This window comes from Herbaspirillum rhizosphaerae (genome assembly GCF_046025915.1).
Taxonomy (GTDB): Bacteria; Pseudomonadota; Gammaproteobacteria; order Burkholderiales; family Burkholderiaceae_D; genus Herbaspirillum; species Herbaspirillum rhizosphaerae_A.
The window spans coordinates 1-57,671 of record NZ_JAQQFR010000011.1; the positions used below are offsets into that span (position 1 = coordinate 1).

At 55.4% G+C, this 57,671-nt stretch carries 54 protein-coding genes and 2 tRNA genes (1 of these 56 running past the window's edge); 34 read left to right on the forward strand and 22 right to left on the reverse strand.

All coding sequences use genetic code 11. The features are described from left to right. Positions 1 to 80: 80 nt before the first annotated feature. The gene (locus tag PQR63_RS16575) at positions 81 to 671 is read right to left on the reverse strand and encodes a c-type cytochrome (RefSeq protein WP_408169108.1); all 591 of its coding nucleotides are present in this window, start codon (positions 669 to 671) and stop codon (positions 81 to 83) included. A 211-nt stretch (positions 672 to 882) separates the two neighbouring features. On the opposite strand from PQR63_RS16575, the gene PQR63_RS16580 reads away from it, so the two are divergent. From PQR63_RS16580 to PQR63_RS16640, 13 genes are all read left to right on the forward strand, one after another. Next, positions 883 to 958, forward strand: a tRNA-Arg gene (locus PQR63_RS16580). A gap of 333 nt (positions 959 to 1,291) precedes the next feature. Beyond that, complete coding sequence (locus PQR63_RS16585) at positions 1,292 to 1,636, forward strand: ATP synthase subunit I (RefSeq protein ID WP_408169109.1); 345 nt, start codon at positions 1,292 to 1,294, stop codon at positions 1,634 to 1,636. After that, entirely contained in the window at positions 1,633 to 2,448 is an 816-nt protein-coding gene (gene atpB, locus PQR63_RS16590) for a F0F1 ATP synthase subunit A (RefSeq protein WP_408169110.1), read from the forward strand. The genes PQR63_RS16585 and atpB overlap by 4 nt, the downstream gene beginning before the upstream one ends. A gap of 77 nt (positions 2,449 to 2,525) precedes the next feature. After that, a complete protein-coding gene (gene atpE / locus PQR63_RS16595) occupies positions 2,526 to 2,771 on the forward strand; it encodes a F0F1 ATP synthase subunit C (RefSeq protein ID WP_006461334.1) in 246 nt (81 codons plus the stop codon). A 76-nt stretch (positions 2,772 to 2,847) separates the two neighbouring features. Beyond that, positions 2,848 to 3,318, forward strand: coding sequence for a F0F1 ATP synthase subunit B (locus tag PQR63_RS16600; protein ID WP_094562323.1), 471 nt, complete (start codon positions 2,848 to 2,850; stop codon positions 3,316 to 3,318). A 1-nt stretch (position 3,319) separates the two neighbouring features. Further along, positions 3,320 to 3,853 (forward strand): F0F1 ATP synthase subunit delta, encoded by a 534-nt coding sequence (locus PQR63_RS16605; RefSeq protein ID WP_408169111.1) that lies wholly within the window; start codon positions 3,320 to 3,322, stop codon positions 3,851 to 3,853. A 54-nt stretch (positions 3,854 to 3,907) separates the two neighbouring features. After that, the gene (gene atpA, locus PQR63_RS16610; RefSeq protein ID WP_016835149.1) at positions 3,908 to 5,449 is read left to right on the forward strand and encodes a F0F1 ATP synthase subunit alpha; all 1,542 of its coding nucleotides are present in this window, start codon (positions 3,908 to 3,910) and stop codon (positions 5,447 to 5,449) included. A gap of 17 nt (positions 5,450 to 5,466) precedes the next feature. Next, on the forward strand, positions 5,467 to 6,351 hold the full coding sequence (gene atpG, locus PQR63_RS16615; RefSeq protein ID WP_408169112.1) for a F0F1 ATP synthase subunit gamma: 885 nt from the start codon (positions 5,467 to 5,469) through the stop codon (positions 6,349 to 6,351). A 51-nt stretch (positions 6,352 to 6,402) separates the two neighbouring features. Next, positions 6,403 to 7,803, forward strand: coding sequence for a F0F1 ATP synthase subunit beta (gene atpD / locus PQR63_RS16620; RefSeq protein ID WP_408169113.1), 1,401 nt, complete (start codon positions 6,403 to 6,405; stop codon positions 7,801 to 7,803). Positions 7,804 to 7,873: 70 nt separating this feature from the next. Next, positions 7,874 to 8,296 (forward strand): F0F1 ATP synthase subunit epsilon, encoded by a 423-nt coding sequence (locus PQR63_RS16625; RefSeq protein ID WP_408169114.1) that lies wholly within the window; start codon positions 7,874 to 7,876, stop codon positions 8,294 to 8,296. A gap of 258 nt (positions 8,297 to 8,554) precedes the next feature. Continuing rightward, entirely contained in the window at positions 8,555 to 8,980 is a 426-nt protein-coding gene (locus PQR63_RS16630; protein WP_408169115.1) for a CoA-binding protein, read from the forward strand. Positions 8,981 to 9,037: 57 nt separating this feature from the next. Continuing rightward, complete coding sequence (locus PQR63_RS16635) at positions 9,038 to 9,844, forward strand: PPK2 family polyphosphate kinase (protein ID WP_408169116.1); 807 nt, start codon at positions 9,038 to 9,040, stop codon at positions 9,842 to 9,844. A gap of 1 nt (position 9,845) precedes the next feature. After that, positions 9,846 to 10,607, forward strand: coding sequence for an SGNH/GDSL hydrolase family protein (locus PQR63_RS16640; RefSeq protein ID WP_408169117.1), 762 nt, complete (start codon positions 9,846 to 9,848; stop codon positions 10,605 to 10,607). Between the two features lie 88 nt (positions 10,608 to 10,695). Here the strand turns inward: PQR63_RS16640 and PQR63_RS16645 are convergent, their stop codons facing one another. Next, a complete protein-coding gene (locus PQR63_RS16645) occupies positions 10,696 to 11,469 on the reverse strand; it encodes a transporter substrate-binding domain-containing protein (RefSeq protein WP_408169118.1) in 774 nt (257 codons plus the stop codon). Positions 11,470 to 11,632: 163 nt separating this feature from the next. Between PQR63_RS16645 and hemE the strand changes: the two genes are divergently transcribed. The 9 genes from hemE (at position 11,633) to PQR63_RS16690 (ending at position 22,303) form a co-directional block, all read left to right on the forward strand. After that, positions 11,633 to 12,712: a uroporphyrinogen decarboxylase gene (gene hemE, locus PQR63_RS16650; RefSeq protein WP_408169119.1), complete on the forward strand. Its 1,080-nt coding sequence runs from the start codon at positions 11,633 to 11,635 to the stop codon at positions 12,710 to 12,712. Positions 12,713 to 13,439: 727 nt separating this feature from the next. Beyond that, positions 13,440 to 15,482, forward strand: a complete 2,043-nt coding sequence (locus tag PQR63_RS16655; RefSeq protein WP_408169120.1) for a primosomal protein N' — start codon at positions 13,440 to 13,442, stop codon at positions 15,480 to 15,482. A 134-nt stretch (positions 15,483 to 15,616) separates the two neighbouring features. Next, positions 15,617 to 16,135 (forward strand): DUF6622 family protein, encoded by a 519-nt coding sequence (locus PQR63_RS16660; protein ID WP_408169121.1) that lies wholly within the window; start codon positions 15,617 to 15,619, stop codon positions 16,133 to 16,135. Positions 16,136 to 16,287: 152 nt separating this feature from the next. Continuing rightward, positions 16,288 to 18,015: an arginine--tRNA ligase gene (gene argS / locus PQR63_RS16665; RefSeq protein WP_408169122.1), complete on the forward strand. Its 1,728-nt coding sequence runs from the start codon at positions 16,288 to 16,290 to the stop codon at positions 18,013 to 18,015. An 8-nt stretch (positions 18,016 to 18,023) separates the two neighbouring features. After that, positions 18,024 to 18,668: an SPOR domain-containing protein gene (locus PQR63_RS16670; protein WP_408169123.1), complete on the forward strand. Its 645-nt coding sequence runs from the start codon at positions 18,024 to 18,026 to the stop codon at positions 18,666 to 18,668. Between the two features lie 89 nt (positions 18,669 to 18,757). After that, entirely contained in the window at positions 18,758 to 19,468 is a 711-nt protein-coding gene (locus tag PQR63_RS16675) for a thiol:disulfide interchange protein DsbA/DsbL (RefSeq protein WP_408169124.1), read from the forward strand. A 143-nt stretch (positions 19,469 to 19,611) separates the two neighbouring features. After that, complete coding sequence (locus PQR63_RS16680) at positions 19,612 to 20,385, forward strand: SDR family oxidoreductase (protein ID WP_408169125.1); 774 nt, start codon at positions 19,612 to 19,614, stop codon at positions 20,383 to 20,385. A 25-nt stretch (positions 20,386 to 20,410) separates the two neighbouring features. Beyond that, a complete protein-coding gene (gene fmt, locus PQR63_RS16685; protein WP_408169126.1) occupies positions 20,411 to 21,364 on the forward strand; it encodes a methionyl-tRNA formyltransferase in 954 nt (317 codons plus the stop codon). 33 nt (positions 21,365 to 21,397) lie between these two features. After that, positions 21,398 to 22,303, forward strand: coding sequence for a LysR family transcriptional regulator (locus PQR63_RS16690; RefSeq protein ID WP_408169127.1), 906 nt, complete (start codon positions 21,398 to 21,400; stop codon positions 22,301 to 22,303). A 121-nt stretch (positions 22,304 to 22,424) separates the two neighbouring features. Here PQR63_RS16690 and PQR63_RS16695 read toward each other — a convergent pair whose 3' ends face one another. The 5 genes from PQR63_RS16695 to PQR63_RS16715 all read right to left on the reverse strand — a co-directional run bounded on the left by PQR63_RS16695 (position 22,425) and on the right by PQR63_RS16715 (position 26,555). Continuing rightward, entirely contained in the window at positions 22,425 to 22,889 is a 465-nt protein-coding gene (locus tag PQR63_RS16695) for a cupin domain-containing protein (protein WP_408169128.1), read from the reverse strand. Positions 22,890 to 22,947: 58 nt separating this feature from the next. After that, on the reverse strand, positions 22,948 to 23,559 hold the full coding sequence (locus PQR63_RS16700) for an isochorismatase family protein (protein WP_408169129.1): 612 nt from the start codon (positions 23,557 to 23,559) through the stop codon (positions 22,948 to 22,950). 285 nt (positions 23,560 to 23,844) lie between these two features. Continuing rightward, on the reverse strand, positions 23,845 to 24,969 hold the full coding sequence (locus PQR63_RS16705) for a class I SAM-dependent methyltransferase (protein WP_408169130.1): 1,125 nt from the start codon (positions 24,967 to 24,969) through the stop codon (positions 23,845 to 23,847). 39 nt (positions 24,970 to 25,008) lie between these two features. Beyond that, complete coding sequence (locus PQR63_RS16710) at positions 25,009 to 25,794, reverse strand: glycosyltransferase family 2 protein (protein ID WP_408169131.1); 786 nt, start codon at positions 25,792 to 25,794, stop codon at positions 25,009 to 25,011. 143 nt (positions 25,795 to 25,937) lie between these two features. Beyond that, positions 25,938 to 26,555: a phosphorylase family protein gene (locus PQR63_RS16715; protein WP_408169132.1), complete on the reverse strand. Its 618-nt coding sequence runs from the start codon at positions 26,553 to 26,555 to the stop codon at positions 25,938 to 25,940. 141 nt (positions 26,556 to 26,696) lie between these two features. Between PQR63_RS16715 and metH the strand changes: the two genes are divergently transcribed. The 4 genes from metH (at position 26,697) to PQR63_RS16735 (ending at position 33,147) form a co-directional block, all read left to right on the forward strand. Beyond that, a complete protein-coding gene (gene metH, locus PQR63_RS16720; RefSeq protein ID WP_408169133.1) occupies positions 26,697 to 30,443 on the forward strand; it encodes a methionine synthase in 3,747 nt (1,248 codons plus the stop codon). Between the two features lie 80 nt (positions 30,444 to 30,523). Further along, on the forward strand, positions 30,524 to 30,799 hold the full coding sequence (locus PQR63_RS16725) for a hypothetical protein (RefSeq protein WP_408169134.1): 276 nt from the start codon (positions 30,524 to 30,526) through the stop codon (positions 30,797 to 30,799). 364 nt (positions 30,800 to 31,163) lie between these two features. After that, positions 31,164 to 32,345, forward strand: coding sequence for an MFS transporter (locus PQR63_RS16730; protein WP_408169307.1), 1,182 nt, complete (start codon positions 31,164 to 31,166; stop codon positions 32,343 to 32,345). Positions 32,346 to 32,466: 121 nt separating this feature from the next. Next, entirely contained in the window at positions 32,467 to 33,147 is a 681-nt protein-coding gene (locus PQR63_RS16735; RefSeq protein WP_094562347.1) for a MarC family protein, read from the forward strand. Between the two features lie 7 nt (positions 33,148 to 33,154). On the opposite strand, the gene PQR63_RS16740 is transcribed toward PQR63_RS16735, so the two are convergent. The 4 genes from PQR63_RS16740 to PQR63_RS16755 form a co-directional block, all read right to left on the reverse strand. Next, entirely contained in the window at positions 33,155 to 33,769 is a 615-nt protein-coding gene (locus PQR63_RS16740; RefSeq protein WP_408169135.1) for an LON peptidase substrate-binding domain-containing protein, read from the reverse strand. Positions 33,770 to 33,834: 65 nt separating this feature from the next. Then, a complete protein-coding gene (locus PQR63_RS16745; protein WP_408169136.1) occupies positions 33,835 to 35,397 on the reverse strand; it encodes a SpoVR family protein in 1,563 nt (520 codons plus the stop codon). Next, the gene (locus PQR63_RS16750; RefSeq protein ID WP_408169137.1) at positions 35,394 to 36,659 is read right to left on the reverse strand and encodes a YeaH/YhbH family protein; all 1,266 of its coding nucleotides are present in this window, start codon (positions 36,657 to 36,659) and stop codon (positions 35,394 to 35,396) included. The genes PQR63_RS16745 and PQR63_RS16750 overlap by 4 nt, the downstream gene beginning before the upstream one ends. A 221-nt stretch (positions 36,660 to 36,880) precedes the next feature. Beyond that, complete coding sequence (locus PQR63_RS16755; RefSeq protein WP_050476316.1) at positions 36,881 to 38,803, reverse strand: PrkA family serine protein kinase; 1,923 nt, start codon at positions 38,801 to 38,803, stop codon at positions 36,881 to 36,883. A gap of 951 nt (positions 38,804 to 39,754) precedes the next feature. On the opposite strand from PQR63_RS16755, the gene rpmH reads away from it, so the two are divergent. The 5 genes from rpmH (at position 39,755) to mnmE (ending at position 43,807) form a co-directional block, all read left to right on the forward strand. Beyond that, the gene (rpmH, locus tag PQR63_RS16760; protein WP_006461360.1) at positions 39,755 to 39,892 is read left to right on the forward strand and encodes a 50S ribosomal protein L34; all 138 of its coding nucleotides are present in this window, start codon (positions 39,755 to 39,757) and stop codon (positions 39,890 to 39,892) included. A gap of 42 nt (positions 39,893 to 39,934) precedes the next feature. Next, positions 39,935 to 40,345 carry a ribonuclease P protein component gene (gene rnpA, locus PQR63_RS16765; RefSeq protein WP_408169138.1) on the forward strand — a complete coding sequence of 137 codons (411 nt, stop codon included), beginning with the start codon at positions 39,935 to 39,937 and terminating at the stop codon, positions 40,343 to 40,345. Next, complete coding sequence (yidD, locus tag PQR63_RS16770) at positions 40,345 to 40,614, forward strand: membrane protein insertion efficiency factor YidD (RefSeq protein WP_094562352.1); 270 nt, start codon at positions 40,345 to 40,347, stop codon at positions 40,612 to 40,614. Before rnpA ends, yidD begins: the two co-directional genes overlap by 1 nt. 19 nt (positions 40,615 to 40,633) lie before the next feature. Further along, a complete protein-coding gene (gene yidC, locus PQR63_RS16775) occupies positions 40,634 to 42,295 on the forward strand; it encodes a membrane protein insertase YidC (RefSeq protein ID WP_408169139.1) in 1,662 nt (553 codons plus the stop codon). 105 nt (positions 42,296 to 42,400) lie between these two features. Then, the gene (gene mnmE, locus PQR63_RS16780; RefSeq protein WP_408169140.1) at positions 42,401 to 43,807 is read left to right on the forward strand and encodes a tRNA uridine-5-carboxymethylaminomethyl(34) synthesis GTPase MnmE; all 1,407 of its coding nucleotides are present in this window, start codon (positions 42,401 to 42,403) and stop codon (positions 43,805 to 43,807) included. 241 nt (positions 43,808 to 44,048) lie between these two features. Here mnmE and PQR63_RS16785 read toward each other — a convergent pair whose 3' ends face one another. After that, positions 44,049 to 44,240: a hypothetical protein gene (locus PQR63_RS16785; protein ID WP_050476320.1), complete on the reverse strand. Its 192-nt coding sequence runs from the start codon at positions 44,238 to 44,240 to the stop codon at positions 44,049 to 44,051. A 473-nt stretch (positions 44,241 to 44,713) separates the two neighbouring features. Here PQR63_RS16785 and PQR63_RS16790 point away from each other — a divergent pair, with 473 nt between their 5' ends. Both PQR63_RS16790 and PQR63_RS16795 read left to right on the forward strand, forming a co-directional pair. After that, positions 44,714 to 45,310, forward strand: coding sequence for a nitroreductase family protein (locus PQR63_RS16790; protein WP_408169141.1), 597 nt, complete (start codon positions 44,714 to 44,716; stop codon positions 45,308 to 45,310). Between the two features lie 77 nt (positions 45,311 to 45,387). Then, positions 45,388 to 45,464 (forward strand) — tRNA-Asp (locus tag PQR63_RS16795). A 204-nt stretch (positions 45,465 to 45,668) separates the two neighbouring features. On the opposite strand, the gene fusA is transcribed toward PQR63_RS16795, so the two are convergent. Further along, entirely contained in the window at positions 45,669 to 47,777 is a 2,109-nt protein-coding gene (gene fusA / locus PQR63_RS16800; RefSeq protein ID WP_408169142.1) for an elongation factor G, read from the reverse strand. A 355-nt stretch (positions 47,778 to 48,132) separates the two neighbouring features. Here fusA and PQR63_RS16805 point away from each other — a divergent pair, with 355 nt between their 5' ends. Beyond that, positions 48,133 to 48,753: a TetR/AcrR family transcriptional regulator gene (locus PQR63_RS16805; RefSeq protein ID WP_408169143.1), complete on the forward strand. Its 621-nt coding sequence runs from the start codon at positions 48,133 to 48,135 to the stop codon at positions 48,751 to 48,753. Between the two features lie 60 nt (positions 48,754 to 48,813). Here PQR63_RS16805 and PQR63_RS16810 read toward each other — a convergent pair whose 3' ends face one another. From PQR63_RS16810 to PQR63_RS16850, 9 genes are all read right to left on the reverse strand, one after another. Further along, positions 48,814 to 49,740 carry a recombination-associated protein RdgC gene (locus PQR63_RS16810; protein ID WP_094562356.1) on the reverse strand — a complete coding sequence of 309 codons (927 nt, stop codon included), beginning with the start codon at positions 49,738 to 49,740 and terminating at the stop codon, positions 48,814 to 48,816. 185 nt (positions 49,741 to 49,925) lie between these two features. Next, entirely contained in the window at positions 49,926 to 50,702 is a 777-nt protein-coding gene (locus PQR63_RS16815; RefSeq protein ID WP_408169144.1) for a fimbrial biogenesis chaperone, read from the reverse strand. Positions 50,703 to 50,820: 118 nt separating this feature from the next. Next, positions 50,821 to 51,357 carry a fimbrial protein gene (locus PQR63_RS16820; protein WP_408169145.1) on the reverse strand — a complete coding sequence of 179 codons (537 nt, stop codon included), beginning with the start codon at positions 51,355 to 51,357 and terminating at the stop codon, positions 50,821 to 50,823. A gap of 520 nt (positions 51,358 to 51,877) precedes the next feature. Beyond that, complete coding sequence (gene dinB, locus PQR63_RS16825; protein ID WP_408169308.1) at positions 51,878 to 53,053, reverse strand: DNA polymerase IV; 1,176 nt, start codon at positions 53,051 to 53,053, stop codon at positions 51,878 to 51,880. A 59-nt stretch (positions 53,054 to 53,112) separates the two neighbouring features. After that, the gene (locus PQR63_RS16830; RefSeq protein ID WP_408169146.1) at positions 53,113 to 53,325 is read right to left on the reverse strand and encodes a SlyX family protein; all 213 of its coding nucleotides are present in this window, start codon (positions 53,323 to 53,325) and stop codon (positions 53,113 to 53,115) included. Beyond that, positions 53,322 to 54,608, reverse strand: a complete 1,287-nt coding sequence (locus PQR63_RS16835) for a TIGR03862 family flavoprotein (RefSeq protein ID WP_408169147.1) — start codon at positions 54,606 to 54,608, stop codon at positions 53,322 to 53,324. Before PQR63_RS16835 ends, PQR63_RS16830 begins: the two co-directional genes overlap by 4 nt. Then, positions 54,589 to 55,332 carry an amino acid ABC transporter permease gene (locus PQR63_RS16840; RefSeq protein ID WP_408169309.1) on the reverse strand — a complete coding sequence of 248 codons (744 nt, stop codon included), beginning with the start codon at positions 55,330 to 55,332 and terminating at the stop codon, positions 54,589 to 54,591. Before PQR63_RS16840 ends, PQR63_RS16835 begins: the two co-directional genes overlap by 20 nt. Positions 55,333 to 55,464: 132 nt before the next feature. After that, a complete protein-coding gene (locus PQR63_RS16845) occupies positions 55,465 to 56,262 on the reverse strand; it encodes a basic amino acid ABC transporter substrate-binding protein (protein ID WP_408169148.1) in 798 nt (265 codons plus the stop codon). A 301-nt stretch (positions 56,263 to 56,563) separates the two neighbouring features. Further along, positions 56,564 to 57,671 carry the 3' portion of a UvrD-helicase domain-containing protein gene (locus tag PQR63_RS16850; RefSeq protein WP_408169149.1) on the reverse strand. Its footprint extends 974 nt past the window's final position, so the window shows 1,108 of its 2,082 coding nt (coding positions 975–2,082); its start codon lies off the right edge, out of view; it ends in the stop codon at positions 56,564 to 56,566.

A 57,671-nucleotide genomic window follows, 5' to 3' on the forward strand; every position in this document is an offset into this window, starting at 1 on the left:
CAATGCGGGGCTTTTCGTTATCAGCTCTCAACGCCGGACATCAATGCGCTTTGACCGCGCAGAGCGAATATCAATCGATTTTATTTCTTTGGTTCTGCTGCAGGCGTTGCCGGGGCTGCGGCTGGTGCGGCACTAGCGGCGGCGGGGGCAGCAGCAGGGGCTGGAGTGGCTGGTTCTTTAAACTGAGCGCCAGACTGATTGGCCATGTACACCACGGTACGTGCGATTTCAACATCATCCAAGTCTGGGTTGCCGCCCTTGGCCGGCATGGCGTTGAGGCCGTTCAGCGCGTGCGACAGCAGCTTCTCGTAGCCTTCGCTGATACGTGCTTTCCAGGCAGCCGGGTCGCCGACCTTAGGTGCGCCAGCGATACCGGCCGCATGGCAGGCTGCGCAGGTGGACTTGAAGACTTCTTCGCCGCTGAGGAGTTGTTTCGGTGCGCTGGCGTCGCGGAAGGTGAAGCCTTCGTCGGCAACCGGCTTGATGCGGGCTGCGACCATTTCAGGCGTCTGACTGGCCGAGCCGGCACCAGTCTTTTGAGCGTTCGTTACATATTGCACCAGAAGTACGATGCAGATGATGGGGACCAGAAAACCGGCCAATACTGCGGCAATCAGTTGTTTTGGCGTTTTGATTGCGGATTCGTGGTGTTCTTGATGTGCGTCGCTCATATTTCGTTCCCTCAGTGCAATATTCTTCGAAAGCGTTATCCTGATTTTGTGCTGCAAATCAGTGTCTATTACTGTTTAGAGAAGCGTTGTCTCGCCCAACCTTTGATTATAGACACAATGTAATTCGTTGGGAACGGAAAATAGTTGCTATGCGTGGACGCGCCAAGGGAAAAACTGTATCCTTCATCCCTCTTCGACGTTCACGTCCGACGCGGCTGTAGCTCAGTGGATAGAGTATTGGCCTCCGAAGCCAAGGGTCGTGGGTTCGATCCCCGCCAGCCGCACCAACCTATTATCTTGCGATTCAAATAATAGTCTCGTTTGTATTGTAATGAGCCATTTTTTCTTGCCGAATGATCGCGTTTTTGTCAGTCGCGTGTCAGATTATTCGGCGATCTGCGTGACTGTCCGCATTACCTTGCAGGTAATCGCGATTTTCCCAATTTTGCCCCATTATGCAGCTGTGTGTTAAAGCTCACATCTGACGTGTAACTTGACGATATAACGCCTTGATCGTGCGTTAAAAGTTTGACGAATCCAGACGCAAGCAATTATAATCGCCGGGCTTCTAAACCGCCGTCTGCTCATAATGAGTGCGGCCTGCACGATATTGGATATATATGCTGCGCATCGTCCTTATGCAGCTCGTGGCCATGGTCGTCGTCGCATGTACTGCTGGTTTGTTGGGCGGCGTATCTGCGTTGTGGTCTGCATTGCTGGGGGGGCTGTGTTGTGTCGTCCCCAATACTCTGTTTGCTCTGCGTCTATATATAAGTGCCCGCAAGCCTGAAGGGGCTAACCCGATGACGTTTTTATTCGGGGAATTTATCAAGATTGCTTCGACTCTTGCGCTCATGGGCGCAGTTGTTTGGTTGTATCGCGGTGTGAATTGGCTCGCATTTGTGCTGAGCTTCATCGTGGTGCTTAAAAGTTACTTAATTTTACTGTTTAGACATCGACCATGACCGCAGCCGATCACGCGCCTACAGCTTCAGAATACATCGTCCACCATCTCGGACATTTCTCTTCGCAACACCAAACCAAGATCGTTGATTTCTCGATCGTAAATGTGGATACCATCTTCTGGTCGGTGTTCTGTGGCGTGGTGGGTTGCCTGTTGATGTATCTGGCTGCACGCAAGGCCACTTCGGGCGTGCCGGGTCGTTTCCAGGCTTTCGTCGAAATGGTTGTTGAGATGGTCGAGGATCAATCCAAGGCTATCGTGCACGGCGACCGTACTTTCATCGCGCCACTCGCATTGACTGTGTTCGTTTGGGTCGCACTGATGAACTCTCTCGACTTTTTGCCGGTCGACCTGGTGTCAGGCATCATGCGTCTGGCTGGCCTCGGTGAAATTCATCACCGCATCGTTCCTACTGCCGACCTGAACGGTACGTTGGGCATCGCTCTGGGCGTGTTGGCACTGATGCTGTATTACAGTGTCAAGATCAAGGGAGCCGGTGGTTTTATTCATGAATTGTTTGCTGCGCCGTTCGGCATCTGGCTGGCGCCTTTCAATCTGCTTCTGAATATTATCGAATTTGCTGCTAAGACCGTGTCGCTGGGTATGCGGTTGTTCGGCAACATGTATGCGGGTGAGCTGTTGTTCTTGCTGATCGCATTGCTGGGTTCGGCTGCTACGGCGTTCGGCTTTGTCGGCCACGTTATTGCAGGTTCGATCTGGGCAATTTTCCACATCCTGATCGTGTTGCTGCAAGCATTCATTTTCATGATGTTGACACTGGTTTACCTCGGCCAGGCGCATGAGGCGCACTAACAAGGCTGCTGTACGGTTTTAGCTTTTTGGTTTGTTTTTTGATTTTTGTATTAACTTTAACTTTCTAAGGAATTGTCATGACTGATGTCTCTTTCGTTGCTTTGGCTTGCGGTTTGATCATTGGCCTGGGTGCTATCGGTGCTTGTATCGGTATCGCAATCATGGGCGGTAAGTACCTCGAAGCATCTGCACGTCAGCCAGAACTGATGAACACACTGCAAACCAAGATGTTCCTGCTGGCCGGTCTGATCGACGCTGCGTTCCTGATCGGTGTTGGTATCGCCATGTTGTTCGCATTTGCAAATCCGTTCATCGCGAAGTAATTCGGGCGGCATAGCCGATTCTCATTTTTGCCGGATTGATTAGTTCGGCACACGATATTCTGAGAAGGAAATTACCGTGAACTTAAATGCAACATTGTTTGCGCAGTTCGTGGTCTTCTTCATCCTCGCCGGCTTTACGATGAAATTCGTTTGGCCGCCGTTGATCAAGGCGCTCGACGAGCGCGCGAAGAAGATTGCGGACGGCTTGGCTGCTGCTGACCGCGGCAAGGCTGACCTGGCTGCCGCTGAAAAGCGCGTTCAGGCAGAGCTGGCAACAGCACGCGACGAAGGCCAAAAACGTATCGGTGACGCTGAAAAGCGTGCTCAGCTGATTATTGAAGAAGCAAAGAAAACCGCTTCCGAAGAAGCAGCGCGCATCATCGCCAATGCTAAGGCAGATGCAGAGCAGCAAGTGACCAAAGCGCGTGAAGACTTGCGCGGCGAAGTTGCGACCCTCGCGGTCAAAGGCGCCGAGCAGATTCTGAAGCGTGAAGTCAACGCGGCTGCACATGCCGAATTGCTGAACCAACTGAAAACAGAGCTGTAATATGGCCGAACTCGCAACGATTGCTCGCCCTTATGCAGAAGCCCTGTTCCGAGTGGCCAAAGCCGGCAGTTTGTCGGCCTGGTCCGATCTCGTTTCCGAGATGGCGCAAGTCGCAGCGCACCCTGATGTGAAAGCAGTTGCGCAAAATCCGGCACTGACGGATGCGCAGATTGCTTCCACGTTTGCGTCCGTTCTGAAAACACCATTGAGCGTCGAAGCCCAAAACTTCGTCAGCGCCTTGGTGGTAAACGGTCGTCTGACGCTGTTGCCTGAAATTGCCACACAATTCCATACGCTGAAAAACGCACAGGAAGGCGCCGCTGATGCAGAAATCACCAGTGCGTTTGAATTGTCCGATGCGCAGTTGAAGGATGTGGTCGCCACGCTGGAAAAGAAATTTGGTCGCAAGCTGACGCCAACCGTCAAGGTGGATAACGCGTTGATCGGCGGCGTGCGTGTGGTGGTCGGTGACGAAGTGTTCGATACCTCGGTGCGCGCGAAGCTGCAACAGTTACATGTTGCCTTGGCTGCATAAAACCTGGGCCTTGGCGTAACAGCCTAAGCGATAGAAAAATTTTTAGGAGTTAGTATGCAACTCAACGCATCTGAAATCAGCGAGCTGATCAAGAGCCGGATTCAAGGCCTTGGCGATACCGCTGAGATTCGCAATCAAGGCACGGTTATTTCCGTGTCCGACGGTATCTGCCGTATCCATGGTCTGTCTGACGTGATGCAAGGTGAGATGCTGGAATTTCCAGGCAACACTTTTGGTCTGGCGCTGAACCTCGAGCGCGATTCCGTTGGCGCCGTTATTCTGGGTGACTTCGAGCACATTTCCGAAGGCGATACAGTCAAATGTACCGGCCGTATCCTGGAAGTGCCTATCGGTCCGGAACTGCGCGGCCGTGTAGTGAATGCATTGGGCCAGCCTATCGACGGCAAGGGTCCGGTCAACACCAAGCTGACAGCCCCGATTGAAAAGATCGCGCCAGGCGTTATTGCCCGCCAATCTGTTTCTCAGCCAATGCAGACCGGCATCAAGTCGATCGACGCCATGGTGCCGATCGGTCGCGGTCAACGCGAACTGATCATCGGTGACCGTCAAACCGGCAAGACTGCTGTTGCGATTGATGCGATCATCAATCAAAAGGGCCAGGACGTGACATGTATCTATGTCGCGATCGGTCAAAAAGCATCGTCGATCAAGAACATCGTGCGCTCGCTGGAAGCACACGGCGCCATGGAGTACACCATCGTTGTTACTGCATCGGCTTCCGAGTCGGCTGCGATGCAATACCTGTCGGCCTACTCCGGATGCGCCATGGGCGAATACTTCCGTGACCGTGGTCAAGATGCGCTGATCGTGTATGACGATCTGTCCAAGCAAGCTGTTGCATACCGTCAGGTATCGCTGCTGCTGCGCCGTCCACCAGGCCGTGAAGCTTATCCTGGCGACGTGTTCTACCTCCACAGCCGTTTGCTGGAACGCGCAGCACGCGTGAACGAAAAGTACGTCGAAGATTTCACCAAGGGTGAAGTCAAGGGCAAGACTGGTTCGTTGACTGCACTGCCTATCATTGAAACGCAAGCAGGCGACGTTTCCGCCTTCGTTCCGACCAACGTGATTTCGATCACCGACGGTCAGATCTTCCTGGAAACATCGTTGTTCAACGCTGGTATCCGTCCTGCGATTAACGCCGGTATTTCGGTGTCGCGCGTCGGTGGCGCTGCTCAAACCAAGGTCATCAAGAGCCTGTCCGGCGGTATCCGTACCGACTTGGCGCAGTATCGTGAACTGGCTGCGTTCGCGCAGTTCGCTTCCGACCTGGATGAAGCGACCCGCAAGCAGCTGGACCGTGGCGCACGCGTTACCGAACTGTTGAAGCAAGCGCAATATTCGCCGTTGTCGATCTCGCTGATGGCCGTGACTTTGTTCGCAGTCAACAAGGGTTTCCTGGACAGCATCGAAGTCAAGCAGGTACTGCCGTTCGAAAGCGGTCTGCATAATTTCATGAAGACCAGCCACGCGCCATTGCTGCAAAAGATCGAAGAAACCAAGCAAATCGACAAAGATGGTGAAGCTGCATTGTCTGCTGCCGTTGCTGATTTCAAAAAATCGTTCGTAGCTTAATTTAACTGGAGCACGGAATGGCTACAGGTAAAGAGATACGCAGCAAGATCAAGAGCGTAGAAAATACGAAGAAGATCACCAAGGCGATGGAAATGGTTGCGGCCTCCAAAATGCGCAAAGCGCAGGACCGGATGCGTGCGGCACGTCCCTACAGTGAAAAGATTCGTCATATCGCGTCTAACTTGTCGCAAGCCAATCCAGAGTACACGCACCCGTTCATGGTGAAGCAGGACAACTCCAAGAACGTTGGTTTCATCGTCGTCACCACAGACAAAGGTCTGTGCGGCGGCATGAATACCAACTCCTTGCGTTTGCTGACCGCGAAACTGCGTGAGCTGGAAGGACAAGGAAACAAGGTTCAAGCTGTAGCGATCGGTAACAAGGGTCTGAGTTTTCTCAACCGGATCGGCGCGAAGGTCGTAGCGCATGCCGCACAACTGGGTGATACGCCGCATCTGGAAAAGCTGATCGGGCCGGTGAAAGTACTGCTTGATGCTTACCAGGAAGGTCGCCTGGATGCGGTTTATCTGGTGTACACCAAGTTCATCAACACGATGAAGCAAGAGCCGATGCTGCAGCAATTGCTGCCGTTGTCAGCTGATCGTCTTGAGGCTGATACTAAGGCTGGTGATGCAGGTTCGCATTCCTGGGACTACATTTACGAGCCAGATGTGCAAAGCGTCATCGATGAATTGCTGGTGCGTTATGTAGAAGCGCTGATTTACCAGGCTGTCGCAGAAAACATGGCGTCCGAGCAATCGGCGCGGATGGTGGCGATGAAGTCTGCCAGCGATAATGCGGGTAACGTGATCGGCGAATTGAAACTGGTTTACAACAAGACTCGTCAAGCTGCGATTACCAAGGAACTCTCGGAAATCGTTGCCGGTGCGGCTGCGGTGTAACGCGCAAACTGCGCTTAACAGAACTTAATTTTATATATTGAAGGAACGAAAATGGCTGATGGCAAAATCGTTCAGTGTATCGGCGCTGTGGTGGACGTTGAATTCCCACGTGACGCGATGCCTAAGATTTACGACGCCTTGAAGATGGATGGCTCGGAACTGACGCTGGAAGTACAACAACAGCTGGGCGACGGCGTAGTCCGTACCATTGCGCTGGGTACATCCGACGGTTTGCGCCGCGGCATGGCAATCAAGAACACAGGCCAACCAATTATGGTGCCGACCGGTAAAGCAACACTGGGTCGTATCATGGACGTACTGGGCAACCCGATTGATGAATGCGGTCCGGTGAGCCACGCAACGACGGCCTCGATTCACCGTAAGGCTCCTGCGTACGACGAACTGTCGCCATCGCAAGAGTTGCTGGAAACCGGCATCAAGGTTATCGACCTCGTTTGTCCGTTTGCCAAGGGCGGTAAAGTCGGTCTGTTCGGTGGCGCGGGTGTGGGCAAGACCGTGAACATGATGGAACTGATCAACAACATCGCCAAGGCGCACAGCGGCTTGTCCGTGTTTGCCGGTGTTGGTGAACGTACTCGTGAAGGCAACGACTTCTATCACGAAATGGCTGACGCCAAGGTTGTGGATCTGGAAAACCCGGAAAACTCCAAGGTTGCCATGGTCTACGGTCAGATGAATGAGCCTCCTGGCAACCGTCTGCGCGTGGCGCTGACTGGCTTGACGATCGCTGAAGGCTTCCGTGACGAAGGTAAAGACGTGCTGTTCTTCGTCGACAATATCTACCGTTACACACTGGCCGGTACTGAAGTTTCCGCGCTGCTGGGCCGTATGCCTTCCGCCGTGGGTTACCAGCCTACGCTGGCTTCGGAAATGGGCCAACTGCAAGAGCGTATTACTTCGACTAAGACTGGTTCGATCACATCGATCCAGGCCGTCTACGTTCCAGCGGATGACTTGACCGACCCGTCCCCTGCTACTACGTTTGCTCACTTGGATTCGACCGTCGTTCTGTCGCGTGACATCGCTTCGCTGGGTATCTACCCTGCGGTCGATCCACTCGATTCGACATCGCGCCAACTGGATCCGCAAGTCGTTGGTCAAGAGCACTACGAAACAGCACGCGCTGTTCAAGGTATTCTGCAACGCTACAAAGAATTGCGCGACATTATCGCGATTCTGGGTATGGACGAACTGGCTCCGGAAGACAAGCTGCTGGTCGCGCGTGCTCGTAAGATGCAACGTTTCCTGTCGCAGCCTTTCCACGTTGCTGAAGTGTTTACCGGTTCGCCAGGTAAATACGTTTCGCTGAAAGATACGATCAAGGGCTTCAAGATGATCGCTAGCGGCGAACTCGATCACTTGCCGGAACAAGCGTTCTACATGGTTGGCACGATCGAAGAAGCAATCGAAAAGGCCAAGAAGATCAACTAAGATCTCTTGATTCTCGCGATGCCGCCCTTGCTTGAAATTAAGCGGGGCGGCTGAACGGATAGGAAACGACATGGCACATACTATTCACGTTGACGTAGTCTCCGCCGAAGAAGAAATCTTCTCCGGTGAGGCGGAATTCGTCGCGTTGCCGGGTGAAGCGGGTGAGCTGGGGATTTATCCTCGTCACACTCCCTTGATCACGCGCATCAAGCCGGGTGCAGTACGCATCAAGATCCCTGGCCAGGCGCAAGACGAGTTCGTTTTCGTCGCCGGCGGTTTGCTGGAAGTGCAACCTGATACCGTCACTGTTCTCGCTGACACCGCAATTCGCGGTTCGGATCTGGATGAAGCCAAAGCAAGCGCTGCGAAGAAACTCGCAGAAGAAGCGTTGGCAAGTCGCGATTCGAAGATCGATTACGCAGCAGCACAAGCCGAACTGGCAACTGCTATAGCGCAATTGGCAGCGATTCAGAGGTTGCGTCAGAAGCGTTAATTCGCTTGGCACTGCAAGCATTTCGCGATCAGTCATTCAGCATTAGTAAAAAAGGCAGCTTCGGCTGTCTTTTTTATTTTCAAGGCTATTGCACCAAACTTCTTGTCTTTCCTGCACAGATTCATCTCTTCAGGCGCCTGATTACGCGTATCGCCAGTTACACACAGCTCGCACGGGTGGCCCATGGCGACGGTACAGCAGTCTCACTCCTGATGAGGTAAAGTGGAACGTCGTGTCCCATGAAGAAAGCCATCATCCATGAATGCAAACACCGCACCCAAACCGATCATCGCCGTCGTCGGATTATCGAGTCGTCCGGATCGTCCCAGCTATGACGTCAGCGCGTACATGCAGCACCACGGCTACCGCATCGTCGCCGTCAACCCCATGTATGCCGGGACGCAGATATTGGGCGAATATTGTTACGCGAATTTGCAGGACGCGGCGGCGGCACTTGCCGGCGCCGGCCTGAAAATCGATATCGTTGATTGCTTTCGCAAATCGGCCGACATCCCGCCGGTGGTCGACGAGGCGATTGACATCGGTGCCACCTGCGTGTGGATGCAGCAGGGGATCGTCAATGAAGCCGCTGCTGTCAAAGCGCAGCGGGCAGGGCTGGTCGTCATTATGGATCGTTGCCTCAAGATCGATCACGCCATGGGAATTACGCATGGCGTGTTGTAGTCCAACTGCTTCCACGGTTTGAATGAGCCGAATCCACCCGCAATCAAGGAGACATGTGTGAGCATCCGCGAGCAATTTCGAGCGACAAAGAAAACCGATATCAAGGACGAGAATGCGGCCGCAAAGCCTCTGTCCAGCGGTGATAAAACGGCAGATAAATTGCAGATTCAGGCGATCGCAGAACAAATCGGCGAGCTACAGGCCATGTTGTACGCCGCGAACGACAAAAAAGTACTCGTGGTGTTGCAAGGGATGGATACCAGCGGCAAAGATGGCACCGTCAATGGCGTCTTTGGCAGTATTAATCCGGAAGGCATCCGTGTCATCAGCTACAAAGCGCCCAGTACGCTGGAGCTGCAGCACGACTATCTCTGGCGCATCCACCAGCAGGTGCCCCGGAAGGGCGAAATTGCGGTCTTCAATCGCAGTCATTACGAAGACGTGCTGATCACACGCGTGCACGACTGGATCGACGCTGCTGAGTGCAAACGGCGCTACGCACAGATTAACGACTTCGAACGCATGCTGAGTGAGACCGGCACCGTCATCATCAAATTCTTCCTGCATATCTCCAAAGAAGAGCAGCGCGCGCGTTTGCAAGAACGTGTCGACGATCCAACCAAGCATTGGAAATTCGACATAGGCGATCTCGAGGAACGCAAAAGCTGGGACGACTATCAAAAGGTGTACAGTCAGGCGATTCAAGCTACCGACGCTGATCACGCGCCCTGGTATCTGATTCCGGCGAATTCCAAGACGCATCGAAATCTGGCGATCGCCAACATCGTGCTGGAAACCATGCAAGACATGAAGCTTGCGTACCCGCCAGCAAAGAAAGAGCTCATCGACTTGAAGGTCAAGTAACATGCGACGCTGGCTTCCGGAGATTTTCGCCTTGCCGTTGTTGCCATGGTTGCTGGCACAAGGCAAGCGTACGCGGAGGATCACGCCGCGCATGCCGGAAGCTGCCGGCGAGCGTCATGGTATCTGCGTGCCTGCGCAACCGGTATCGCCTGAAGCGACACCTTATTCTTTACTCGCCATTGGTGAATCTCCTGTCGCCGGTGTCGGCGTTGTCACACAGGAGCAAGCCATCACGGCGCAACTGGCGCACAATTTGGCGCTGCGTTGGCAGCGCCCGGTAAGTTGGATCGCCTTCGGCAAAAACGGTGCGACAGTGGCGGATGCAATCCGCGATGTGGCACCGCAATTACCGAACGGGAAAGTGAATGTGGTACTGATCGCTTTTGGCGTGAACGACAGTACCGCTTTCCGCAGTAGTGCTCGCTACCGCGCGGATCTCGCCACCTTGACGCAACTGGTGCAACAGCGTCTGCATCCTGACTTGCTGGTGATCGCCGGGGTGCCGCCGCTGCGTCTGTTTCCGGCGCTGCCGCAACCTTTGCGGCATGTACTTGGATTGAAGGCAGACACGCTTAGTGACGCAGCAAAGGCGCTGGCCTCCGCGACGCCGCAGACGATCTTCGTGCCGGTGGAAAGCAATGCGCGCGATCGTTCGCTGATGGCCGTCGACGGCTATCATCCGTCGACATCAGGTGTGATTTTATGGGCGGAGCAACTTGCTGCAGCTATCAACGACAGCATGGGCAAGCACTCTCGCTTCTGACAGGGGAAGTCCTTTGAGGTAGGCGACCGGGCCGAACCAGACTACCTGTGGCTATTCTGGTTCAGTGAGCCGCCTCAACGTAGTCATGTCAGTGCAGCCACTTGTTGACGATACGGTCATAGTCGCCGGTCGCCTTCAGCATGTGCATCCAGGCATCAACGAACTCTTTGAAGGCGACATCCGCGCGCGGCAGCATGAAAGCCTTCTCGGCAAATTGCAGCGGCTTGTCCGGATTGATCGGGCAAAGCTCCGGATGCAGTTTGGCCTGCCACAACACTTCGCTTGAATCGGTCACCATTACGTCCGCCTTGCCATCAACGATTTGCTGGAAAATCGTCACATTGTCCGGATGCAAGACCAGTTGCGCCTGCTTGAAGTTGGCGCGGGCAAAACGCTCATTCGTTCCGCCAGGATTGAAAATCGCGCGCGTTGTCGGCTTGTCGATCATGTCCAGCGTCTGGAATTTGGCCGCATCGGCACAGCGTACGATAGGTGCCTTGCCGTCGACCATGTGCGCTGCCGCAAACGACACCTTCTTCAAGCGATCCAGCGTGACCGACACGCCGCCCATGGCGACATCGCATTTGGACAGAAAGTCGTTCATCAGCGTCGGCCAACTGGTTTTCACAAGTTGCACTTCAACGCCAAGCGCCTTGCCCAGCGATTGCGCCAGATCGACGTCGATGCCTTCAAAGCTGTTGTCTGCCTTGAAATAAGTAAAAGGTTTGTAATCACCGGTCATGCACACGCGCAGCTTGCCGTTCTTGAGCACCTCGTCGAGGCGGCTGCTCTCTGCGGCTTGTGCCGCCTGCATGGACAGACCCGCGCAAAGCAAGCCGAACGCAATCAACCATTTCTTCATGTCATCCTCCTGATTATTTTATTGAGCGGAGACGATAGCACGCAGGTTTCCCGTCATCAATCCATCCTGCCAAAATGATTGGGTGGCCAACTTGGGCAAGATCTCTGATTTCCCGTTTGGGTGCGATAATAGCGGATTGCCGACTTGCTCCACACGATCGCTCATGCCCCAATTTGCTCCGCTGAAAAACGACACCTTCCTGCGCGCTTTGCTGCGCCAGCCGACTGATTACACGCCGATGTGGCTGATGCGCCAGGCTGGCCGCTATTTGCCTGAATATCGCGCCACACGCGCTCGTGCGGGCTCCTTCCTGGGTCTGGCGAAGAATCCTGATTACGCCACCGAAGTCACCCTGCAACCGCTGGAGCGCTATCCATTGGATGCCGCGATCCTGTTCTCAGACATCCTGACCGTGCCGGATGCGATGGGACTTGGCTTGTTCTTTGCCGATGGCGAAGGCCCAAAATTCGAACGCCCGCTGCGCGACGAAAAAGCTGTCATGGCCTTGCAGGCGCCTGAACTGGGCAGTCTGCAATATGTATTCGACGCTGTGACGCAGATCCGCACTGAGCTGAACGGCCGTGTGCCGCTGATCGGCTTCTCCGGCAGTCCGTGGACGCTGGCGTGCTACATGGTGGAAGGCGGCGGATCGGACGACTTCCGCACCGTCAAGACCATGCTCTACGACCGTCCTGATCTGATGCATCACATCCTCAAGACCAACGCGGCAGCAGTGGCTGCCTATCTGAACGCGCAAATTGACGCCGGCGCACAGGCCGTGATGATTTTCGACACCTGGGGCGGAGCGCTTGCCGATGGCATCTATCAGGAGTTCTCACTGCAATACATGGCCGACGTCATGCGCCAGCTCAAGCGCGAGAAGGATGGCGTCACCATTCCCGCCATCGTCTTTACCAAAGGCGGTGGGCTGTGGCTTGAACAAATTGCCGCTATCGGCACTGACGCCGTCGGATTAGACTGGACTGTCAATCTGGCCGACGCGCGTCGCCGTGTCGGCGATAAGGTCGCTTTGCAAGGCAATCTTGACCCTAATGTCCTCTTTGCCGGCCACGCACAGATCCAGGCAGAAGTACGCAAGCTGCTGACCTCATTCGGCAAGCCGACCGCCGGTAATGGCCATGTTTTCAACCTTGGCCACGGCATCTCGCAATTCACGCCACCTGATGCTGTCACCGTGTTGGTCGAGGCTGTTCATGGCATCAGCCGCGAGCTGCGCCAATAAAGTGAACGATTTCTGCGGAGAAGATTAAACCTACTTAGTCGCATGCGGTATGTGGAGGGAATTTTAGTAATCTGCCATCACTTATGCACAAAGGAAGGGCTTTCCTTAGTAGGAATCATTCATATCCATATTTAAAATTTCTTCGATTTGCGAATTGCCTAAGTCATTGATTTTAAATATGTTTGTTTCTTGCATGGGTTTTGTGCAAACTATCAAGATCCGCATGAAATGTGGGCTGTAGCCCTGTCAAGAGGGAGTTGCCCACAAAGTTATCCACAGGATTTGTGGATAGTTGAAAAAGCACTTATGAAACCGAGAGTTACGTGAACTTTTCAAGTTTTACTTGAGAAATACTTAGGAATTCTTACCGCCGTGCCAGGGTTTTTCTGACAAATTTTTCTTGACAGAAACTGGTGCAGACGATCTTCTTGCGATGCCGTTTCGGTGCGAATATTCGGACTTATGCACAAATTTTCTTTTGTGCGCGGCAATAATAAAAAATTAAAAAATTTTTTCGAGCCATCCAATGTGTTTTGTAACCTATTGATTTTAAAGAATATAAATTTTGCTTTTGATTTGGGCAATTTATTGAAACCCGCAGCCAGACTGGGAAAAGCGCTGTCAAGCCCGAGTTGTGCACAAAGTTATCCACAGCTTGTGTGGATAGTTTAAAAAGTGGTTATGAAACCGTTAGTTAGGTCACCTTTTCAGGAATTACATTAAGTTCGTGGAACAACGCATCCTTCAGATCGCCCTCGATACCCCGCTTGACAGAATCTTCGACTATCGCTGGCGTGCAGGTGCTGTCGCCGACGAGGCAGAACCGCAAGTCGGGCAACTGGCGATCGTGCCTTTTGGCCGACGCGAAGTCGCCGGGATGATTGTAGGGTTAGCCGACCAGACGGATGTGCCTCTGGATAAGCTCAAGGACGTCATCGCCGTGCGCAGCCAGCTGTCGCCCTTGTCGGCGCAGTGGCGGGCGTTGTGCAGTTTCGCCGCCGATTATTATCAGCGTCCTCTGGGCGAAGTCGCGCTACCCGGTCTGCCGAAGAACTTGCGCACCCTCACCACAACTGCGCTGGATCGCGCCTTGAAGAAACTTGGCAAGCTGACCGCCAATCACGACGGCAGCCCCGTCAATACACCACAATTGAAGCCCGAGCAGCAAGAGGCGGTCGATGCCATCGCCACGGCGCAAGGTTTTGCGCCCTTGCTGCTGTATGGCGTGACCGGCAGTGGCAAGACTGAAGTCTATCTGCAAGCCGCCGCACGCATTCTTGCCCAGAGCGAAGCGGTCGGCGAAGTCGCGCAGATTCTGGTGCTGGTGCCGGAAATCAACCTGACGCCTCAGCTCGAATCCAATATCCGCGCAAGATTCCCCGGTGTGCACGTGGTCACCCTGCACAGCGGCCTGGCGGAAGGCGAGCGCACGCTCAACTGGCTGGCGGCGCATCAGGGCCAGGCGCGCATCGTGCTCGGCACGCGTCTGGCGATTTTGTCCTCGTTGCCGCATCTCAAACTCATTGTGATCGATGAGGAGCACGACCCGTCTTACAAGCAGCAGGAAGGCTTGCGCTATTCCGCACGCGATCTGGCGGTGTGGCGCGCGCATCAGTTGGGGATTCCGGTGGTGCTGGGCTCAGCCACGCCATCGCTGGAAACCTGGCAGCACACGCAAGCCGGGCGTTATCGCAAGCTGCAGTTGCGCGAACGCGCGGTGCGGGATGCCGTGCTGCCCACGGTGAAGATGATCGACATGGAGCGCGATCGCCCCAATGATGGTCTGACGTCCACCTTGGTCGCGGCATTGAAGTTGCGTCTGGAGCGCGGCGAACAATCCTTACTGTTTCTTAACCGGCGCGGTTATGCGCCGGTGCTCAACTGCGACGCCTGCGGCTGGATCAGCAATTGCATGCGCTGCACCTCATTCATGGTGCTGCACAAGCCGGAGCGCCGTCTGCGCTGCCACCATTGCAGCCTTGAGTTATATATCCCCAAAGCCTGCCCGACTTGCGGCAATGTCGACTTGCAACCGTTGGGGCGCGGTACGCAGCGGGTCGAAGAGGGCTTGCAGGCGATGTTCCCGGAGGCGCGCGTCTTGCGTATCGATGCTGACTCGACCCGGCTGAAAGGAGCGGCGCAGAACGCTTTCGACAGCGTGCATCGCGGTGACGTGGATATTCTGATTGGCACGCAAATGGTCGCCAAAGGCCACGATTTCAAGCGCCTGACACTGGTCGGCGTGATGAACCCGGATACGGCGCTGTTTTCGCACGATTACCGTGCGAGCGAGCGTTTGTTCGCCCAACTGATGCAGGTCGCAGGCCGTGCCGGTCGTGCGGGGCAAAAAGAGGGCGGGTCACCCAGTGAAGTGTTGATTCAGAGTCGTTATCCCCATCACCCGCTCTACGGCGCGGTGGCGGCACATGACTACGACGGGTTTGCCACCCAGTTGCTGGAAGAGCGGCAGCAAGCGGCATTGCCGCCGTTCATCTATCAGGCCTTGTTGCGTGCCGAAGCTGCAGAGATCGATATTGCGCTGGCCTTCCTGAAGGACGCGGCAACTTGCCTGGAACATACCGGTATCACTATTAATGATCCGATTCCCATGACCATGACGCGTGTAGCCAATGTGGAGCGTGCGCAATTGCTGATTGAATGCGCTTCGCGGCCAGCGCTGCAAGCCTTCCTGAGGGACTGGCTGGATGTCTTGCGGCAAATGAAGACACGCGCCAAATGGTCGCTGGAAGTTGATCCGGTCGATATCTGAGCTGCTTCCCCTCACCGTTCATCGTATAAAGCCCGCTGTATTTTCCCTCATCCCGCAGTTCGTCGCATGGAGATGGGAAACTTCGCCTGCTCTACCTAGCATGACGCCGTTCCTTTTACTCTTCAGGAGTTGTCATGCTGTATCAAATTCTCATTCATACGCCTCTCTGGGTCTGGGCCATGCTGGGCTTTTTGGCCTATCGTGGCTGGTCGGCCGGCTTTGATCGCGAAACGCTGATCGTCAAGGTAGCGCTGGTTCCGCTATTGATGCTCGGTTTGTCGGGGCATGGCCTGTACGAGCTGGCGCATGCCGATGCGTTGGTGTTGGGTGCGGCACTATTGGCTGCGCTCGCCAGCGGTATCGCCAGCTGGACTGCTGCCGGCAAGGCCGGTACGGTTGCTTACCCGGAGCGCGGCACGGTCTTCCTGCGTGGAAGCTGGTTTCCCTTGATGATGATGACGGGTGTTTTTGCCGTCAAATATGCGATGGGCGTGTTGACCGCCATGCATTCGCCTTGGGCGCAGGGCGGATTGGTCGTCATCGCAGTTGGCGTGCTGTATGGCTTGTTTATTGGTGTTTCGGCGGGGCGTATGTTGCGAATTTTGCATCTTTATCGTCGGGCACAGCTACCGGCGGCAGAGTTGAGTGTCTGATTGCGGGCGTCCACCTTCAGTGATCCGTTAATACGCCTTCAATCTGAGTACGGCAAGCCGGTATAATCCGGGGTTTATATATTCATCAATGTGCGGCGTGTGTCGTCTGTAGTTTGTTTTCGACCTGCCTCGCCGCCGACCCCTCTGTCTCCATGCTTGCTCAACAAAAACAACGCATCACCGAATTATTCCAAGCCGCGCTGGCGCCGCTGATCGCCGGTACCGACCTGACGCCGACCGTCACGCTTGAGCGTCCGCGCGACCCGTCGCATGGCGACATTGCCTGCAACCTGGCCATGCAACTGGCCAAACCGCTCAAGAAAAACCCACGCGAACTGGCGCAAGCACTGGTCGATGGCGTGTTGTCTCAGCCCGGGCGTGAAGAGCTGATTTCCTCCGCCGACATCGCCGGCCCTGGTTTCATCAACCTGCGCGTGGCTGATGCCGCCAAGCAGGCCGTCGTCAAGACCATCCTGGCCGAAGGCGCGCAATACGGCAAGAGCAACGCCGGCGCCGGCAAGAAGGTGCTGGTCGAGTTTGTTTCCGCCAATCCGACCGGCCCGCTGCACGTCGGTCATGGCCGTCAGGGCGCACTCGGCGACGCCATGTCGGCGCTGCTGCAATCGCAGGGCTACGACGTCTTGCGCGAGTTTTACTACAACGACGCCGGCGTGCAGATCGCCACGCTGGCGACCTCCGTACAGGCGCGCGGCAAGGGCTTCAAGCCGGGCGATGCGGAGTGGCCTGAATCGGCTTACAACGGTGACTACATCGCCGACATCGCCGAAGACTTCAAGGCAAAGAAAACCGTCTCCGCCAGCGACGGTGAACCGGCAACCGCCAGCGGTGATGTCGAGGACATCGAATCGATCCGCCGTTTTGCCGTGGCCTATCTGCGTCGCGAGCAGGATCTGGATCTGCAGGCTTTCGGCGTCAAGTTCGACAACTACTATCTGGAATCGTCGCTCTACACCGAGGGCAAGGTTACCGCTGCCGTCGAGGCGCTGATCAAGGCCGGCAAGACGTATGAGCTGGACGGCGCGCTGTGGCTCAAGACCACCGACTATGGCGACGATAAAGATCGCGTCATGAAAAAGACCGACGGCACCTATACCTACTTCGTGCCTGACGTTGCGTATCACATCACCAAATGGCAGCGCGGCTACGGCAAGGTCATCAACGTGCAGGGCAGCGACCACCACGGCACCATCGCGCGCGTACGCGCCGGTTTGCAGGCGGCCAATGTCGGCATTCCGCAAGGCTATCCCGACTACGTGCTGCACAAGATGGTCACCGTGATGAAGAACGGCGAAGAGGTGAAAATCTCCAAGCGCGCTGGTTCCTACGTCACCTTGCGCGACCTGATCGAATGGTCGAACGGTACTGAAGCCGAGGCTGGCGATCTGACCCGCGGAAGAGACGCCGTGCGCTTCTTCCTGATCTCGCGCAAGGCAGACAGCGAATTCGTGTTCGACGTTGACGTCGCGCTGACCCGCAACGACGAAAACCCGGTCTACTACGTCCAGTACGCACATGCGCGGATCTGCTCGGTGCTGAACCAATGGGCCGGCGACGACACGACCTTGGATCAGGTCGCCGATCTGTCGCCGCTGACCGCGCCGCGCGAAGTCAGCCTGCTGGCCAAGCTGGCCGAATATCCGGAAGCGCTGGCGCACGCCCTGCAAGAGCTGGGCCCGCATCAGGTGGCTTTCTATCTGCGCGATCTGGCAGGCGAGTTGCATAGCTACTACAATGCAGAACGCGTGCTGGTCGACGATGTCCCAACCAAGATGGCGCGTCTGGCCTTAATGAGCGCCACGCGCCAGGTGTTGCGTAATGGTCTGGCGCTGATCGGCGTATCCGCTCCGTCAAGAATGTAACTCTGCAGATGAATACACAAGTGAAACAACACCAACCGAATCTTCGCAAGCAAGCCGGCGGCACTTTCCTCGGTCTCATTCTCGGTCTTATCGTCGGCCTCGGCATTGCTGTCGTGGTGGCGCTGATGATCACCAAGTCGCCGATTCCCTTCGTCAACAAGGTGATCAAGCAAGAACGCACCGAACTGTCGCCTGGCCAGGCCGCCGATCCGAACAAGCCGCTGTACGGCAACAAGGACGTCACCAAGGAAGCGCCGCCTGCGCCAAAGGATCCGGATCAGAAACCTGCTCCTGATGCCAAGAAGCCGGACACGCCTCCGGCGCCGCCAAAGACCGCAGACGTGCCGAAAGACAAGGATAAGCTGGCAGCAATCACCAAGGATCAGTCCGCCAAATCCGACAGTACCGTTGACGACAAGTGGACCTATTTCCTGCAGACCGGTGCATTCCGCGAGCAGGCCGATGCCGAGAACGCACGCGCCAAACTGGCGCTGTTGGGATTCGAAGCCAAGGTCAGTGAACGTCCATCCGACAACGGTACTTTGTACCGTGTGCGTATCGGTCCGATTGCCCAGTCCGAGACAGTGAACCGGATGCGCAGCAAGTTGTCTGACAGCGGCATCGATGCCGCCATCGTGCGCATTCCAAAATAATTTTTAATTGATCGTTTATTTGCGCTTTACCACTGCCGTGTTTTGTTGGTATCTGCAGCGGTTGCGCACCTTGAGAAGGGGTTAAGTTTATGCGTTTGTTCCGCCATGCTCTCGCTGCTATCAGCCTGGGTTTGCTGGCCGTTTCGGTCAGCGCGTCTCCTGCCAATCCGCAAAACGGCACCGATTATCGTACGCTGGAGCAAGCCCAGCCGACCGATTCCGGCAAGAAGATTGAAGTGACCGAATTCATGTGGTACAGCTGCCCGCATTGCGCAGCCTTCGATCCCTCGCTGACCGCATGGGTAAAAAAGCAGGGCGACAAGATTGTCTTCAAGCAAGTGCCGGTTGCCTTCCGCGAGTCCTTCATTCCTCAGCAAAAGCTGTTCTACACGCTGGAAGCTATGGGCAAGACCGCTGAAATGAATCCGAAGATTTTCCAAGCCATCCACGTTGATCGCCAACGCGTCGACACCGACAAGACTATCCTGGAATTCATCGAGAAGCAGGGTATCGACAAGCAAAAATTCCTGGATCTGTACAACTCCTTTGGCGTACAGACCAAGGTTCGTCGCGCAGCGCAATTGCAGGAGGCCTACAAGATCGACGGCGTGCCGACGATCGCTATCGATGGCCGTTTCCTGACCTCGCCTTCGATTGCAGGCACATCGATGGCCAATCAGCCGGAATCGATGCAGCAAGCCGCCTCCCTGCAAGTCATGGATCATCTGGTGGCCAAGCTGGCCGCTGAAAAAGCCAGCGAGAAGCCGGCCGACGCAGCCAAACCAAGCAAGAAGAAATAAGCTTCACCGTACCGAAGACGGTCCGTCGCTCGCGAGAGGACGGGCCGTTTTTATTGGTTGTTGCTGTCTTTAACGGTATTTATTGTTCCTCCCGCATCATTTCAGTGTTGCGTCCTTGTGAACTATCGAACTGAAGGAATCTCATGCAGCGGGTCTTCATCACTGGCGCATCCAGCGGCATTGGCGCCGCTCTGGCGAAAGCGTACGCGCAACAGGGGGCTATCCTCGGTCTGGTCGCGCGCCGCAAGGAAACGTTGGAGCAGATCCGTGCCGGGCTGGCCAATCCCGAGCGCCATCATCTCTACGCGCTGGATGTCACCGATCACGCCGCCTTGCATCATGCCGCTCAAGAATTTATCAGCGCAACAGGCGGCGCAGACGTGGTGATCGCCAATGCCGGCATTTCGCAAGGCACGCTGACGGAATACGTCGAAGACATTCCTGTGTTCGAGCGCATCATTGCAACTAACGTGACGGCTACCGTTGCCACGTTCCATCCCTTTATCGCTGCCATGAAAGCTTCGCCCCAACCGCAACAATGCCGCCTGGTCGGCATCGGCAGTGTTGCCGGCATTCGCGGCTTGCCGGGCGCGGAGGCGTATAGTGCATCGAAGGCGGCGGTGATCAGCTACTGCGAATCGCTGCGTGTCGAGTTGCGTGCCAGCGGTATCAAGGTGGTGACGATCGCGCCGGGTTATATCGATACGCCGATGACGCAGGTCAATCACTACCGCATGCCTTTCCTGATGCCGGTGGAAAAATTCGCCGCACGCGCATTGGCCGCCATCGCAGCAGGCGACAGTTATCGCGTGATTCCCTGGCAAATGGGTGTCGTTGCCAAAATGCTGCGCCTGTTGCCCAATAGCGTTTACGACTTTGCGTTTTCCAAAGCGCCACACAAGAAACGCCATCTTTGAACGAGTTTGATCGATTAATAACGTCATGAAAATCATCTACGCCGGAACTCCCGAATTCGCCGCCATTGCGCTCGAAGCGCTATACGCCGCAGGCCATGAAATCACACTGGTCCTGGCCCAGCCGGATCGTCCGGCCGGACGTGGCATGCAACTCCATGCTTCACCGGTCAAACAATGCGCCATCGCGCACGGCACGCCGGTGGCGCAGCCCATATCGCTGCGTCTGGACGGCAAATATCCCGACGTCGCGCGCGAAGCGCATGAACTGCTGCGCAGCACGCCGCACGACATCATGATCGTCGCCGCCTACGGCCTGATCCTGCCGCGCAGCGTGCTGGATATTCCACGCCTGGGCTGTCTCAATATTCACGGCTCATTGCTGCCGCGCTGGCGCGGTGCTGCACCGATTCATCGTGCGATCGAAGCGGGCGACAGCGAAACCGGCATCACCATCATGCAAATGGAAGAGGGGCTTGATACCGGCCCGATGCTATTGATGGAAGCATTGCCGATCACGGATACCGATACCACCGGCAGCCTGCACGATAAACTCGCAGCACTGGGTGCAAAGATGATCGTCGACGCTATCCAAAAATTGGAGCAAGGCGAACTCCCGGCGACGCCGCAGCCGGATGAAGGCGCCAACTATGCCGCCAAAATCAGCAAGGAAGAAGCTGCGCTTGATTTCAACCAGTCGGCCGATGGTTTGGCGCGCAAGATTCGCGCGTTCAACCCCTTTCCCGGTGCATCGGCACAGTTCGGTGGTGTCACGGTCAAGCTGTGGCAGGCGCAGGTGATTGACGAAAAGACTGCCGCCGCACCCGGAAGTATTCTCGCCGCGAATGCGCACGACGGCGTCAAAGTGGCATGCGGCGCCGGTGTGCTGCACATTACGGAATTGCAGAAGCCGGGCGGCAAGCGTCTGCCGGCTGCGGAGTTCCTCAAAGGTTTTCCACTGGCCGACGGCGCCTTCCAATAATTTTTACGGCAGGAGACAAACAGGAGAATATCCATGGATCAATTGACGGCAATGCGAATCTTCAGACGCGTGGTCGAAAGCGGTGGCTTTTCGGCCGCAGCCGACGCGTTGGATATTTCTCATACGGTCGTGTCGCGTCAGGTGCGGCAGCTGGAGGAAATGCTAGGCGCGCAATTGCTCAATCGGACTACCCGGCGCTTTTCACTGACGGAAGTCGGGCAGCTCTACTACCAGCGCTGCATCGATATCATTGATCAGGTTGAGGACGCCACGCGCATCGTCTCGCATCATCAGGCGCGTCCTGCCGGCGTATTGCGCATCAATGCACCGATGGTGTTTGGCACGCTGGAAGTGCCAAACTGGTTGCCGCAATTCATGCAAGCTTATCCCGAGCTGAAGGTCGATCTGGTGTGTAATGACCGCTTCGTTGATCTCATCAGTGAAGAGTTCGACGTCGGCTTGCGCATCACGCGCAGTCTGCCCGATTCGACATTGGTCGCCAAGCGCCTGGCGACCAGCGAAATGGCCTTGGTTGCCTCGCCGGATTATCTGAAAAAGCATGGCATGCCGCGTGAACCAGCGGATCTGTTGACGCACAATTACCTGGCCTATTCTCTGGCGCTCCAGACAACCGAGCTGGTCTTTGTCGGGCCCGACGGGGCAGAGCAAAAGGTGGGACTGAGCGGCAATGTGCAGGCAAATACCGGTCTGATCGTTTGTGCCGCAGCGCGCGCCGGCATGGGTATCACGGCATCAGCCACATTCGTTGTGCATGAAGATCTGAAGCGCGGTGATCTGGTTGAGGTATTACCCGAATATCGCCTACAGTCGCGCGACTTGTATGTGCTGTACCCGCAGAATCATCACCTCTCGCCAAAGGTGCGTGCTTTCGTCAATTTCCTCGCTGATTACTACGCAACACCGCGTTGGGAATATTGAGCAGCGGTGAAGAATCTTGCCATGACGATGATCTTCGACCGTTGATAACTCTTCTGCACGCTGAGGACCAAAAGGCTCCATCTTTGCGGACGGAGCCTTTTAGTGAAGCGAAGCGAACGACTTATTTCTTTTCGACCTGAACCAGATCGAAATGATCTGCCTGGTATTGGAATAACAGGCAGTCTTCACCCTTGGCGCAACCGCTGTAATGCGGCATGTTGGCCGGCAGATTGTAGAACGAGCCTGCAGGATAATCGATGCGCTTGCCATCGATGACTGCGTAGAAGGTGCCCTTCAATACGACGGTCGGCAGGTTTTGCGTATGCAGGTGATAGGGGTTGTCCTTGCCTGCAGGGAAGATCACGAAAGCGTCGTAAGGGCCTTTTCCGGTAATGCTGCCACGTACATCAGCCACCTTGATACCGCCGGTGCCGGCCAGTTCGCGCCACTTCAAATCGGCAGCCGGAAATGACACCAGCGGTTGGGCGACGGATTTGCCGGCTTTTTTCTTGGTGTCGTGTGCCAGGCTGCTTGTGGCGATGCCGGCGGCGGCCAGGAGCAGCAATGCGGTTGCAATACGTTTCATGTCTATCCTTTTGAGTGAGTGGTGTGGGGTGCCGGCATCACCGGCGTGCTGGTAAGGGTTACTGCACGTGCAGTGTGAGAACAGCGTTGGTGTCCAGCACGTCACCGAATGTGTCGGCAATCGTCGTCAAGGCAGTGCGATGCAAGACGTCATGTGGAATCACACCGCCGCCGGGTGCATCAATGTCACGTGTTGCCGACGCATCGTCCACGACGATCACGTCGTAACCGGCCGGCGCTGCGTCACGCGCTGCACCAGCTACGCAGGCATGCGTCATCAGGCCGGCAATTACCAGCGTCTTTATGCCGGCAGCTTTCAGGCGAGCGTCGATGTCTGTTGTCGGAAACACGCTGACCGAACTCTTTTGAATCAGCGTGTGGTGCGCTTCCGGTTGAATTGCAGGGTGAATGGTGACGGTATTGCCATCTATGGCAAAAATCGGTGTGCCGGCAGGTGTTACGTGTTGAATGTGGAAGACCGGCATGTTGTGCTGATCGGCAAAGGCAATCAGGCGCTTGGCGTTGGCCAGCGCCGTCATGCCATCAGGAATGGGCATCTTGCCGACGAAATATTCGTTTTGAAAATCAATGATGAGCAGCGCGGTGCTGTTGGCTTGCAAAGAAACCGGCGCAGAGGCGCCGGCGATAGTACGGATGGTTGGATGCGACATGATTTCTTCTCCCTTGTTGATAAGCGACAGGGAGGAGAATAGGCGAGGCCTGGTGCGGGCAACAGTAGCCCGGACTCACAAGATATGTGCGTAATCAGCACATATCGGAGAAGCATGTGCTAGGGTGTTTCAGAAGAGCTTGCTTCTATGCATCTGTATGTCAGGCACCAACACAATGACTGTTCCGAAACGATTTCCATAGCTGTCGGCCAGGCAGCTCAACGCCACATTGATATGAACTCAAGTGTTATACATGCAGCAGTTGAGTCTCTTTGATATGGAAACTTAGGAAAGAGGATTTGGAGGAGAAATAAACTCAATATCTGGCCTCAATTTTGCAAGTCTTTCACTCATTTTGATCGAGGAGGACGGATTATTAAAGGCAACGATCACCACTGAGTCCGTCGGAATATCTGTCACGCTGATGATCGGGCATTCAGCAAATGTACTGCCCTGTTTGGCAGGATCGTCGTCGACAAAGAAAGAAATGTCTCCTTTCATCATCGCGCCAAGCCACATCCCGACTCCGTTCAATCCAAATACACCGAGGGTTCTTTGTTTCTTGTTCTCCAGAATGTATGGCGGTAAAGCGTTCGCCCACGCAATGGCAGAGACCGGATTCACTTCCGGTTTTCTTTTTGCATCCTTGGCGATGAAACCGATTTCAATGGAACCCAATACGCCTTCCATCCTGTCCACAATGCTCAGGCCGGAGAAGGCTGCCAAAGTATTCAATGAGCTTTCGGTAAAGTGGGAGCAATGTTCCAGGAAGAAGAAGTCCGAATAGACCAATTCGAAACATGGAACAATGACCAAAATAATACCCTGCGGTTTTAGTAAAGCAGTGGCTTGTCTCAAGGTTTCGACCGGGCTGGGAAGATGTTCAGCGACATGATTCAATGTGATGACATCAAATCGTTCTTCTATTCTTTCCAGACTCTCGTGATAAAAGTTGGTCGCGCCATTCTCCCGGATGAGCGCTTCTTTTTCGTTGGTGATATCAAAACCGGCAAGCTTGAAACCGGGATGGATCTCAGAAAAGGCCTTCAGCAGATAACCGCTTCCAGTCCCGACATCCAACACACTCACGTCCGATTTGTCAGCGATAAATTTGGTAAGGTAGTTTGCGATGTTGCTCTCTCTGCAAACTACATTGCCATTGACGATATTTGTTTTCTTGCCGCCACCTGGCAAGGTATAGGATGTTTTGTAAACATCTTCCAAATGGTTTTGATATTCAACGTTTACATCTTTTTGTACATGGCTGCAATTACTGCATTTGTAAATGGAAAGAGGGTATAGCTTGTCAGCCCTGGATGATGCTGTTCTTAGGTTGTCTGCAATTTTCAATAGTTTGCTTTTGCAAATAATGCAGCTCAATTTTTCCTGCGTGTGTTCTGTCGTTGTCATAACTGGCCCATTGTATTCATTAGTCGTGAAGTCAGAGAATCAGAGCAATTCTTGCGGTAAATCAAACCCCAGTTGCTTGAGCATGTCTTTTCGGCGCGCTTTAACGTCATCATCTTGGATTGGCCATTTACGATAAATAGACAAGAAATCAAGCGCGATTGAGCCGCTCGCCTTGGCGTCGTTGTTTCTGCTTTCACCGGTATTGATATGTACTACCGGGCCGGAAATGTCGAGGAAGTTAAAATCGTGTTTGAGCACCAGCGATAACAAGTAATCCCAGTCTTCGTGGCTGTCGAGATTAGCATCAACGCGATTCAGTTTAGCCATTGCTGCCGGCAGGATTATTGCATTGCTGGGAATAAAGTTGCTCACCAGCAGGGTACCGATTTCGGTATCGCCTAAGCGCATCTCTGTAGATGAAATCGTCTGCATCTCGTAAGGTGTACGTACTTCCTGCAATTGTGTGTAATTGACATAATTGACTGCGTCGTTGCGAAAGCCTGGGACACTGGTGAGATCGGTGAGAAAATTTTCCTGATAACTGTCATCGTCGTCCAGATAAAGTATGTAGCTGCCCTTTGCATGGTAGACACCGGCATTACGCGAGTCGGCCGGCCCCTTTATGTGGGGCAGGACAAGAAAAATGTCGTCTTCACGCAGAAAGCGGGCTGCCGTTTCTTTGGTCTCCAGGCTGCCTTCGTCGGTCACCAGGACGATTTCAAAATCGGTGAAGGTTTGCGCGAGCAGTGATCTCAGTGCTCGTGTGAGTGTCTGCGGTCGCTTATGCGTGGTGACCACAATGGAAAACAGGGGTGTTTTATTCATGACTCAGTGAAGTTGACCTTGATGGGATCGCATGATGACAAGAATCCAGTTTCTCACGATTTATTTCTCCGAATCCTCTCGATTTCAAGGGAAAAGCCATTTTGTTTATGGATTTGAGTCCTGTTTTGACACCCTTTCATGCCTCAGTCCGCAAGAATCCGGTTCAAAGTCTTCCAAAACAGCTTAGCCCCGCGATGCACATTGTCGTTCCAGTGATCGGCGGCATCGTCATCGGCGGAGTCGGTGATGAACTTGAATGCACGCCACGGCACCCCATATCGATGACAGGTATGGGCGATGGCGAATAGTTCCATATCGACAATATCTACGCCTTGTTCCACAAGCCATGAGTCGGCGGCGGTAACGAAACTGTCGCCGGTTCCGCAACGGGCGTTGCCGTGACCCGATGAATAGCTGCTAGGTTCATCCGATAAAGGCGTGACCCCGCGCGCGGCCAGCGGGATCGCGAGCATGTCCCGCTGGATGACGCTGGCGATGTCGAGTAGTCCGTCCACGGCGGGATTGACCTTGCCTGCGGTGCCGAAATTGATAATTAACTGCGGCTGGCGTTGCAGAATGGCGGCGGCGGCTGTCGCAGCGGCGTTGATCTTGCCGACCCCGGTATAGATGACGTCAACGCTGGCAGGAGCATCGGCGGCGTTCAGCTCAGAGGCAAGAGCTGTCAGGATCAGGATTTTCTGGGGCATGGTTTGATAAGCAATAGCGGAAAGCAGGGCAAACGCATTGGTAAATACACTCAAGTCCTGAGCCAAGTCGGCAGAGGGTTTGGTGGGCGTTTCACGTATAATTTCAAGACTTTACCAATTTGACGAACCCGGCATGCAGCGTGACCGGGTTTTTGCATTGGGTTATTGCATTATTTCACACTGAAGAACCGTGCCATGAAGCCAAACGATTTGTGCCAAACCGAACTGCTGTTGCGCGACTTGATGTCGCAGCGCATCCTTATTCTGGATGGCGCGATGGGCACCATGATCCAGCAATACAAGCTGACGGAAGAGGACTATCGCGGCGAGCGCTTCAAGGAATTCAGCGTGCCGGGCAAGGAATTGTTCGTCAAGGGCAACAATGAACTGCTGAGTCTGACCCAGCCGCACATCATCCAGGAAATCCACGAGAAATACCTGGCGGCCGGTGCCGACCTGATCGAGACCAATACCTTTGGCGCCACCGGCGTCGCGCAGGACGACTATCACATGGCGCATCTCGTCTATGAGATGAACGTGCAATCGGCCAAACTGGCGCGCGCTGCCTGCGACAAGTATTCGACGCCCGACAAGCCACGCTTCGTCGCCGGCGCGCTTGGCCCGACGCCGAAGACCGCCTCCATTTCGCCGGATGTCAATGATCCCGCCGCGCGCAACGTCACCTTCGACCAACTGGTGACTTCGTATCTGGAGCAGACCCGCGCGCTGGTTGAAGGTGGCTCCGACGTGTTGCTGGTCGAGACCATTTTCGATACGCTCAACTGCAAAGCTGCGCTGTTTGCGATCGACATGTTCTTCGAAGAATCGGGCAAGCGCTTGCCGATCATGATTTCCGGCACCGTCACCGATGCGTCGGGACGTATCCTGTCCGGCCAGACCGTGCCCGCATTCTGGCATTCCATCCGTCACGCACGTCCACTGACCGTCGGTCTGAACTGCGCCTTGGGTGCAGCGCTGATGCGTCCTTATGCGGAAGAGCTGTCCAAGATCGCCGACACCTTCGTCTGTATTTATCCGAACGCAGGTTTGCCCAACCCGATGAGCGATACCGGTTTCGACGAGACACCAGATGTCACCTCTTCGCTGCTGAAAGATTTCGCCGAGAGCGGCTTCGTTAACGTTGCCGGTGGCTGCTGTGGCACCACGCCTGCGCACATCAAGGCGATCGCCGACACCGTCGCGACCATCGCACCGCGCAAGCTTCCAGAAAGCAAGCACGAGATGCTGCTGTCGGGGCTGGAACCTTTCATCATCAACGACGACTCGCTGTACGTGAACGTCGGCGAACGCACCAACGTCACCGGCTCCAAGGCCTTCGCCCGCCTGATCCTCAACGAACAGTACGACGAGGCGTTGGCCGTTGCGCGCCAGCAGGTCGAAAACGGCGCGCAGATCATCGATATCAACATGGACGAAGCGATGCTCGATTCGCAGGCGGCCATGACGCGCTTCCTGAACCTGATCGCTTCCGAACCAGACATCGCGCGCGTGCCGATCATGATCGACTCGTCCAAATGGTCGGTCATCGAAGCTGGTCTCAAGTGTGTGCAAGGCAAGGCCATCGTCAACTCGATTTCGATGAAGGAAGGCGAGGAGAAATTCCTGCACGAAGCCAAGCTGTGTCGCCGCTACGGCGCGGCCGTGATCGTCATGGCCTTCGATGAAGCCGGCCAGGCAGATACCTTTGAGCGCAAGATTGAAATCTGCGAGCGCGCCTATCGCCTGCTGGTCGACAAGGTCGGCTTCCCGCCGGAAGACATTGTGTTCGACCCGAACATCTTTGCGGTCGCCACCGGTATCGAAGAACACAACAACTACGCCGTCGACTTCATCGAAGCGACGCGCTGGATTCATCAGAATCTGCCCTATGCCAAGATCAGCGGTGGCGTGTCCAACGTCAGCTTCAGCTTCCGCGGCAACGACCCGGCGCGTGAAGCGATTCATACCGTATTCCTGTACCACGCCATCAAGGCCGGCATGACCATGGGCATCGTCAACGCCGGCATGATCGGCGTCTACGACGACTTGCCGGCCGAGCTGCGCGAAGCAGTCGAAGACGTGGTGCTGAATCGTCGCCAGGATGCGACTGAGCGCATGATCGAAATTGCCGCGACCCTAAAAGCTGGCGACAAGAAGGAAGAGGCCACGCTGGAATGGCGCGGCGAGCCAGTCGAGAAGCGTCTCGCGCATGCACTGGTGCACGGCATCACGCAATGGATCGTCGAAGATACCGAAGAGGCGCGCCAAAATCTGTTGAAGAGCGGCGGCCGTCCGATCCACGTGATCGAAGGCCCGCTGATGGACGGCATGAACGTGGTCGGTGACCTGTTCGGACAGGGCAAGATGTTCTTGCCGCAGGTGGTGAAATCGGCACGCGTGATGAAGCAGGCTGTGGCGCATCTGATTCCCTTCATCGAAGAAGAGAAGCGCCTGATCGAAAAGGAAACCGGCGTCGTTGCCAAGCCCAAGGGCAAGATTGTCATTGCCACCGTTAAGGGTGACGTCCACGACATCGGCAAGAACATCGTCTCGGTGGTTCTGCAATGCAATAACTTTGAAGTCGTCAATATGGGTGTGATGGTGCCGTGCTCGCAGATCCTGGCCAAGGCCAAGGAAGAGAACGCCGACATCATCGGCCTCTCCGGCCTGATCACGCCGTCGCTCGAAGAGATGGCTTACGTCGCCAAGGAAATGCAGCGCGACAGCTATTTCAGCGGCCTGAAGATGCCTTTGCTGATCGGCGGTGCGACCACTTCGCGCGCCCATACGGCCGTCAAGATTGCGCCGAACTATTCCGGCCCGGTGGTCTATGTGCCCGACGCTTCGCGTGCAGTCTCGGTGGCGCAATCGCTGCTGACGCCGGAGAGCAAGGATCAGTACATCGCCGACATCGGGACCGACTACGAGCGCATTCGCGAGCAGCACGCCAACAAGAAGGCCGTGCCATTGGTGCCAATCGCCGCTGCGCGCGACAACAAGATGCAACTGGAATTTGCACCGGTCAAACCGAAGTTCATCGGCCGTCGCGTGTTCAAGAATGTGGATCTGGCGACGCTGGCCAAATATATCGACTGGGGTCCGTTCTTCCAGACCTGGGATCTGGCCGGTCCGTATCCTGCGATTCTGAAAGACGAAGTCGTCGGTGAAGCCGCCACCAAGGTATTCGAAGAAGCGCAAGCCCTGTTGAAGAAAGTCATCGACGGTCGCTGGCTCACCGCCAACGGCATCGTTTCGCTGTTGCCGGCCAATACCGTCAACGACGACGACATCGAGATCTACACCGACGACACACGCACGCAGGTTGCGTTGACTTATTACGGTGTGCGTCAGCAAACCGAGAAGCCGGTGATCGATGGCGTGGCGCGTCCTAACCAGTGTCTGGCCGACTTCATCGCACCGAAGGAATCCGGTATCGCCGACTATATCGGCATGTTCGCGGTGACTTCCGGTCTCGGTATCGAGAAGTATGAGAAGCGCTTTGAAGATGCGCACGATGACTATTCATCGATCATGCTGAAGGCACTGGCCGATCGTCTGGCCGAAGCCTTTGCCGAGTATCTGCACGAGCGCGTGCGTACCGATCTGTGGGGCTACGTGTCGCAAGAGTCGCTGACCGCCGAGGAGCTGATCAAGGAAAAATATGTCGGCATTCGTCCCGCCGCCGGCTATCCGGCATGCCCGGAACACACGGTCAAAGCAGATGCGTTCAAGGTCATGCAATGTGACGAGATTGGCATGACAGTCACCGAGTCGTACGCCATGTTCCCCGGCGCATCGGTGTCGGGTTTCTACTTCGCGCATCCGGAATCGAAGTACTTTGTGGTCGGCAAGATCGGTGACGATCAGGTCACCGACATGGCAGAGCGCCGTGGCGTTGCCAAGGAAGACGTGGAGCGCTGGCTGGCGCCGAACTTGTCCTGATGGCTGTTTTTAAGTACTCTTTTATTTAACTTTCTATTTCGTTTCCTCATTTTCGTTTTCTCATTTTTCTTTCTTGCGCCATGATCGATTCCGCCGACAACGTCACCCACATGTTGCCCGTCACCGGGCCGATGCGCCTGAATTTTCATACCGATGAACCGGATGCGGCGCGGGTGTTTGTCGCCGACCTGAATCAGGATTTGCTGGGCGACTGGATCGTCACGCTGAGCTGGGACGGTAAGCCGCAAGTCCGTGGCGGCGGCCGTGTGACGGTGGTCGACGATCAGGAAGCCGGTTTCAAGATGATCCAGAAGATCGCGCAGAAGAAAGAGAAAAGTGGTTATCGATTAGTGTGAACGGTCAACGGCTGCGCATAAAAAATGCGCCGTAATTCAGCCTCAGCTCATCCAAAAACGCGCAGGTTTACTCCTGCGCGTTTTTGCTTTCCTGCTCTTGCCTGCACCCTCTTTCGTCTCGTGTTAGGCTGTCCTCCGCCATGCATCGACGAAAATGTTGTCGTGTTAATCATGTTGCAGTGATGCTCCTGAACGGATCGCACCAGCGCCGCTGCAAATGAATGGCAGGAGACCAGACATATCAATAAACGAGACGGAGAACCCGCGCGTGACTTCCACCCCAGCAGCATCTACCAACAATCATCCTCCGTCGGAAACCGACTCTTCCTATGCCGTCGTGCGCCTGCTGATCACGCTGGTACTGATGGTCATCGGCGCCAGCGGCATGTATGTCGTGGCCGTTGTGCTGCCGGCCGTACAGGCTGAATTCGGTGTCGCGCGCGGTGTGGCGTCAATGCCTTATACCTTGTCGATGATCGGTTTCGGCATCGGCGGCATGCTCATGGGCAAGCTGGCGGATCGTTTCGGCGTGATGATTCCCTTGCTGGTGGGGGCTGTCTGTCTGGGGCTTGGCTTCATCCTTGCCGCCATGGCACCGAACATTATTGTCTTCACGCTGGCGCATGGTTTGCTGATCGGTTTATGCGGCAGCTCGGCGACGTTTTCGCCACTGATCGCCGACACCTCGTTGTGGTTCGTGCGCCGTCGCGGCATCGCCGTCGCTGTCTGCGCCAGCGGCAACTATCTGGGCGGCGCCATCTGGCCGCCGATCGTGCAGCATTTCGTTGAGACGGTCGGTTGGCGTCAGACGTATATCGGCCTGGGCATCGTCTGCTTCCTCGTCATGGGCAGTCTGGCCTTGCTGATGCGCCGTCGTCCACCGATCGCCTCGAAAGCGGCCGCACGTGGCGGTGTCGATCTGTCGTCCGAGCGGCCTTTCGGTTTGCCGATGGGCAAAGCGCAGCTGTTGCTATGCGTCGCCGGCGTAGCCTGTTGTGTAGCGATGGCCATGCCGCAAGTGCATATCGTCGCGTACTGTGGTGACCTCGGTTACGGTGCTGCGCGCGGGGCGCAGATGTTGTCGCTGATGCTGGCCTGTGGCGTGGTCAGCCGCCTGATTTCCGGGCTGATCTGCGATCGTATTGGCGGTTTGCGCACGCTGTTGCTGGGCTCCGCCCTGCAAGGCATCGCTTTGCTGCTATTCCTGCCATTTGACGGATTGGCGTCACTGTATGTCATCTCCGCGCTGTTCGGCTTGTTCCAGGGCGGTATCTTGCCGTCCTACGCCATCATTGTGCGCGAATATTTCCCCGCACGAGAAGCCGGCGGCCGCGTCGGTGCGGTCATCATGTGTACCATGCTTGGCATGGCGCTGGGTGGGTGGATGTCGGGCCAGATTTTCGATCTGACCGGCTCCTATCATGCGGCTTTCCTCAATGGCATTCTCTGGAATCTGCTCAACCTCGGCATCGGCGTTTTTTTGCTGCGACGGACATTGCGCAAGCACGATGGTGGCAGCGCCAGCTTGCAAGGCGCAAGCGCGTAAATAGCGATCGGACATATTGGTTTGATTTAGCGGCGCGCCTGCATTACGCTATCGGCATTGCAGGCAGCCGCCTGCGAGCGTTTGTCTTTCTTCGCTGGCCGCCGCGCCGGAAAGCTCCACCATGCTGATCATTTTCCTCAAGGCCGTCTTGCTGATACCGGTGACCTTGCTGCCGATTCTTAATCCTTTCGGCATTGCACCGGTTTTCGCCAATTTGATTGGCGACGTGCCGCGCCAGGTTGAAAATCGTGTTGCCCGCCAGGTGGCGATCAATTGCTGGTTCATGCTCGTCGGCGCGATCTTCATCGGCTCGCATGTGCTGACCTTCTTCGGTATTTCCCTGCCCATCGTACGGATTGGCGGCGGGCTTTTGGTAGCCGTATCGGGATGGCGCTTGCTGAGCGATAACGAGCAAGAGTCGTCGATCAAGACGCAGGTTGCGAAAACCTATGACGATGAGTCCAACGAAGAACTGAAGGCACGCAGTTTCTATCCGATCAGCTTTCCGCTGACGGTCGGTCCTGGCACGATTGCGGCTTCCATCACGCTTGGTGCAAATACCCCGGCGCGACTGGTGGACTGGGTCATGTCGATCGGCAGTGCCGCCGTCGGATCGGCTTTGACAGTGCTGGTGGTATATCTGTGCTATCGCTCGGCCAACAAGATTGTGAGTTTGCTGGGACGACTGGGCACCATGGTGGTGCTGCGCCTGTCCGCTTTCATCCTGTTGTGCATCGGGATACAGATTTTCTGGTCGGGCTTCACCGGCTTGCTGGTCGAAACGGGTTTGTTGCCGCCTTGATAAAAAATCAGTGGAGCAGACCGCGCTCGCCCAGCAGATCCTGTATCAGTTCAAGTCGCAGTACGGGATTGTCGAGTGCCAATAGGTTTTGTTTTTGCTCCACACTCATCGGCAGCATTTCGCTCCAGCGGTTGGCAACCCAGCCGCAATCATCCAGACGGTAGGGCGTCGCGACGGGGATATCACTTTCCGGGATCGAATGATTTTTCAGCGACGCCAGCAGGTTCATCAAGGCGGTTACGGTGTTTTGCAATTCTTCCGGCACGGCAACGGTCTGGTCTTTCTCAAGCGGTTCGACCTGCGCCATCCACAATCCATGTTTGAGCTGCTCTTTGGACGTCACCCGAAAGCGCGTGGTGCCGCTGCAGGAAATGCGCAGCAAGCCCTGTACCGGCGCGGACCACTCATTGATATGCGCCAGCGTGCCGACCGAGACGAAGGTTTCCACCTGGCCGGGCCGCCGCACTTCATTGCCTGACGTCAGTGCCACCACGCCGAACGCCGTGCCGTTGGCGATGCACTTGTTGATCATATCCAGATAACGCACCTCAAAAATCTGCAGAGGAAGGCGGCCATCCGGAAAGAGGGCAGAGCCCAGCGGAAAAAGCGGGATGGTGTTCATGAACTGAATTTGCCTGATGATGTTCAAGTAGTCACCTATGTTTTTCTATGCGCATCGGCATGCGGTCATGTCCGTAACACATAGCGATTTTCGCTGATGCATTCATAGCGCTGCACGATGTAGCCGTTGTCGTCGACGCTTTCCAGATAAACGTCAAACTGCCACAGCCGTGCCATGTGACGCAGGACTTCATTGGTGCTCTCGCCCAGCGAACGTCCATCGCTGCGGAAATGGCGCAAGGTCAGGCTGCGGTTGCCGCGCGTGTTGACCGACCAGACCTGAATATTCGGCTCGCGATGATTGATATCGTACTGGCGTGACAGGGCTTGCCGCACATATTGATAACCGCTCTGATTGTGAATCGCGGAGACTTCCAACTCACTGCGGCTTTCATCGTCCAGCACCGCAAACATGCGCATGTCGCGCATCAGTTTGGGCGATAGATATTGCGCGACGAAACTCTCATCCTTGAAGTTGCGCATGACGTAATGCAAGGTATCCAGCCAGTTGCTGCCGGCCATGTCGGGAAACCATTCCCTGTCTTCGTCGGTAGGATTTTCGCAGATGCGGCGAATGTCGCTCATCATTGAAAAGCCCAGCGCGTAAGGATTGATGCCGTTGTAATAAGGCTTGGTGATTGGCGGCTGAAACACCACGTTGCTGTGCGAATGCAGGAATTCCATCATGAAGCCGTCGGTCAGCTTGCCTTGGTCATACATCGTGTTGAGCAAGGTGTAATGCCAGAACGTCGCCCAGCCTTCATTCATGACCTGCGTTTGCCGTTGCGGATAAAAATACTGGCCGACCTTGCGCACGATGCGGATGACTTCTCGCTCCCATGATTCCAGCAGCGGCGCATTTTTTTCCGCGAAATACAGCAAATTTTCTTGCGGCTCGGAAGGAAAGCGTTCTTCGGCTTGCGTGGCAGCGGTTTCTTTCTTCGCCGGCAAGGTCCGCCACAGCTCATTGACTTGCGATTGCGCGTAGGTTTCGCGTTCGCGCTGCTGCGCACGTTCTTGTGCGAGCGACATGCGCTGTGGGCGTTTATAGCGGTCGACGCCATAGTTCATCAGGGCATGGCAGGAGTCCAGCAGTTCTTCCACGCGGTCAAAGCCATAGCGTTCTTCGCATTCGGCAATATAACCTTTGGCGTAGACCAGATAATCGATGATGGCGCTGGCGTCGGTCCACAGCTGGAACAGGTAGTTGCCCTTGAAAAACGAGTTGTGACCATACGCCGCATGCGCCACTACCAGCGCTTGCATCGTCATCGTGTTCTCTTCCATCAGATAGGCGATGCACGGATTGGAGTTGATCACGATCTCGTAAGCCAAGCCCATCTGGCCACGCTTGTAGTCGCGCTCGGTCGACAGGAAATGTTTGCCGAACGACCAGTGGCGGTAATTGACCGGCATGCCTGAGGACGCGTAGGCATCCATCATCTGTTCGGCGGAAATGATCTCCAGCTGGATCGGATAGATATCCAGTTTGTAGCTTGCCGCCACCTTGGCGATTTCTTCGTTGTAGCGCTCGATCAGCTCGAAGCTCCAGTCCGAAGGGCAGGGCAGGGGATCATGTTTCGTCGGCGGCGATGGAGGCACAGGCGGCGTGTTCAGTCGCGTATTCATGCATGGACCTGTTTTTCAAAAAGTTCACGGAAGACCGGATAGATTTCAGCAGAAGACTGCACTTTTTTCATCGCAAAATGCGGGTGTTCGGACAGCAGCTGCGTGTACTCGGTCCACAGGTTTTGCTCCGGCTCGGCCACTTGAATATAGGCGAAGTAGCGGCACATCGGGAGGATGGCTTCTTCCAGAATGCTCCGGCATTTTGGTGAGTCGTCGTTCCAGTTGTCGCCATCGGACGCTTGCGCGCCATAGATATTCCATTCGCTGGCCGGGTAGCGTGTCTTGATGATGTCCTGCATCAGTTCAAGCGCACTCGACACGACGGTGCCGCCGCTTTCCTGCGAATGGAAGAAGGTGTCTTCATCGACCTCGTCGGCACGCGTGTGATGACGGATGAAAACCACTTCGATGTGTTCATAATTGCGCGTCAGGAACAGGTACAGCAGGATGAAGAATCGTTTCGACAGATCCTTGCGTTGCTCATCCATCGAGCCCGACACGTCCATCACGCAAAACATCACGGCACGGCTCGACGGTTGCGGCTGGCGCACACGATTGACGTAGCGCAGGTCGAAGGGATCAATGAAAGGAATGCGCCAGATGCGGGCCTTGAGGTGATGAATTTCTTCTTCCAGCAACAGAATCTCCGGACGTCTGTCTTCCGGATCCTTTTTCATATCGCACAGTTGTTCTTCCAGCTCACGCAGTTTGGCCACCAACGGCCCACCGAGCGCAATGCGTCGGCCCAGTGAACTGCGTAGCGAACGCACGATGTCGATGTTGGCGGGAGAGCCGTCGACCGAATAACCGGCGCGCATGTTCTTCCAGTTGGGAATCGACATGAGGTTGGTCTGGATCAGGCGCGGTAACTCCAGGTCTTCGAAGAAGTACTGCATGAATTCTTCACGCGACAACTCGAAGGTGAATTCGTCCTGGCCTTCACCTTCATTGCTGGCGGTGCTGCGGCCATCGCCGGAACCACCGCTGCGGCGTGGGATACGGTCGCCCTGCAGATAATCCTGATTGCCGGGATGCACGATTTCACGCTTGCCGCCACGGCCATGATGGAATGCCGGTTCGGAAATGTCCTTGCGTGGAATGCTGATGCTCTTGGAGCTTTCGATGTCCTTGATACTCCGATCGCGTACCGCTTCGGTAACGGAACGCCGGATATCGCTGCGAAAGCGGCGTAGAAACCGCTCCCGGTTGGCGATGCTTTTATTCTTGCCAGCTAGCCTACGGTCGATTATCTGATGGAGCAAATCCGTTCTCCCGCTGGTGAGAATCTGTTTTGGATCCTACTGCGAGGCCATGATTCGATGCCGTACGGTGCTCGGAATCCTCGTGTACTTGAGTACACTCCGGTATCCTGCGCTCCGGTCGTCATCGGCTGATGGCCTCTCGCTACGGATCGAAAACAGATTCCGAAGGCAGATTGCCATTTAAATGCCGTTGCATTTCATGGGCAAGCTGCTCCCTGATTTCAAGAGGATTTGCGTACGCGCAAATACCATTCGCACAGCAGCCGCACCTGTTTCGGTGTGTAGCCTTTGCTGACCATGCGATTGACGAAGTCTTCGTGCTTTTGCATTTCTTCGGTCGAACCCTTGGCGTTGAAAGAGATCACCGGCAGCAAATCCTCGGTGTTGGAGAACATTTTCTTCTCGATCACCACGCGCAGCTTTTCGTAACTGGTCCACAGCGGGTTCTTGCCACCGTTGTTCACGCGTGCGCGCAGGACGAAGTTGACGATCTCGTTGCGGAAATCTTTCGGATTGCTGATGCCGGCCGGTTTCTCGATCTTTTCCAGTTCAGCATTCAGAGACGCGCGATCAAAACTCTCACCGGTGTCGTGATCGCGGAATTCCTGATCCTGGATCCAGAAGTCGGCATACGTCACGTAACGGTCGAATACGTTCTGGCCGTATTCGGAATACGACTCCAGATAGGCGGTCTGAATTTCCTTGCCGATGAATTCTGCATAGCGCGAGGCCAGCGTGTCCTTGACGAAGGAGAGATACTTTTGCTCCTGTTCGGGTGGGAACTGCTCGCGCTCGATCTGCTGCTCCAGTATGTACATCAGGTGCACAGGATTGGCGGCGATTTCGGTCGTGTCGAAGTTGAACACGCGCGACAGGATCTTGAACGCGAAGCGCGTCGAGATGCCGGTCATGCCTTCGTCGACGCCGGCGTAGTCGCGGTATTCCTGGTACGACTTGGCCTTGGGGTCGGTGTCCTTCAGGTTCTCACCGTCGTAGACCTGCATCTTGGAAATCAGGCTGGAGTTTTCCGGCTCGCCCAATCGAGTGAGGATGGAAAACTGCGCCATCATCTTCAGCGTACCCGGTGCGCAGATGGCCTTGGCCAGCGAAGAAGTCCGCAGCAGCTTGTCGTAGATGCGGATTTCTTCCGACACACGCAGGCAGTACGGCACCTTGACGATGTAGATACGATCCAGCAGCGCTTCGTTGTTCTTGTTGTTGCGGAAGGCCTTCCACTCCGATTCGTTCGAGTGAGCCAAAATGACGCCGTCGAATGGAATCGCGCCAAAGCCTTCGGTGCCCTTGAAGTTGCCTTCCTGAGTCGCCGTCAACAATGGATGCAAGACCTTGATCGGCGCCTTGAACATTTCGACGAATTCCAGCAAGCCCTGATTCGACAGGCACAGGCCGCCGGAATAGCTGTAGGCGTCAGCATCATCCTGCGAGTATTGCTCGAGCTTGCGGATGTCGACCTTGCCGACCAGCGTAGAGATGTCCTGATTGTTTTCGTCGCCCGGTTCGGTCTTGGAAATCGCGATCTGACGCAGGATCGACGGATAGCGTTTGACCACGCGGAACTGGCGGATATCGCCATTGAATTCGTGCAGGCGTTTGACTGCCCAAGGGCTCAGGATGGATTTGAGATAGCGGCGCGGAATGCCGAACTGCTCTTCCAGAATTTGTCCGTCTTCTTCGTAGTCGAACAATCCCAGCGGCGATTCATTCACCGGCGAACCCTTGATCGAATAGAAGGGAATGTGCTCCATGAGCTGTTTGAGGCGCTCGGCGATGGACGACTTGCCGCCGCCGACCGGGCCCAGCAGATAGAGGATCTGCTTCTTTTCTTCCAGGCCTTGTGCGGCATGGCGGAAATAAGCGACCACTTGCTCGATGACTTCTTCTGCGCCGTAGAATTCTTTGAAGGCCGGATAAACCTTGATGACCTTGTTGGCGAACAAGCGAGACAAACGAGGATCTTCGCGCGTGTCGACCTTCTCAGGTTCGCCAATCGCCATCAGCATGCGTTCTGCCGCCGATGCATACACAGCCGGATCGTTCTTGCAAAGACTCAGGTACTCTTCGAGCGAAAATTCTTCTTCTCTGGTTTTGTCAAAGCGACTCGCAAAGCTGCTGTAGATATCCATACCACCTCCGTAACTTCAATGAGACAACAAATTGCAAATTGAATACGTGCGTTATGTTCTTAGATTTATCGACCGCGTTTCCTGAGTACTGCCTCTGATCATTTTCATTAGCGTGTGCGCGCTTGAATTTTTCAACTTTGCACACCTGAGAATTTCGACCAGAAAATCAAATTTTCGTTTTTATTCTATTCCTTTTTCGTAGAGCGAACGCGCTACATTTGGTTTCAGCGTACTGCGAAATCATTTTCCTATATTCAAAAACACCCGGCGTTTTGCCAGCCATCTTTTCGATATGCCAAAGCGTCTGATTTTTGGAAGAATTTGTTACGTGTATCCCTATTCCCTAAATGGTTGAAAGAGAACGCCGGTTGACCTAGCTGGAAGATTTGTCCGGCAGAACGCACAAGCGAATCAGCGACGGGCTTGCAGGGATGCTTGCGATGACTTTTTTATCTACCGCTTTCCTGCTTCAGGGGCGATGCAAGTTTGATGCCGGGCGGTGATAGAGGTGGCGATGCAGTTCGGTAAGAGTCTTCAGCGCATTTTAAAAAGTTGTTGTTTGGCACTTTTTGTATTGTTGCTTTTTTGCCATGTGACCAGTGCGCCACGCTCAGTGCGATAGCTTATGGTCTATGTCTTTTGTCTTGCTGATAGCAAAAAGATCGACTTTCTCTGGGGTGGAGGCGCTTTTTGATGCCTGCGGCACGCAAGGCAGACTTCCCGGGGCTACCAGCCGGAAAGGCGGAAAGTGGATAAGTCATTGACAAACAAGTGAAAAATGCAGTCTAATTCAGGGTTCACCATCCGTTGAATTGCGTTCGTGCTGTGGCCTTGCGGTTTCGGCTCTCAAATGTCTCCGATCTGTATAAAGAGACACGCGCAAAAAAACAGAAATTCCGCGGAGATTCCGAAGTATTTTTGCCGATTATTGATTAAGTAAGCGAGTCCAACATGAAACGTACCTACCAACCTTCCGTCGTGCGTCGTAAGCGTACCCACGGTTTCCGCGCACGCATGGCAACCCGTGGTGGCCGCGCTGTGATCAACGCACGCCGCGCCAAGGGCCGTAAGCGTCTGGCAGCGGTTTAATACCTGCTCCATACAACGCCAGAAAAGTGCGCTGCTGTTTGTGTGACAGGCGATCCTTCCTATCTCTACTCACGCGATCAGCGAATCGTTAAAACGGATGAGTTTTCATCCGTTTTTCGTTTGCGACCGGTGTATCGTACAGCGCATTTCGTACTGTATGCCCGCAACAACGACTTGCCGCTAGCCCGTCTGGGTGTCGTCGCCGCCAAACGTATGGCGCCGCGCGCGGTCACCCGGAACACGATCAAACGCGTTACCCGCGAATTGTTCCGGCAAACGGCATTGGCATTGCCTCAGGTAGATTGCATTGTGCGTTTGTCGAAGCCGGTCAACAGCAAGAGCGGGCCGGCGACCAACGCGAAACTGAAAGCGGAATTGCGCGAAGAGCTGTCACAGTTGTTCACCTTTTTGCTGAACGCGACAGCCTTTGCCAGGAAGCCAGGAAATAAGTGATGAAAACGCCTTTACTCCTGCTGTTACGCGCCTACAAGCTGGGAGTCAGCCCCTATCTCGGGCAGAATTGCCGTTTCTATCCCAGCTGTTCGGACTATGCAGCAGAAGCCATTCGCCGCCACGGCGCATGGAAAGGCAGCGTGCTTGCCGGCAAACGCCTGTGCAAGTGCCATCCCTGGCATCCAGGCGGACTCGACCCCGTGCCTGAGTCCACCACCCCAGATTCTTCCTCTCCCACTGTAACCGCTGGCGGTTGCAGCCACTCCTGATTTATTGGTCAATACTCTTATGGATATCAAACGTACCGTCCTGTGGGTTGTCTTCTCGTTTTCCCTGTTGTTGCTTTGGGACAGCTGGCAACGCCATAACGGCAAGCCGTCGATGTTTTTCCCGACAGCAACCCAAGAGGCGACACCGGCAGCCGCCGGCGCTGACCCGTCCAAATCGCCAGTGCCGCAAGCGGCCGGTGCTGCAGGCGCCGCTGGTACAACCGCTGGTGCGGCTGACGTCGCGGGCGGCCTGCCGGCTGCCAAGGGCGAGACCATCACCATCACGACCGATGTCGTCAAGGCTGACATCGATACCGTTGGTGGCGAACTCAAGCGTCTGGAACTGCTGAAGCATCGCGATACGGTTGATCCGACCAAGAACCTGGTTCTGTTCGATTCCAGCGCAGGCCATACCTATCTGGCTGAATCCGGCCTGATCGGCGGCCAGTTCCCGACCCACAAGTCGATCTTCACCGCCAAGCCCGGCGCACGCGCGCTGGACAACGGCAATGAAGTCCAACTGGTGCTGGAAGCCCAGGAAAACGGCGTCAAGCTGACCAAGACCTACACCTTCAAGCGCGGTGATTACGTCATCGATCTGAAGCACACCGTCACCAATGACAGTGCTGCCGCGATCACGCCATCGCTGTACCTGCAACTGGTGCGCGACGGCAACAAGCCGGGCGGCGAATCGCACTTCTACAGCACCTTTACCGGCCCTGCTGTGTACACCGATGCTGAAAAATTCCAGAAGCTGACTTTCGAGAAGATCGAAGAAGGCAAGGAGCAGCACGCCAACAAGTCCGACAACGGCTGGATCGCACTGGTGCAACACTATTTTGTGTCGGCGTTCATTCCACCTGAAAAAGCGCAGCGCGATATCTTCACCAAAAAGATCGGCACCAACCTGTACGCAGTCGGCAACATCCTGCCGCTGGGTACTGTTGCTCCGGGTGCCAGCGTCACCATGGACGCACGCCTGTACTCCGGTCCGCAAGAATCTTCCGTGCTGGAAAAGACCACACCAGGTCTGGAACTGGTCAAGGACTATGGCTGGCTGACCATCATCGCCAAGCCGATCTTCTGGCTGATGATTCATATCCATGCGTACGTCGGCAACTGGGGCTGGACCATCATCCTGCTGACCATGCTGATCAAGGCAGTGTTCTTCCCGTTGTCGGCTGCCAGCTATCGCAGCATGGCTAAGATGAAGGCCGTGACGCCGAAGATGACCGCAATTCGCGAGCGTCACAAGGGTGATCCGCAGGCAATGAACCGCGAAATGATGTCGCTGTACAAGACCGAAAAGATCAATCCGCTCGGTGGCTGTCTGCCGATCGTGATTCAGATCCCGGTGTTCATTTCGCTGTATTGGGTGCTGCTGGCCAGCGTTGAAATGCGCGGCGCGCCATGGCTGGGCTGGATCCACGATCTGACCGCACCTGACCCGTTCTACATCCTGCCGGTGCTGATGGCGGTGTCGATGTTCATCCAGACCAAGCTCAACCCGACTCCTCCGGATCCGGTGCAAGCCAAGGTCATGATGTTCATGCCTATCGTGTTCTCGGTGATGTTCTTCTTCTTCCCATCAGGCCTCGTGCTGTATTGGGTCGTGAACAACGTCCTGTCGATCACGCAGCAATGGGTTATCACCAGAAAGCTGCAGGCAGGCAAGGCTTAACGACCAGTTCGTGAATCACTTGTTAGTCGAAAAAGCCCGTGGCATGATTTTCACGGGCTTTTTTTTCGTCTTTGTTTTCCTATTTTTTGAAAAGTAGTGTGCATCATGACTCTCGACACTTCTCCCATCGCCGCCATCGCTACCGCCCCGGGGCGCGGCGGTATCGGCGTAGTCCGTATCTCCGGCAAGAATCTGTGGCCGGTGGTTCAAGCCATCTGCGGCAAGGACGAACACTCGCTGACACCGCGTCAGGCGACCTATTTGCCGTTTAAACGTGCGGACGGCCGTGCCATCGACCAAGGCCTTGCGATCTATTTCAAAGCACCGCATTCCTATACCGGGGAAGACGTGCTGGAGTTGCAAGGCCATGGTGGCCCGGTGGTGATGCAAATGCTGCTGGCGCGCTGCCTTGAAGCCGGCGTCGACATTGGTCTGCGTCTGGCAGAGCCGGGCGAGTTCACGCAACGCGCCTTCCTCAACGACAAGCTCGATCTGGCGCAGGCGGAAGCAGTCGCCGACCTGATCGAAGCGTCAACGGAAGCAGCCGCCAAGTCCGCTTCAGAGTCCTTGTCCGGTGCTTTCTCCAAAGTCATTCACGATCTGGTCAACAAGGTCACAAACCTGCGCATGCTGGTCGAAGCAACACTGGATTTCCCGGAAGAAGAAATCGACTTCCTTGAACAATCCGACGCGCGCGGCCAGCTCGCTGCCATTCGCGCCACGCTCGACGACGTCTTCATGCATGCCTCACAAGGCGCCTTGCTGCGCGATGGCCTCAACGTTGTATTGGCGGGCAAGCCTAACGTCGGCAAGTCGTCGCTGCTCAACGTGCTGGCCGGTTCCGATGTGGCCATCGTCACGCCGATTGCCGGCACCACGCGCGACAAGGTGACCGAGACGATCCAGATCGAAGGCATGCCGCTCAACATCATCGACACTGCCGGTATTCGTGAGGCCGGCGAAGATGGCAGCGGCCCCGACGAAGTCGAGCGCATCGGCATTGAACGTACCTGGGGCGAAGTCTCCAAAGCCGACGTCATTCTGCACATGCTCGACGCCGATCGCGGCCCGACGCTGGAAGATGAAAAAATCACCGAGCGTTTTCCCGACGGCATTCCCGTCATCCGCATCTGGAACAAGATCGACCGTTCCGGCCACAAGCCGGCTGTTGATCAGATGTCCGACGCGACGCATATTTATCTGTCCGCCACCGATCACCTCGGTATCGATTTGCTGCGTGGAGAATTGCTGCGCATCGCCGGCTGGCAGCAGACGGTGGAGTCGCGCTACCTTGCGCGCGAGCGTCATCTGATTGCCTTGAAGGCCGCGCGCGAATACCTGGAAAGCGCGGCGGCACACGCCTCGGTAGACAATCAATCCAGCGACCAATCGCTCGATTTGTTTGCGGAAGAATTGCGTCTGGCGCAGGAGCGCCTGAGCAGTATCACAGGCAAGTTCACGCCGGACGATTTGCTGGGCGTGATCTTCTCGCGCTTCTGTATCGGCAAGTAATTCAGCAGCGGATTGAGCTCGTAATAAGGGAGTACCTGCCGAGAAGTATGTGACACACGATCCTGTAACGAATGTTACAGGGTGTAAAAACGATAGAAGGGTGGGTGAGGGGACGGTATCTTGAGCACTCCCTCCCCTCCAATTCATCACCCCCCTGAGGATTGGATTTAACCCGCAAGCCGCAAGGCCTGCGGGTTTTTTTCTGCCCGGATGCTTTGTGCCCGGCTTTGTATGCTTTTTGTCAGACTTCTTCGGTGCGGTCGTGTGGCGCTGTTTGCAGGATCGCTGATGGTGGATACAACTGCATGGCATTGTGTAATTTGCCGATGGCGCGGCACATGTCTTCAAAGCCGCTGGCTTCTACCTTCGATTTGAATTGGTAGATGGTGCCATCTACCCAAACTTCGCGTTCTGCTTCTCTGAGGATATTCATGAGGTTGTCTCCGTCTGTTTTTATATGTCGTAAATCTTAGCACGATGCTTCGGAAACGCAAGCTGGATGCGGGTTGCGGCGCAGTAGTTTCTTGTTGCAATACCTTGACGATGCTTAGCAGGTTTTGTTTGTACAGTCGTACGACGATGAATGTTTGATCGAAAGGAATTGTTATGCGACGTCTGGGTATATTTGTGGGCAGCATTGCCCTGTTGTTTTCTTTGGGCGGCTGCGTTTGCGCGCCATGGCTGTGCGGTCCCGGCCCGGGCGGCTGGGGAGCTGGCGGCGGTCCTCGTGGTGGCGGAGAAGGCCCCGGGCCACGCTGAAGCACAGACATACTCTGTCATTTGAGGCGTGAAATTACCCAGCGTCCGGAGCGTTCGGGGGCGTGCTCTGCAGACGAGAAAAACACCTGCTAAGATGCCCCTCTGCTCGTTTTGCAGAGCAACATATTTCACTCATCTGGAGCCACAATGTCGCAAACCAACCCACGTGTCGCTGATCATCCTATCGATCCCCAATTCTTGAATCGCTGGTCGCCACGCGCCTACACCGGCGCTGATATTTCCGAAGAAACCGTCCTGACCTTTCTGGAAGCCGCACGCTGGGCGCCGTCCGCCTACAACTCGCAACCTTGGCGTTTTGTGTTTGCTCGCCGCGGCACACCGCAATGGGACAGCCTGCTGGGCTTGCTGAATGAATTCAACCGCAGCTGGGCAGAGAAGGCTTCGGTGCTGATTATCGTCTTGTCCAAGACAACGATGATCCCACCCGGCACAACGACCCCGGTTCCTGCCGGTACGCACGCATTCGATACCGGCTCCGCCTGGGCATACCTTGCACTGCAAGCCAGCCTGTCGGGTTGGCATGCGCATGCGATGGCCGGTTTCGACAAGGACAAGTCGCGTACCGAATTGGGTGTCCCTGCGGAATACTCGATCGAAGCTGCTGTTGCGATCGGTAAACTGGGCGACAAATCGATTCTGCCGGAAGGCCTGCAAGCGCGCGAACTGCCCGGCCCGCGCGAGCCACTGAGCAAATTGGCGTTCGAAGGTAAATTCCAGGCTTAATTTGTAGAAAAGTACTGGAATTTCTAAAAAAGCTCGGCTATAATTGCGGTCTTTCAGCGAGACTGAAAACCAAATCTGGAGTGGTAGTTCAGTTGGTTAGAATACCGGCCTGTCACGCCGGGGGTCGCGGGTTCGAGCCCCGTCCGCTCCGCCAAAACACGAATGCCTGCTTAGTGAAAACTAAGCAGGCATTTTTGTTTGCGCCGTCACTTTTTTGCCCGAAGGGCAAACGAATTTGCAGCCCGCGGAACATGGGGGAGCCCCAATGCCTCACAAAAGTAAAAGCCCCGCTTAGTGCAAACCAAGCGGAGCTTTTACGTCGTACGAAGAGCTAAGAAAGATTAGCGATTAAAAAACCTCACTTCCCCTTCCGCTCCGTAGTCAACTGTTCCACCACATGCCGCGGCGCCTCGGCATAATGCTTGAACTCCATGGTATAAGTCGCGCGTCCCTGTGTCGCTGAACGCAACGATGTCGAGTAGCCAAACATTTCCGACAGCGGTACTTCAGCCTTGATGATTTTGCCACCACCTCCGGCGATTTCATCCATGCCTTGTACCATGCCGCGACGTGACGACAAGTCGCCCATCACCGTGCCGGCGTAGTCCTCCGGCGTTTCCACTTCGACCGCCATCATTGGCTCCAGCAATACCGGGCTGGCCCGGCGCATGCCTTCTTTGAACGCCATCGAGCCGGCCATGCGGAACGCATTTTCGTTCGAGTCGACGTCATGGTAAGAGCCGAAAGTCAGCGTCGCACGGATATCGACCACCGGATAACCGGCCAGCACGCCGCTGCCCAACGTTTCCTGAATGCCCTTGTCGACTGCAGGAATGAATTCGCGCGGCACCACACCGCCTTTGATGGCGTCAACAAACTCGTAGCCCTTGCCGGGTGGCAGCGGCTCCAGCTTCAGTACCACGTGACCGTATTGGCCGCGTCCGCCGGATTGTTTGACGAATTTGCCTTCGACATCTTCGACGGTCGAGCGAATCGCTTCGCGGTAAGCCACCTGCGGCTTGCCGACGGTCGCCTCGACGTTGAATTCACGCTTCATGCGATCAACCAGAATTTCCAGATGCAACTCGCCCATACCGGAAATAATGGTCTGGCCCGACTCTTCGTCGGTACGCACACGGAACGACGGATCTTCCTGTGCCAGTCGATTCAGAGCAATGCCCATTTTCTCCTGATCAGCCTTGGTCTTCGGTTCCACCGCCTGCGAAATCACCGGCTCAGGGAAGACCATGCGCTCCAGGATGATCACGTGATCCGGATCGGTCAGCGTGTCGCCTGTGGTGACGTCCTTCAGCCCGACTGCAGCTGCGATGTCGCCCGCATACACTTCCTTGATTTCCTTGCGCTCATTCGCATGCATTTGCAGGATGCGGCCCAAGCGTTCCTTCTTGCCCTTGATCGGGTTATAGACGGTGTCGCCCGAATTGATCATGCCCGAATACGCACGGAAGAAAACCAACTGACCGACGAATGGATCGGTCATGATTTTGAATGCCAGCGCCGAGAATTTTTCATCGTCGGAAGGATGGCGCTCAATCTCATTGTCGTCTTCATCGTGACCCTTGATCGCAGGTACATCGATCGGCGACGGCAGATAATCGATCACGGCGTCGAGCATGGCTTGCACGCCCTTGTTCTTGAAGGCGCTACCGGCCAGCATCGGCACGATTTCACCCGCGATGGTGCGCAGGCGCAGTCCGTGTTTGATGTCGGCTTCGGTCAAGGGCGTACCGCTGAGATATTTCTCCAGCAGTTGCTCGTTGGCTTCCGCCGCCTGCTCGATCATCTTGTCATGCCATTCGCGCGCAGTCTCCTCGAGGTCGGCCGGAATCGGCTGGTACTCGAACTTGACGCCCTGGCTTTCTTCATCCCAGATGATCGCTTTCATCTTGACGAGATCGATCACGCCCTGGAAATGATCTTCCGCACCGATAGGAATCTGAATCGGCACGGCGTTGCCTTTCAGGCGTTCGCCGATCTGTTTCTGCACGCGGAAAAAGTCCGCACCGACGCGATCCATCTTGTTGACGAAAGCCATGCGCGGCACGGCGTACTTGTTCGCCTGGCGCCACACCGTTTCCGATTGCGGCTGCACGCCGCCGACCGAGTCATAGACCATGACGGCGCCATCAAGCACGCGCATCGAACGTTCGACTTCAATCGTGAAGTCGACGTGGCCCGGCGTGTCGATGATGTTGATCCGATGTTCCGGGTAATTGCCGGCCATGCCCTTCCAGAAGGCGGTGGTGGCGGCAGAAGTGATCGTGATACCACGTTCCTGCTCCTGCTCCATCCAGTCCATGGTGGCGGCGCCATCATGGACTTCACCGATCTTGTGGTTGACACCGGTATAAAACAGGATGCGCTCGGTGGTTGTGGTTTTGCCGGCATCGATGTGCGCACTGATACCGATGTTTCGGTAATGTTCTATACGGGTCTTGCGGGTCATGACATTTCCTTTCGCTGCATTTTCCTTGAATCGTTGGATGAAACCGGCAGAAAGCAGTCCTGGCGGAGTCACATTATGCGCATATTTTGGCATCGTATGCAGTCCGCTGACACTGGTCAGAAGTCTGGTTCTCGTGTTGCTTTCGTTCCAGCTTCCATTCCTTCCGATTCGCTTGTTCGCTTTCTTGCCGGCAAGACAAGAAGCTTCGCACCATCATAGTCAATATTTATGTAATGCGTGTTACATAATAGATTTTTGCTGGAAATCTTGTCAAGGTATTTTTGTAATTTAAATTAAAGTAAGCTACACTGGTCGTAGAAAATCCACACCAATGTGATAAAGAAGGAGAATTCCGATGCAGCAAACAAGAGGGCGGCCGCGCAGTTTCGACCGAGATGAAGCGCTACGCCTGGCAATGCAGGTATTTTGGAGCAAGGGCTACGAAGGCACGACCATGGCCGATCTCACGACCGCCATCGGCGTCAAGGCGCCCAGTCTATATGCCGCATTTGGCGATAAAAATGCATTGTTTCGCGAAGCTGTCGAGTTCTACTCGATAACAACGGCTGCCGCACCCATGAACGCCTTGAAAGAAGGCAAGGGTGTGCGTGAGGATGTCTTCAACATGTTACACGCCAGTGTCGATACCTTCGCCGGCAAGGGGTGCATGGTGGTGACATCGGCCATCAATTGCGCGCCGGAAAATAGTGCCCACGCCGAAGAGCTGCGTGCACGCCGCCATAAAAAACGCATGGCTTTGGATAGTCGCTTTCGCCAAGCGCAGACACAGGGAGAGCTGAGTCCCGATGCGGATATCGATGGACTGAGCGACTACTACACCGCCGTATTGCATGGCTTGTCATTGAGCGCGCGCGACGGAATCAGCTGCGAGCGTCTGGCTAATACCATTTGTCACGCGATGAAGGCGCTCGATGCAATATTGATTGCGCCAAAGAAAAAGCGCCCGGCGCAATAAAAAACGCCGGCAGATCCAAGGATCAACCGGCGTCTTTCTTACGCGATCGACTAAAAGCGATCAGGCTGCCAGAGCCGCCGACCCGTCGTTCTCGCGCAACTGGCCGCCCAGCGCATCAATCAAGTCGACCAGCATCTTGCTGACTTCACCCGTCATCAACATGAAGTCGCCGTCAAAGCGTTCGTCATCGTTCTTGTTCGTCACATCGTTGTCTTCTTTCAAGACATCCAATGGCGTGATCTTCTTGACGCTCAGATTTTCCGTCAGGACGAAGGACACGCGATCGTTCCATGTCAACGCCAGACGTGTGCATTGCTTGCCGGATTCGATATGGCGGCGCACGTCGTCCGGCTCCAGCGTATGGCGCACGTAACGTACGGTCGCCTTGCTGTCGCCGCTGGCACGCAGTTCCGTATCCTGATCCACGGTAAAGCCGCTCGGCGCTTCATCCGAAGCCAGCCAATCCGTCATTGACGACAATGGCGAGCGCACGGTGCGCAAGGTTTCAAGCGGGAACTTAGGAATCGCCTTCAGCAACAATTTCAGGACTTCTTCCGCCTTGCCGGAGCTGCCGGCATCGACGATCAGCCAACCGTTGACGGGGTCGATCCAGGTCCAGGTGCTGCGCACGATACTGAAGGCGCGTGGCAGCAATTCGTCGGTGACTTGTTCTTTCAATTCTTTGGTTTGCTTGCGGCCGGGAGGAAAACCTTGTTGTTCTTCCAACTCGGCGGCACGCGCTTTAGTGACCTGATTGACCACTGTGCTCGGCAGCAGCTTTTTCTCGGTGTCCAGCTTCAGCAGGAACTGGCGATTGACGACGTGCACCAGCTGTTCATTGCCGCGTGGGGAAACCCAGCCTTGCGACTGCATTTCCAGGCTGGGGCAGGCTGCAAAGCTCTGCGGAGCAAGATAGGACTCGAGCTGTTCGGCGCTGATGGCCCAAGGCGCGGGGAGGCGATAAATCTGAAGGTTCTTAAACCACATAGCGTTCGGGCAAAAGCGTCCATTTTACACGCAGCCGGAAGCCGGGCCAGCTTTCCGATGTGATTTTATAGGGGCCGTGTATCCGGCGTTTTTTGTTGACTATCGCGACTGCAAATACCAAGGCGCCGTCGCCTATATCGGGGAGCGGCGCCTTGGGAGATGCTTGCTTCAAGGAGGGACGTTCATTACTGCGTCAGTGCGCTGTCGACGTCAACAGCGCCACCGAAGTCATTCAGATAGCTGAAGCGTACTTTCAAAGCAGCAGGGGGTGCTTGCTTAAGATTCTTCAGTAGATAGCGCTCTTGTTTGCCCGGAGCGAGCATGCCACCGTCTTCGTTTAGAAATTTTGGCATGGTCTCTTTTTCATCGTTTGCATTTACCAAGCCGGTCTTCACGACGTTGATGTAGTAAGGCGTTGGGTTCTGGGCTTCAAGAAGATACGCATCGCCGTCACGTACGATCTTCCATGTGACTTTTGTGGGCGCAGCGAAAACCTGTTCTTGCGTATTTAACGCCTGCGGCCGGAAGAACACTTTGATACGTGTGCGGAATGCCATCTGCACATAGTTGCTGTCATCCGGACCCACGTTTTGCGGACGTGGCGGGACTTCCAGCAGATTGAGCCAGAAGATGGACTCGTGATCCTGTGGCAACGGCTCCTGGCTATAAATCATGCGCACCGTTTGTCCCTTGGCAGGATCGATGCGAAACAGTGGTGGTGTCAGCAGGAAGGGCACTTCAGTTGCACTGGGGGTTGACTTGGGATCGCCCTTGTCGATCCACATCTGCACCAGGCCGGGACTGGCACCTTCGTTGGTGAGGCGCACCGAAACCTCGCGCTCATTGGAAGGAAAGACTACGCGGGTACCGTTGATGACCACGCTGGCCGACGCGGATGCGGCGCATGCAACAGTAAGGATTGTGGCGCAGGTGGTGCGCAAGATGTTGAAGTTAAGGCGCATAGTTCACCCTGTTGACATTAATAAAATACAGATAAATCCGTACGGTTACATAGCAATGAAGCCGCGACGCGCGGCTTCATTGGCGTACGAATACAAGAAGACTTGTATTTCGTATGGATTATTGGAATTCGATTGTGTATGTCACGCTCGAAGTCGTAGCACCGGCTGTTGCTGCACCTGTTGCCACGTATTGCGCCAAGTACGACAGGTTTGCGCTGCCGCCGGAGATCGCCACGGAGTTCGTATTTTGCGAACCGGAGCTGGCGCCGATTTTGATGTCTGCGCCGGCGGTTGTTGCCAAGCCGATCTGGACGTTGGTAGCGTTGCCTGCACCGGTAGCGATGTTCAGACGACCAGAGACTGGATCAACGTTAGTACCTGCTTCGAAGAACGCACGTGCATTGCCGCTGGCCGGCGAGCAGTTGCTCAGTGCGATGGTGAATGCTGTTTGACCAGCTTTAGCGCCGGCAGTGGCCAGTGAGGAAGCAGAGACCTTCGGCAAAGAGACTGTGAAAGTCGAGGACGAGCCGCTGTTGATGGTACAAGTTTGCGAGGTAACTGAACCGGTGAAATTGATAGTACCGTCGGAAGCAAACGAAGCGATAGGTGCCAGCGCAGCAACTGTCAGCAAGGAAGAGATAATGGTCTTTTTCATGATGGAGTATTCCAAAGAATTGTAAAAGTAAGTTGTTGTGATTTCCAAGATTCTTGAATACCCGGGAATACGTGCCGTCGTACATTCAGCGTCAGACAACAACGCATTCCAGTTCTTGTGCGAACCTCAATCACAGGACGCATGGTAGGGATCTGAGACTGAGAAAAATATAAGAAAACTCTTAAAGATTACGCCGTGTGATTTCTCTCGGAAATTACGACGCTGCCATGAGTGACTCTCCGCGAGTCATGCAGTGAATGTGGATAATGTTCTGTTTTGACATCGAAAAAGTGTGATTCTGTTATCACCTATACGTGAGTGGAGAATGGTTGAGAACGAGACATGTTGATGCCTACTCAACGCTGAATAAGAAGATGATTTGCGGCGGGAGAGGGAACGAGCTGAGCTCTATAGGCGTGTTGCCGCTCCATAAATTTTGCGCGGTAGAGGCGCGGGAATGATGCTGAAATTCAGATTGTTGCAATCACCGGTTTCGCGAATTGCTACGGAAAAGATATGCTCATGCGCGATCATCGGATGGCTGCGCTAGAAAAAGCTCTCCCTGAATTTCTTCCTGCATGTCATCCATCGATCCCGGCTTCGACAAGGCGCCAACTCTGACTCCGAGCAGCCGCAATCTTTGCTCCAGCGGAACGCGCCGCAGACATTCGCCCGCCGCCTGACGAATGGTCGCGGCGTCAGCAGTTGAGGAAGCTAAGGTGACGTCACGTGTGACGGTCGAAAAATCAGCGTAGCGCAATTTGATGCCGATGGTACGCCCGACATATCCCTTGCGATGTAAATCGTCCGCAACACGTGCGCAAAGCGACGTAAAAATCCCAGACAATTTTTCTCTGTCCTGGCGCGCGTGCAGGTCGCGTTCAAAAGTGGTTTCGCGGCTGATCGATTTTGGTTCGGAGCTGGTTGATACCGGCCGGTCATCGATCCCCTGCGCCACGTTTCCGAGCCAGGCCGAATAGCTGCGCCCAAAATGATCCTGTAGGAGGCCGGCGTCCGCTTTGGCAAGATCGCCGACGGTCAGAATCCCCAGGGTGGTCAGTTTCTCAGCCGCTTTAGGCCCGATGCCATTGATCTTGCGGGCGGGAAGCGGCCATATCCGCATGGAGACATCGTCCATGCCGATGATGGTCAGCCCGTTGGGCTTCTCGAGGTCGGAGCAGATTTTGGCCAGCAATTTGTTTGGTGCAACGCCGATCGAGCATGACAGGCCGGTTGCCTCGCTGACGGCAGTTTTGATGCGTGTCGCCAAGGCCCGTGTTTCTTCATCGTGTTCTGAAAGATCGATGTAGATTTCATCAATCCCCCGATCTTCAATGAGTGGCGCAATACTCGCCACCGCCTTCTTGAATAATCGTGAATAGTGCCGGTATGAATCGAAGTCGACTGGCAGCAGAACGGCCTCGGGAGCCAATTGTGCAGCCTTCATCATCCCCATCGCCGAGAAGACACCCAGCGCGCGCGCTTCATACGTCGAGGTGGTGATGACGCCACGACCAACATAGTCACGCAGCTTGGCAAACTCACGCGTGCCGTCTTCGCGCATGACCGGCTGATGCACTGAACGTCCACCGATGACGACAGCCTTGCCGAGCAGCTCCGGATAGCGCAGCAGTTCGACCGATGCGTAGAATGCATCCATATCGAGGTGTGCGATGCGGCGAATGGGGTTGTTCATTCTGGAGCGGGGCGTGGTCAATGCAGATCCGGCCAGTAGCCGAGGTCGATCCGGTTCGATCAATAGTGCGGTGGTCTTTCGTTCTCGATGCTTCGCTGTTCGCTGATGCTGTTGGCGGTATCCTTGACTTGCCGCGCCAGCGTCGTCAGCAGCTTTTCGAGCTCATCGATTTTCTTTTGCTGCTCATAGACAATCTTGTTGAGGGTATCGACCGTGTCTTCCTGATGTGTCAGCTTCAGCTCGATGTCGATCAGACGTTCTTCGTCGATCATGATGTTTTCTCCGTGTCGATTGACGATAGGTTTAACCAACGCAATGCGCCTTGTGCGGCAACGCGGCCGCTGGCGAAGCAGGCGGTCAGCAGGTAGCCACCGGTTGGCGCTTCCCAATCCAGCATCTCGCCGGCGCAAAATACGCCGGGCACGGGATGCAGCATCAGATCGTCATTCATGGCTTCAAATGGTACACCGCCGGCGCTGCTGATGGCTTCATCAATCGGACGCGCGGCACGCAGGCGAATCGGCAGTTCCTTGATGGCATGCGCCAGCTTGTGCATGTCTTGAAAATCCTCGGCGCTGGTGCATTCGCGCAGTAGCGCTGCTTTCGCTCCCTTGAGTTTCAGGCGGCTTTGCAGATGGCTGGACATTGACCGTGCGCCGCGCGGATGTTGCAGCTCGCTCAGCACGCGCGAGGGCATCCAGTCCGGCAGCAAGTCGAGATACAGTGTCGCAGGTGCAGCAAGCGTGATGGCATCGCGCAGTGGCGCCGACAAGGCGTAGATCAGACCGCCTTCGATACCGGTTTCGGTAATGATGCATTCGCCCTGGCGGCGTAAAGGCGTGCCATCGCTCAGCATGACGGTCGCCGCGATGGTCTTTAATGGTTCTCCGGCAGTGCGGCTGCGGAAATGCTCGCTCCAGTCGACATCGAAACCGCAATTGGCTGGCTGCAACGGCGCAAGCTCGACACCACGTTCACGCAGCAGCGCCATCCAGGCGCCATCCGAGCCAAGTCTTGCCCAACTGCCGCCGCCGAGTGCAAGAATGCTTGCCGAGGAGGTGACTGAGATTTCTCCGTCAGGCGTGGTGAAGCGCAAGTTGTCATCAGCATCCCAACCTTGCCACCGATGCCGCATGTGAAAGCGCACACCGGCCTCGCGCAGGCGATGCAGCCATGCGCGCAACAGTGGTGCGGCTTTCATGTCGGCAGGAAAAACACGGCCGGAACTGCCCACGAAGGTATCGATATCAAGACCGTGTATCCATGCGCGCAACTGGTTCGGGCCGAAGTCTTGCAGCATCGCCGCAATTTCATTGCGGCGTGTGCCGTAGCGAGAGAGAAAGCCGTCGATGTCTTCCGAATGCGTAATGTTCATGCCGCCTTTACCGGCCAGCAAAAACTTGCGTCCGACGGATGGCATGGCGTCGTAAAGATCAACCTGCACGCCATTGAGCGCCAGCACTTCGGCGGCCATCAACCCGGCTGGACCGCCGCCTACGATAGCTACCGTAGCAACGTTGGCGACGTTTTTTTGATCAGTGGCGGGATGGGGCACTGTATTTCTTTTCCAGTCTGGCGACCAACATGGCCAGACAAATGGTCATCGTGAAGTACACCACCGAGATCGTGATGTACGGTTCCCAATAGCGGGAGTAATTGCCAGCGACGGTGCGCGCGGCATAGGCCAGTTCGGCCAGGCCGATGGTCGACACCAAGGAGGAATCTTTGAGCAAGGTGATCGCTTCATTACCGAGTGGCGGCAGCATGCGGCGAAATGCCTGTGGCAGGATGATATAGCGCATGCGCAAGCGGTAACCCATGCCCAGGCTCGATGCCGCATAACTTTGGCCTCGATCGATCGACTGGATGCCGGCGCGAAAAATTTCGGAAATGTACGCCGCCGCATTCAGCGACAAGGCCACGATGCCGGACACAAAAGCGCCGTAATCCTGTTTGATCGTGCGCGCCAGTTCACCGGAAATCAGCAGGCCGTTGTCTTGATGGATCAGCATCGGCATCACGGCGAAGTGGATCAACAGAATCTGCACGAACAGCGGTGTGCCACGGAAAAAGGCCACGTAAAAACCGGCGATCCATTTGGTCACGCGCAACACATATTTCCACATGCCGTGTTGGACGTCGGCCAGCCGCAGCATGCCCAGCAGCAGCCCCATCACTGTGCCCGCGATGATGCTGATCACGGCCACTTCCAGCGTCATGAAGAAGCCCTTGATGAACAGCGGCGCGTAGCCTTCGATGATGCTCCAGCGGAAATCCATGATGGGAAATTGAGTAGTGGACATGAAAAATGCGCAATCCGGTTGGATTACGCATTTGTCCGAATTATACCGCAGCGCCGCTGCCAGCCTAGATTCTCTTGAGAGCAGGCCTACAGCAAAGCGAGGTGAAAATTACTTCTTCGCGCCGAAGTACTGCGCGCTGATCTTGTCAAACGTGCCATCGGCCTTCAGGTCGGCCATGCCCTTGTTGACCTTGTTCAGCAGCTCGGTGTTGCCTTTACGCACGGCGATGCCGTAATACTCTTTCGGGAAACCGGCATCGGAGACGGTACGCAGCTTGCTCGACGGATTGTTGGTGATGTAATTCTTGACCACGGCATCATCGGCCACCACGGCGTCAACGCCGCCGGTTTCGAGTTCCTTCAATGCCAGCGGGGTAGAGTCCAGACGCTTGATGTTTGCGCTGTTCTTGCCGAGCAGGTTCTGTACAACTTCGTCACCGGTCGTGGCGCTCTGTACGCCGACCTTCAGCGTTTTCAGGTCGTCGAACTTTTGCACCTTGGTGTTATTGGCCGCCACGGCGATCAGTTGCGATGCCTCGAAATACGGCTCGGAGAAATCAACGGTCTGCTTGCGCTCATCGGTGATGGTGATGGCCGAGATCAACAGATCGCGGTCGCCTTGCGCCAGGAAGTTGAAGAAGCCTTCAAATGGTGTCGGTACAAACTTCACTTCAATGCCGATCTTTTGCGCCAGTGCCTTCATCACATCGATGTCGAATCCGACTACATTCTTTTGTTCGTTCTCAGCAGAAAACGGCGCATACGCCGATTCCACGCCAACCAGATAAACCTTGGCTGCAGGAGCTGCGGCCGGTGCTTGTGCAACCGGTTCGTCTTTCTTGCCGCAAGCAGACAGCGCGGATACCAGCGCCAACAGGGGAACGAATTGTTTGAAGAACTTGTTCATGAGTTACCTTGTAAAAATGAAAACAATACAGACACCGAAGCCGCGTCAGTCTATGCATCCAGGGGAATTCGGAAAGGGGAGGATTGTAAACGTTTACCGGGGCGATAAACGCATTTTGTGGCAGAAATGCGGGCAAAAACACGATCAACATGTCGTCAAGATGCGTCGGTGGTGCATCGTTATTGCCAAATCTGCAATCGTCGTAAATCCAGCGCAGGCCCGGCCGTCGCGAGGGATACCCGGTTTGATCAGGAATTTGGCCAGTGTCTGTTCGTCACTCCAGTCAGAGCGCGATCGAACCTCAATCGTTTGAAGGCGTCGGGGTGGTGCGCGGCTGTTGCAACAAGGCCTTGAGATTGGCCAGCCGGTTCTGCGGTGTGATGACTTCGCTTTCCTTGGGCACGGCGTCGCCGACATCGAGGTTCATTTCCTTGATGAAGCGCGACGGATCGCAGGCCGTGTATTCGCGGGCACGCTTGCGGCGCTTGCACCAGGTGATCTGCAGGCTGCGCTGGGCGCGCGTGATGCCGACATACATCAGGCGGCGTTCTTCCTCGATACGCGCAGCGATCGTCTCGGCCGGCGCATCGGGGTCGCCCTTGTGCGGCAGGATGCCTTCTTCCACACCGATCAAAAACACGTGTGGATATTCCAGTCCCTTGGAGGCGTGCAGCGTCGACATGCGCACCGCATCCTGCTCTTCATCCTTGCCTTCCAGCATGGACATCAGCGCCACCATCTGGGTCAGTTCCAGCAGATTCTTTTCTTCACCCTCGCCATCCTTGCCGCCGTTGCCGCGTTCTTTCAGCCAGGTGGTGAAGTCGACCACGTTCTGCCATTTGCTCTGGGCCTGGCGCTCGTCGAAGGCGTCATAGCAGTAGCCTTCGTAGTTGATGGCTTCCATCATGTCGTCGAGCACCAGCGCCGCGTTCTCGCCGCTGCCGGAAGGGCCGGGGCGGCTGGCGCGCGACTCGAGGTTGTTGATGAAATCGCAGAACTGACGCAGTGGCAGCAATTGCTTGTCGGGCAGCTTGTCTTCCAGCGCACCCTTGTAGACCGCTTCAAACAGCGAGCACTGCCACTGACCGGCCACCGTGCCGAGTACTTCCAGCGTGGCCTGGCCGATACCGCGGCGTGGTGTGGTGACGGCGCGGATGAATGCCGGATCGTCGTCCTGGTTGGCAATCAGGCGCAGGTAACTGATGATGTCCTTGATTTCGGCACGATCAAAGTAACTCTGCCCGCCGGACATCACGTAAGGAATACGTTCGCGCCGCAAGGCTTTTTCAAAAATGCGCGCCTGATGATTGCCGCGATACAAGATGGCGTAGTCGGAGAATTTCGCACGCCGCTCGAAGCGATGCGCCGACAACATGATGGCGACTTGCTCGGCTTCGGCTTCGTCGTCA

Coding starts and splice junctions, on each gene's coding strand:
- PQR63_RS16585 (WP_408169109.1), top strand. CDS start 1,292: ATGCTGCGCATCGTCCTTATGCAGCTCGTGGCCATGGTCGTCGTCGCA.
- PQR63_RS16840 (WP_408169309.1), bottom strand. CDS start 55,332: ATGGATTTCCGCTGGAGCATCATCGAAGGCTACGCGCCGCTGTTCATC.
- PQR63_RS16670 (WP_408169123.1), top strand. CDS start 18,024: ATGAATACACAAGTGAAACAACACCAACCGAATCTTCGCAAGCAAGCC.
- PQR63_RS16845 (WP_408169148.1), bottom strand. CDS start 56,262: ATGAACAAGTTCTTCAAACAATTCGTTCCCCTGTTGGCGCTGGTATCC.
- PQR63_RS16805 (WP_408169143.1), top strand. CDS start 48,133: ATGCAGCAAACAAGAGGGCGGCCGCGCAGTTTCGACCGAGATGAAGCG.
- atpA (WP_016835149.1), top strand. CDS start 3,908: ATGCAACTCAACGCATCTGAAATCAGCGAGCTGATCAAGAGCCGGATT.
- PQR63_RS16710 (WP_408169131.1), bottom strand. CDS start 25,794: ATGAATAAAACACCCCTGTTTTCCATTGTGGTCACCACGCATAAGCGA.
- yidD (WP_094562352.1), top strand. CDS start 40,345: ATGAAAACGCCTTTACTCCTGCTGTTACGCGCCTACAAGCTGGGAGTC.
- fusA (WP_408169142.1), bottom strand. CDS start 47,777: ATGACCCGCAAGACCCGTATAGAACATTACCGAAACATCGGTATCAGT.
- metH (WP_408169133.1), top strand. CDS start 26,697: ATGAAGCCAAACGATTTGTGCCAAACCGAACTGCTGTTGCGCGACTTG.
- PQR63_RS16730 (WP_408169307.1), top strand. CDS start 31,164: ATGGTCATCGGCGCCAGCGGCATGTATGTCGTGGCCGTTGTGCTGCCG.
- dinB (WP_408169308.1), bottom strand. CDS start 53,053: ATGAACAACCCCATTCGCCGCATCGCACACCTCGATATGGATGCATTC.
- PQR63_RS16790 (WP_408169141.1), top strand. CDS start 44,714: ATGTCGCAAACCAACCCACGTGTCGCTGATCATCCTATCGATCCCCAA.
- PQR63_RS16575 (WP_408169108.1), bottom strand. CDS start 671: ATGAGCGACGCACATCAAGAACACCACGAATCCGCAATCAAAACGCCA.
- PQR63_RS16815 (WP_408169144.1), bottom strand. CDS start 50,702: ATGCGCCTTAACTTCAACATCTTGCGCACCACCTGCGCCACAATCCTT.
- PQR63_RS16735 (WP_094562347.1), top strand. CDS start 32,467: ATGCTGATCATTTTCCTCAAGGCCGTCTTGCTGATACCGGTGACCTTG.
- PQR63_RS16820 (WP_408169145.1), bottom strand. CDS start 51,357: ATGAAAAAGACCATTATCTCTTCCTTGCTGACAGTTGCTGCGCTGGCA.
- rpmH (WP_006461360.1), top strand. CDS start 39,755: ATGAAACGTACCTACCAACCTTCCGTCGTGCGTCGTAAGCGTACCCAC.
- atpB (WP_408169110.1), top strand. CDS start 1,633: ATGACCGCAGCCGATCACGCGCCTACAGCTTCAGAATACATCGTCCAC.
- yidC (WP_408169139.1), top strand. CDS start 40,634: ATGGATATCAAACGTACCGTCCTGTGGGTTGTCTTCTCGTTTTCCCTG.
- PQR63_RS16695 (WP_408169128.1), bottom strand. CDS start 22,889: ATGAAACGTATTGCAACCGCATTGCTGCTCCTGGCCGCCGCCGGCATC.
- PQR63_RS16640 (WP_408169117.1), top strand. CDS start 9,846: ATGCGACGCTGGCTTCCGGAGATTTTCGCCTTGCCGTTGTTGCCATGG.
- argS (WP_408169122.1), top strand. CDS start 16,288: ATGCTTGCTCAACAAAAACAACGCATCACCGAATTATTCCAAGCCGCG.
- PQR63_RS16755 (WP_050476316.1), bottom strand. CDS start 38,803: ATGGATATCTACAGCAGCTTTGCGAGTCGCTTTGACAAAACCAGAGAA.
- PQR63_RS16625 (WP_408169114.1), top strand. CDS start 7,874: ATGGCACATACTATTCACGTTGACGTAGTCTCCGCCGAAGAAGAAATC.
- hemE (WP_408169119.1), top strand. CDS start 11,633: ATGCCCCAATTTGCTCCGCTGAAAAACGACACCTTCCTGCGCGCTTTG.
- PQR63_RS16690 (WP_408169127.1), top strand. CDS start 21,398: ATGGATCAATTGACGGCAATGCGAATCTTCAGACGCGTGGTCGAAAGC.
- PQR63_RS16660 (WP_408169121.1), top strand. CDS start 15,617: ATGCTGTATCAAATTCTCATTCATACGCCTCTCTGGGTCTGGGCCATG.
- atpE (WP_006461334.1), top strand. CDS start 2,526: ATGACTGATGTCTCTTTCGTTGCTTTGGCTTGCGGTTTGATCATTGGC.
- PQR63_RS16680 (WP_408169125.1), top strand. CDS start 19,612: ATGCAGCGGGTCTTCATCACTGGCGCATCCAGCGGCATTGGCGCCGCT.
- PQR63_RS16700 (WP_408169129.1), bottom strand. CDS start 23,559: ATGTCGCATCCAACCATCCGTACTATCGCCGGCGCCTCTGCGCCGGTT.
- PQR63_RS16630 (WP_408169115.1), top strand. CDS start 8,555: ATGAATGCAAACACCGCACCCAAACCGATCATCGCCGTCGTCGGATTA.
- atpG (WP_408169112.1), top strand. CDS start 5,467: ATGGCTACAGGTAAAGAGATACGCAGCAAGATCAAGAGCGTAGAAAAT.
- PQR63_RS16740 (WP_408169135.1), bottom strand. CDS start 33,769: ATGAACACCATCCCGCTTTTTCCGCTGGGCTCTGCCCTCTTTCCGGAT.
- fmt (WP_408169126.1), top strand. CDS start 20,411: ATGAAAATCATCTACGCCGGAACTCCCGAATTCGCCGCCATTGCGCTC.
- PQR63_RS16675 (WP_408169124.1), top strand. CDS start 18,758: ATGCGTTTGTTCCGCCATGCTCTCGCTGCTATCAGCCTGGGTTTGCTG.
- mnmE (WP_408169140.1), top strand. CDS start 42,401: ATGACTCTCGACACTTCTCCCATCGCCGCCATCGCTACCGCCCCGGGG.
- PQR63_RS16605 (WP_408169111.1), top strand. CDS start 3,320: ATGGCCGAACTCGCAACGATTGCTCGCCCTTATGCAGAAGCCCTGTTC.
- PQR63_RS16705 (WP_408169130.1), bottom strand. CDS start 24,969: ATGACAACGACAGAACACACGCAGGAAAAATTGAGCTGCATTATTTGC.
- PQR63_RS16785 (WP_050476320.1), bottom strand. CDS start 44,240: ATGAATATCCTCAGAGAAGCAGAACGCGAAGTTTGGGTAGATGGCACC.
- PQR63_RS16725 (WP_408169134.1), top strand. CDS start 30,524: ATGATCGATTCCGCCGACAACGTCACCCACATGTTGCCCGTCACCGGG.
- atpD (WP_408169113.1), top strand. CDS start 6,403: ATGGCTGATGGCAAAATCGTTCAGTGTATCGGCGCTGTGGTGGACGTT.
- PQR63_RS16645 (WP_408169118.1), bottom strand. CDS start 11,469: ATGAAGAAATGGTTGATTGCGTTCGGCTTGCTTTGCGCGGGTCTGTCC.
- PQR63_RS16745 (WP_408169136.1), bottom strand. CDS start 35,397: ATGAATACGCGACTGAACACGCCGCCTGTGCCTCCATCGCCGCCGACG.
- PQR63_RS16830 (WP_408169146.1), bottom strand. CDS start 53,325: ATGATCGACGAAGAACGTCTGATCGACATCGAGCTGAAGCTGACACAT.
- PQR63_RS16810 (WP_094562356.1), bottom strand. CDS start 49,740: ATGTGGTTTAAGAACCTTCAGATTTATCGCCTCCCCGCGCCTTGGGCC.